General features: G+C 60.4%; 49 protein-coding genes and 3 pseudogenes (2 of these 52 only partly in view). 28 read left to right on the top strand and 24 right to left on the bottom strand.

Features of this window, described 5'->3' with window-relative positions; all coding sequences use genetic code 11:
• The 6 genes from JJQ51_RS20415 to JJQ51_RS20440 form a co-directional block, all read right to left on the bottom strand.
• Positions 1–49: the beginning of a type II toxin-antitoxin system Phd/YefM family antitoxin gene (locus JJQ51_RS20415; protein ID WP_145323579.1), read on the bottom strand. It extends 218 nt beyond the left edge of the window; 49 of the gene's 267 nt are visible here — the first part of the coding sequence; it begins with the start codon at positions 47–49; the stop codon falls past the left edge of the window.
• A 118-nt stretch (positions 50–167) separates the two neighbouring features.
• A complete protein-coding gene (locus tag JJQ51_RS20420; protein ID WP_269245207.1) occupies positions 168–1,364 on the bottom strand; it encodes a glycoside hydrolase family 172 protein in 1,197 nt (398 codons plus the stop codon).
• Positions 1,365–1,391: 27 nt separating this feature from the next.
• On the bottom strand, positions 1,392–2,240 hold the full coding sequence (locus JJQ51_RS20425) for a carbohydrate ABC transporter permease (RefSeq protein WP_113354641.1): 849 nt from the start codon (positions 2,238–2,240) through the stop codon (positions 1,392–1,394).
• The gene (locus JJQ51_RS20430; RefSeq protein WP_145323585.1) at positions 2,230–3,174 is read right to left on the bottom strand and encodes a carbohydrate ABC transporter permease; all 945 of its coding nucleotides are present in this window, start codon (positions 3,172–3,174) and stop codon (positions 2,230–2,232) included. Before JJQ51_RS20430 ends, JJQ51_RS20425 begins: the two co-directional genes overlap by 11 nt.
• A 63-nt stretch (positions 3,175–3,237) precedes the next feature.
• A complete protein-coding gene (locus tag JJQ51_RS20435; RefSeq protein WP_269245208.1) occupies positions 3,238–4,590 on the bottom strand; it encodes an ABC transporter substrate-binding protein in 1,353 nt (450 codons plus the stop codon).
• A gap of 59 nt (positions 4,591–4,649) precedes the next feature.
• A complete protein-coding gene (locus JJQ51_RS20440; RefSeq protein WP_113354638.1) occupies positions 4,650–5,654 on the bottom strand; it encodes a LacI family DNA-binding transcriptional regulator in 1,005 nt (334 codons plus the stop codon).
• A gap of 202 nt (positions 5,655–5,856) precedes the next feature.
• Between JJQ51_RS20440 and JJQ51_RS20445 the strand changes: the two genes are divergently transcribed.
• From JJQ51_RS20445 to JJQ51_RS20455, 3 genes are read left to right on the top strand one after another with little or no spacing between them, the layout of a single operon-like run.
• Complete coding sequence (locus JJQ51_RS20445) at positions 5,857–6,447, top strand: hypothetical protein (RefSeq protein ID WP_269245209.1); 591 nt, start codon at positions 5,857–5,859, stop codon at positions 6,445–6,447.
• Positions 6,444–7,007 carry a hypothetical protein gene (locus JJQ51_RS20450; protein WP_113354636.1) on the top strand — a complete coding sequence of 188 codons (564 nt, stop codon included), beginning with the start codon at positions 6,444–6,446 and terminating at the stop codon, positions 7,005–7,007. Before JJQ51_RS20445 ends, JJQ51_RS20450 begins: the two co-directional genes overlap by 4 nt.
• Positions 6,997–7,569, top strand: coding sequence for a hypothetical protein (locus JJQ51_RS20455; protein WP_269245210.1), 573 nt, complete (start codon positions 6,997–6,999; stop codon positions 7,567–7,569). The genes JJQ51_RS20450 and JJQ51_RS20455 overlap by 11 nt, the downstream gene beginning before the upstream one ends.
• 34 nt (positions 7,570–7,603) lie before the next feature.
• Here JJQ51_RS20455 and JJQ51_RS20460 read toward each other — a convergent pair whose 3' ends face one another.
• Both JJQ51_RS20460 and JJQ51_RS20465 read right to left on the bottom strand, forming a co-directional pair.
• A complete protein-coding gene (locus tag JJQ51_RS20460; protein WP_269245211.1) occupies positions 7,604–8,935 on the bottom strand; it encodes a hypothetical protein in 1,332 nt (443 codons plus the stop codon).
• 57 nt (positions 8,936–8,992) lie between these two features.
• Positions 8,993–10,135, bottom strand: a complete 1,143-nt coding sequence (locus JJQ51_RS20465; protein ID WP_269245212.1) for a LacI family DNA-binding transcriptional regulator — start codon at positions 10,133–10,135, stop codon at positions 8,993–8,995.
• A 370-nt stretch (positions 10,136–10,505) separates the two neighbouring features.
• Between JJQ51_RS20465 and JJQ51_RS20470 the strand changes: the two genes are divergently transcribed.
• The 3 genes from JJQ51_RS20470 (at position 10,506) to JJQ51_RS20480 (ending at position 14,242) form a co-directional block, all read left to right on the top strand.
• Positions 10,506–11,462, top strand: coding sequence for a sugar-binding protein (locus JJQ51_RS20470; protein ID WP_113333353.1), 957 nt, complete (start codon positions 10,506–10,508; stop codon positions 11,460–11,462).
• A gap of 102 nt (positions 11,463–11,564) precedes the next feature.
• Entirely contained in the window at positions 11,565–13,106 is a 1,542-nt protein-coding gene (locus tag JJQ51_RS20475; protein WP_145635049.1) for a sugar ABC transporter ATP-binding protein, read from the top strand.
• A 128-nt stretch (positions 13,107–13,234) separates the two neighbouring features.
• The gene (locus JJQ51_RS20480) at positions 13,235–14,242 is read left to right on the top strand and encodes an ABC transporter permease (protein WP_145635052.1); all 1,008 of its coding nucleotides are present in this window, start codon (positions 13,235–13,237) and stop codon (positions 14,240–14,242) included.
• 72 nt (positions 14,243–14,314) lie between these two features.
• On the opposite strand, the gene JJQ51_RS20485 is transcribed toward JJQ51_RS20480, so the two are convergent.
• Positions 14,315–14,770: a hypothetical protein gene (locus JJQ51_RS20485; protein ID WP_113396257.1), complete on the bottom strand. Its 456-nt coding sequence runs from the start codon at positions 14,768–14,770 to the stop codon at positions 14,315–14,317.
• 113 nt (positions 14,771–14,883) lie between these two features.
• Positions 14,884–15,786, bottom strand: coding sequence for a LysR family transcriptional regulator (locus tag JJQ51_RS20490; protein ID WP_113354631.1), 903 nt, complete (start codon positions 15,784–15,786; stop codon positions 14,884–14,886).
• Between the two features lie 136 nt (positions 15,787–15,922).
• On the opposite strand from JJQ51_RS20490, the gene JJQ51_RS20495 reads away from it, so the two are divergent.
• From JJQ51_RS20495 to JJQ51_RS20510, 4 genes are all read left to right on the top strand, one after another.
• A complete protein-coding gene (locus JJQ51_RS20495; RefSeq protein ID WP_269245213.1) occupies positions 15,923–17,149 on the top strand; it encodes an HlyD family secretion protein in 1,227 nt (408 codons plus the stop codon).
• A 77-nt stretch (positions 17,150–17,226) separates the two neighbouring features.
• The gene (locus tag JJQ51_RS20500; RefSeq protein ID WP_113354629.1) at positions 17,227–18,834 is read left to right on the top strand and encodes an MDR family MFS transporter; all 1,608 of its coding nucleotides are present in this window, start codon (positions 17,227–17,229) and stop codon (positions 18,832–18,834) included.
• A gap of 48 nt (positions 18,835–18,882) precedes the next feature.
• A complete protein-coding gene (locus JJQ51_RS20505) occupies positions 18,883–20,070 on the top strand; it encodes an adenylate/guanylate cyclase domain-containing protein (RefSeq protein WP_442966507.1) in 1,188 nt (395 codons plus the stop codon).
• A 392-nt stretch (positions 20,071–20,462) separates the two neighbouring features.
• A complete protein-coding gene (locus JJQ51_RS20510) occupies positions 20,463–21,554 on the top strand; it encodes a porin (RefSeq protein ID WP_152096460.1) in 1,092 nt (363 codons plus the stop codon).
• A 154-nt stretch (positions 21,555–21,708) separates the two neighbouring features.
• Here the strand turns inward: JJQ51_RS20510 and JJQ51_RS20515 are convergent, their stop codons facing one another.
• Together JJQ51_RS20515 and JJQ51_RS20520 are read right to left on the bottom strand one after the other, a co-directional pair.
• Positions 21,709–23,043 (bottom strand): acetyl-CoA hydrolase/transferase family protein, encoded by a 1,335-nt coding sequence (locus tag JJQ51_RS20515; RefSeq protein ID WP_145323611.1) that lies wholly within the window; start codon positions 23,041–23,043, stop codon positions 21,709–21,711.
• Positions 23,044–23,307: 264 nt separating this feature from the next.
• Positions 23,308–24,783: a multicopper oxidase family protein gene (locus JJQ51_RS20520; RefSeq protein WP_269245214.1), complete on the bottom strand. Its 1,476-nt coding sequence runs from the start codon at positions 24,781–24,783 to the stop codon at positions 23,308–23,310.
• Between the two features lie 399 nt (positions 24,784–25,182).
• On the opposite strand from JJQ51_RS20520, the gene cueR reads away from it, so the two are divergent.
• A complete protein-coding gene (gene cueR / locus JJQ51_RS20525; RefSeq protein WP_113355845.1) occupies positions 25,183–25,632 on the top strand; it encodes a Cu(I)-responsive transcriptional regulator in 450 nt (149 codons plus the stop codon).
• A gap of 75 nt (positions 25,633–25,707) precedes the next feature.
• On the opposite strand, the gene JJQ51_RS20530 is transcribed toward cueR, so the two are convergent.
• Positions 25,708–26,616, bottom strand: coding sequence for a LysR family transcriptional regulator (locus JJQ51_RS20530; RefSeq protein ID WP_113396263.1), 909 nt, complete (start codon positions 26,614–26,616; stop codon positions 25,708–25,710).
• A 168-nt stretch (positions 26,617–26,784) separates the two neighbouring features.
• Between JJQ51_RS20530 and JJQ51_RS20535 the strand changes: the two genes are divergently transcribed.
• Both JJQ51_RS20535 and JJQ51_RS20540 read left to right on the top strand, forming a co-directional pair.
• Positions 26,785–27,609 carry an aldo/keto reductase gene (locus JJQ51_RS20535; RefSeq protein WP_269245215.1) on the top strand — a complete coding sequence of 275 codons (825 nt, stop codon included), beginning with the start codon at positions 26,785–26,787 and terminating at the stop codon, positions 27,607–27,609.
• 11 nt (positions 27,610–27,620) lie between these two features.
• Entirely contained in the window at positions 27,621–28,832 is a 1,212-nt protein-coding gene (locus JJQ51_RS20540; protein WP_269245216.1) for an MFS transporter, read from the top strand.
• Between the two features lie 115 nt (positions 28,833–28,947).
• Here JJQ51_RS20540 and JJQ51_RS20545 read toward each other — a convergent pair whose 3' ends face one another.
• Positions 28,948–29,862 carry a hypothetical protein gene (locus JJQ51_RS20545; RefSeq protein WP_145635071.1) on the bottom strand — a complete coding sequence of 305 codons (915 nt, stop codon included), beginning with the start codon at positions 29,860–29,862 and terminating at the stop codon, positions 28,948–28,950.
• A gap of 262 nt (positions 29,863–30,124) precedes the next feature.
• Between JJQ51_RS20545 and JJQ51_RS20550 the strand changes: the two genes are divergently transcribed.
• Entirely contained in the window at positions 30,125–31,276 is a 1,152-nt protein-coding gene (locus tag JJQ51_RS20550; protein ID WP_269245217.1) for an MFS transporter, read from the top strand.
• Positions 31,277–31,433: 157 nt separating this feature from the next.
• On the opposite strand, the gene JJQ51_RS20555 is transcribed toward JJQ51_RS20550, so the two are convergent.
• Both JJQ51_RS20555 and JJQ51_RS20560 read right to left on the bottom strand, forming a co-directional pair.
• Entirely contained in the window at positions 31,434–32,717 is a 1,284-nt protein-coding gene (locus tag JJQ51_RS20555) for an epoxide hydrolase family protein (RefSeq protein ID WP_269245218.1), read from the bottom strand.
• 438 nt (positions 32,718–33,155) lie between these two features.
• Positions 33,156–33,665 carry a cytochrome P460 family protein gene (locus tag JJQ51_RS20560; protein WP_152094517.1) on the bottom strand — a complete coding sequence of 170 codons (510 nt, stop codon included), beginning with the start codon at positions 33,663–33,665 and terminating at the stop codon, positions 33,156–33,158.
• Between the two features lie 234 nt (positions 33,666–33,899).
• Here JJQ51_RS20560 and JJQ51_RS20565 point away from each other — a divergent pair, with 234 nt between their 5' ends.
• The gene (locus tag JJQ51_RS20565) at positions 33,900–34,649 is read left to right on the top strand and encodes a 2OG-Fe(II) oxygenase (protein ID WP_442967332.1); all 750 of its coding nucleotides are present in this window, start codon (positions 33,900–33,902) and stop codon (positions 34,647–34,649) included.
• Positions 34,650–34,657: 8 nt separating this feature from the next.
• On the opposite strand, the gene JJQ51_RS20570 is transcribed toward JJQ51_RS20565, so the two are convergent.
• Complete coding sequence (locus tag JJQ51_RS20570) at positions 34,658–35,419, bottom strand: helix-turn-helix domain-containing protein (protein ID WP_145323633.1); 762 nt, start codon at positions 35,417–35,419, stop codon at positions 34,658–34,660.
• A gap of 170 nt (positions 35,420–35,589) precedes the next feature.
• On the opposite strand from JJQ51_RS20570, the gene JJQ51_RS20575 reads away from it, so the two are divergent.
• Positions 35,590–37,848 carry a marine proteobacterial sortase target protein gene (locus JJQ51_RS20575; protein ID WP_269245220.1) on the top strand — a complete coding sequence of 753 codons (2,259 nt, stop codon included), beginning with the start codon at positions 35,590–35,592 and terminating at the stop codon, positions 37,846–37,848.
• Positions 37,845–38,465 carry a class GN sortase gene (locus JJQ51_RS20580; protein ID WP_269245221.1) on the top strand — a complete coding sequence of 207 codons (621 nt, stop codon included), beginning with the start codon at positions 37,845–37,847 and terminating at the stop codon, positions 38,463–38,465. Before JJQ51_RS20575 ends, JJQ51_RS20580 begins: the two co-directional genes overlap by 4 nt.
• Positions 38,466–38,486: 21 nt before the next feature.
• On the opposite strand, the gene JJQ51_RS20585 is transcribed toward JJQ51_RS20580, so the two are convergent.
• Complete coding sequence (locus JJQ51_RS20585) at positions 38,487–39,464, bottom strand: nitrilase family protein (protein ID WP_113421302.1); 978 nt, start codon at positions 39,462–39,464, stop codon at positions 38,487–38,489.
• 90 nt (positions 39,465–39,554) lie between these two features.
• Here JJQ51_RS20585 and JJQ51_RS20590 point away from each other — a divergent pair, with 90 nt between their 5' ends.
• From JJQ51_RS20590 to JJQ51_RS20605, 4 genes and pseudogenes are all read left to right on the top strand, one after another.
• Positions 39,555–40,451, top strand: a complete 897-nt coding sequence (locus JJQ51_RS20590; protein ID WP_269245222.1) for a LysR family transcriptional regulator — start codon at positions 39,555–39,557, stop codon at positions 40,449–40,451.
• Between the two features lie 106 nt (positions 40,452–40,557).
• Positions 40,558–40,725: a hypothetical protein gene (locus JJQ51_RS20595; RefSeq protein WP_156090777.1), complete on the top strand. Its 168-nt coding sequence runs from the start codon at positions 40,558–40,560 to the stop codon at positions 40,723–40,725.
• Between the two features lie 273 nt (positions 40,726–40,998).
• Positions 40,999–41,206 (top strand): annotated as a pseudogene (locus tag JJQ51_RS20600) (integrase); the annotation flags it as partial.
• A 127-nt stretch (positions 41,207–41,333) separates the two neighbouring features.
• Complete coding sequence (locus JJQ51_RS20605; RefSeq protein ID WP_269245223.1) at positions 41,334–42,452, top strand: serine hydrolase domain-containing protein; 1,119 nt, start codon at positions 41,334–41,336, stop codon at positions 42,450–42,452.
• Positions 42,453–42,531: 79 nt separating this feature from the next.
• Here JJQ51_RS20605 and JJQ51_RS20610 read toward each other — a convergent pair.
• Positions 42,532–42,732 (bottom strand): annotated as a pseudogene (locus JJQ51_RS20610) (IS6 family transposase); the annotation flags it as partial.
• A gap of 355 nt (positions 42,733–43,087) precedes the next feature.
• Between JJQ51_RS20610 and repA the strand changes: the two are divergent.
• The 3 genes from repA (at position 43,088) to repC (ending at position 46,753) form a co-directional block, all read left to right on the top strand.
• Positions 43,088–44,311 carry a plasmid partitioning protein RepA gene (repA, locus tag JJQ51_RS20615; protein WP_069614999.1) on the top strand — a complete coding sequence of 408 codons (1,224 nt, stop codon included), beginning with the start codon at positions 43,088–43,090 and terminating at the stop codon, positions 44,309–44,311.
• Entirely contained in the window at positions 44,308–45,342 is a 1,035-nt protein-coding gene (repB, locus tag JJQ51_RS20620) for a plasmid partitioning protein RepB (protein WP_113390869.1), read from the top strand. Before repA ends, repB begins: the two co-directional genes overlap by 4 nt.
• A gap of 187 nt (positions 45,343–45,529) precedes the next feature.
• The gene (gene repC / locus JJQ51_RS20625) at positions 45,530–46,753 is read left to right on the top strand and encodes a plasmid replication protein RepC (RefSeq protein WP_269245224.1); all 1,224 of its coding nucleotides are present in this window, start codon (positions 45,530–45,532) and stop codon (positions 46,751–46,753) included.
• A gap of 186 nt (positions 46,754–46,939) precedes the next feature.
• Here repC and JJQ51_RS20630 read toward each other — a convergent pair whose 3' ends face one another.
• The 4 genes and pseudogenes from JJQ51_RS20630 to JJQ51_RS20645 all read right to left on the bottom strand — a co-directional run bounded on the left by JJQ51_RS20630 (position 46,940) and on the right by JJQ51_RS20645 (position 52,220).
• Positions 46,940–47,110 (bottom strand): hypothetical protein, encoded by a 171-nt coding sequence (locus tag JJQ51_RS20630; protein WP_173004651.1) that lies wholly within the window; start codon positions 47,108–47,110, stop codon positions 46,940–46,942.
• A 620-nt stretch (positions 47,111–47,730) separates the two neighbouring features.
• Positions 47,731–48,231, bottom strand: coding sequence for an HIT family protein (locus JJQ51_RS20635; protein ID WP_145323646.1), 501 nt, complete (start codon positions 48,229–48,231; stop codon positions 47,731–47,733).
• A 1,147-nt stretch (positions 48,232–49,378) separates the two neighbouring features.
• Positions 49,379–50,962, bottom strand: a complete 1,584-nt coding sequence (locus JJQ51_RS20640; RefSeq protein WP_269245225.1) for a DHA2 family efflux MFS transporter permease subunit — start codon at positions 50,960–50,962, stop codon at positions 49,379–49,381.
• Positions 50,959–52,220, bottom strand: a pseudogene (locus tag JJQ51_RS20645) (HlyD family secretion protein). The gene JJQ51_RS20640 and the pseudogene JJQ51_RS20645 overlap by 4 nt, the downstream one beginning before the upstream one ends.
• A 248-nt stretch (positions 52,221–52,468) precedes the next feature.
• Here JJQ51_RS20645 and JJQ51_RS20650 point away from each other — a divergent pair.
• The 4 genes from JJQ51_RS20650 to JJQ51_RS20665 all read left to right on the top strand — a co-directional run bounded on the left by JJQ51_RS20650 (position 52,469) and on the right by JJQ51_RS20665 (position 56,043).
• Entirely contained in the window at positions 52,469–53,056 is a 588-nt protein-coding gene (locus tag JJQ51_RS20650) for a TetR/AcrR family transcriptional regulator (protein WP_162750880.1), read from the top strand.
• Between the two features lie 965 nt (positions 53,057–54,021).
• On the top strand, positions 54,022–54,333 hold the full coding sequence (locus tag JJQ51_RS20655) for a DUF736 domain-containing protein (RefSeq protein ID WP_269245226.1): 312 nt from the start codon (positions 54,022–54,024) through the stop codon (positions 54,331–54,333).
• A 446-nt stretch (positions 54,334–54,779) separates the two neighbouring features.
• Positions 54,780–55,634: a DUF932 domain-containing protein gene (locus tag JJQ51_RS20660; RefSeq protein WP_269245227.1), complete on the top strand. Its 855-nt coding sequence runs from the start codon at positions 54,780–54,782 to the stop codon at positions 55,632–55,634.
• A 121-nt stretch (positions 55,635–55,755) separates the two neighbouring features.
• A complete protein-coding gene (locus JJQ51_RS20665; RefSeq protein WP_269245228.1) occupies positions 55,756–56,043 on the top strand; it encodes a hypothetical protein in 288 nt (95 codons plus the stop codon).
• Positions 56,044–56,440: 397 nt separating this feature from the next.
• On the opposite strand, the gene traG is transcribed toward JJQ51_RS20665, so the two are convergent.
• A protein-coding gene (gene traG / locus JJQ51_RS20670; protein WP_269245229.1) for a Ti-type conjugative transfer system protein TraG crosses the window boundary here: on the bottom strand, positions 56,441–57,671 show its 3' portion. The gene runs 707 nt beyond the window's last position; 1,231 of the gene's 1,938 nt are visible here — the last part of the coding sequence; its start codon lies off the right edge, out of view; it ends in the stop codon at positions 56,441–56,443.

A 57,671-nucleotide genomic window follows, 5' to 3' on the forward strand; every position in this document is an offset into this window, starting at 1 on the left:
TGACACGGGAAAATGACGCCTTGGCATCCTTTAAGCTGATCGTTTTCATGGCGAATCCCTAAAAGAGGTCACTTATGGCCTCTTCTTGGAGCGCATTCGTGCGAAATCAAGGCACGCAATAGCGATTGTAGTGAAGTCCGTTGGCTGCCTTGGACATACTGCCGCTCTCAGCCCCTCGCCTTCTTCACGGCGATCTCCATTTCCTTGAATGGCCGGCGGAAGGTCGGCACGCGCTCCGCGACCTCGGGGAATGCGCCGAACGGCCTGTGCGGCTCGGCCTGATACCAGAAGGCGACCGAGGAAATATCGTCGGAGCGTCGGTTGGCATGGCCGTGCTCGATGGTCACGCGGATGTGCTTCTGAAAGATCGCCGGATCTTCGATATGCCAACGGTAGAGCGTCACCGGCTCGGTCCAGTTTGGACCGCCGGCGGCGATGATGCCATGATAAGGCGCGCTGTATTCCTGGGTCGGGCACCATGCCGTATTGAAATAGTCCTCGGTGCCGGTGCCGTGCAGGGTCGGCGGCCAGGCGTCGTTGGCACCGGATGCGGATTCATCTCGCGGTTCGATCAGCCCCGCCTTCGGCCCGATGCGCGGATCGGGCTTGCGCACCGTGTCCCGCACCGAGAGCCCCTGTTCGCCGTCGATGAAGATCATGTCATCGCCTTCGCCGTACCAATCCCACACCTCGGAGCGGCGGCGCGAATAAACGCTGTAGAGAACGCCGACATAGTGACCGCGGCCTTCGGCCTCGAGGATCGTGTAGTTTTCCTTGCCGTCGACATTCTCGCCGCCGAAGAGATATTCCTCGTTGGTGAGGCCCGTGTCGCTCATGCCTTGCGGCTGAGACTGGCGATATTGCGCGTGGAAGCGTCCCATGTCCTCCTCTAGCGTCTGATGAAGCTCGAGATCGACATAATAGTAGAATAGCAGGTCGTGTTCGGCCTCGTTCGTCACCGTGAGCTTCATGTGCGAGCCGAAGGGCATGGGGAAGTAGCAGTTGAACGCCTTGCCGTCTTCGGGACTCGCCTGCATCGGCAGGCTGGCGTAATTCGCCGTGCGGCCATGACCCATGCCGAAGAAATCACCGATCGGTGCCTCGATGCTCGGCGCCGTCTCGCCATCCCAGTAGGCGCGAAGCACGATCTTGCGCAGGAAATTCTCGCTCTCGCAGGCAAGCGTCGCCCAGATATGGGTGATGATGCCGGCGCCCGAGTGCTCGGCGATCACCTCCGTCTTTCCCGGCTCGATATGGAAGCGGTCGTCGTTGCCGCCGGTGCGGTCGTAGCTCGAAAAGCGGCGCGTCCTTGCTTCGCGCAGTTTAGCCAGCCCACGCAAGGGTGAAAGGCCGAGATTGCTCATAGATGTCTCCTGTCTTGAGGAAAACGGCTATTTCAGGCCGCTGGTCTTCAGCGAGTCCATGATCTGCCGCTGGAAAATCACGAAGAGGACGAGGGTGGGGATGGCGACGATGGTGGAGGCCGCCATCATGTAGTTCCAGGAAGCCGAATACTGGCTCTTGAAGTTGGCGATGCCGACCTGCACCATCCAGAGGTTCGGATTGGAGGTGATCGTCAACGGCCAGAGGAAGGAATTCCAGTTGGCGAGGAAGAACAGGATAGCGAGCGCCGACATGATCGGCCGGCTCAATGGCAAAATGACGCTCCAATAAATCCGCCAGTAACCCGCGCCGTCGATCACCGCCGCCTCCTCGATCTCGCGCGGCAATGAAAGATAGTACTGCCGCAGCAGGAAGATGCCGAAGGCGTTGAAGATCGCGGGAATGATGAGCCCCGCATAGGAATTGATCATGCCCATCGCCTTGACGATGATGAAGAGCGGTACGATCACCACCGGCAGCGAGACGAGAAAGGTCGAGAAGATCGCCAGGAATATGATCTCACGGCCTGGAAAGCGCAGGCGCGCGAGCGCATAGCCAGCCATGGTGTGGAAGAACAGCGCGACCATCGTCACCGTCGCCGACACAAGGAAGCTGTTGAGCATGTAGCGAATGAAGGGTACGCCCGTCAGCACATAGATGAAATTGTCGAGCGTCGGCGCTTCCGGTATCAGCGATGAGGAGAAGGATTCGGCTGCCGGCTTGAAGGCGATCGAGACCATCCAGAGCAGCGGGAACAGCGTCATCAGCGCCAGGATGGCAGCGATCAGCATCCATAGGCAGCGCACCAGCGTTACCTGCGATCGCGCGAGATAGGCGTTGGAGGCATCATTCGGCATGATCGAAACGTCCTCCGCGCGTGACGGCGAAGAAAATGGCTGTCACGGCCATGAGCGCGATGACCAAGATCGAGGACATCGCGGCCGCATAGCCGAAGGCGCCGAAAGAAAAGGCTTGCTGATAGATGTAGACGATCAGCACCGCCGTCGAATTGGCCGGGCCGCCCTTGGTCATGACGTAGATGATGTCGAAGGCCTGGGCACCGGCAACGGCGGCAACCATCGACACCATGAGAACGAAGAAACTCGTCGGCTTCAAGAGCGGCAGCGTGATATATCGGAAACGCTTGACCGGGCCGGCGCCATCGATCATCGCCGCCTCGTAATACTCCTTCGGTATGTCCTGCAGGCCACCCAGGAAGATCAGCATATAGAAGCCCATCAGGAACCAGACGCTGACAAGCACGACGGTGATCAATGCGAAATTCGGATCGCCGAGAAATGAAATAGCGGGAAGACCGAGGTTCGCCATGGTCTGACCAACGACGCCGATCTTGTCGATCACCATGAATTGCCAGACAAGGGCGACGACCACGAGGCTCACCATGTTTGGCGCGAAGAACATCGACCGCATGACGGCATTGAAACGATTGGTCTGCTGCACGAGAAGCGCCAGCCCCAGACCGCTCATGTAAAGCGAGGGTACGAGCATGACGGCATAAAGCGCCGTCACCCTCGCTCCCTTCCAAAACAGGGGGTCATGCCACATGCGGATATAGTTCTTGGCGCCGACGAAATTGTAGCCGCCGAAGCCGTTGACTTCATAGACGCTCAGGGCAAGCGACAGAAGCATCGGCACGCCGAGAAACAGAAAGAGGCCGAGCGCGTCGGGCAATACGAAGAGGTAGCCCGCGATCCACTCGCGATGCCGGGCGGAAAGGCCTTTGCGCCTGCCATTCGCATTGCTTGTCGTCGCATCTGCAATTGTCGTCATGATCTCGTCCCGGAAGGAGAGACGGCCGCTTGAGCGGATTGCCGCGGCGGCCGACGTTTCTTTTTAAAGGATCGGCGCGCCGCTATAGGAACCAAGGAACGCGTCGAGCTGCTGCGAGGCCGAGGTTGCCGTCGCTTGAGGATCGGCGCCGCCAAGCTGCGTCTGCTGGATCGCATCGGAGATGATCTTGTAGACCTCTGGCGGCACGCGCGGTTCGGCACGCGCCCCCGGATAGACATCGGAGGCGAATTTGCCGATCATGCCGGTCTTGAAGGCATCGCCGCCGGCGGCAAGAGCACTTTCGCGCGGTGGCATGTCCGACTTGCCCTTGGTGCACCAATCGGCGACGCGCTGAACGGAGTCCTTTTCCTTGGAGGCCAGCGCCCAGGCACAGAACTGTGCCGCCGCATCCGGATTCTTGCTCTTGGCGTTGGCGACGAAGGCCCAGCCGCCGCCGACGGTCACATATTTGCCGTTTGGCGGTGTTGGCAGGCGGAAGACGCCATATTTGAAATCCTTGGCGTTGCTCTGCAATTGCGAGATCCCCCAGATGCCGACATTCTGGATGGCGCAATAGCCCGAGGCTAGGTTGGCGACGGTGTCATTGGCGCCGCTGCCCATCACCTGGCGCGGAGCCGCCCCCGAGTTGACGGCATCCTGCCAGAACTTCAGAGCCTGCACGGTGGCGGGAGAATCGAAGGCGCTCTTGCCGTCCTTGCCCTGGAATTCGCCGCCTCCCTGCCAGAGGAAGGGATACCAGGTGAAGTTCTGATAGTAGCCCGGCTGGGTCTCGAAGAGCACGCCGAAACGCTTCGGCGTCGTCAGCTTCTTGGCAAGCTCAAGCAGGTCGTCCCAGGTCTTCGGAACGTCGTTTTCGTTGAGCTTCGCCTCTTCGAAAGCCTTGACCGAATAGTACATCGCCATCGGCTCGACTTCCATCGGAATACCGTAGATCTTGCCATCGACCATGCGGTTGGCGATCACGCTTTCGGGAAAATCCTCCTTGGCATCGATGTGGGGCGTCAGGTCCTGCAGGACGCCACCATTGTAATAACGCAGGAAATCGCCCGGCGAGATCAGGAAGATGTCCGGCCCCTCGCCAGAGGCGAATGCGGTCGCGAGCTTCGGTCCATTGATGTATTCCGCGTTCGGCACATATTCGAGTTCAACCTTTTGCGGATGGCTGTCGTTCCAGGCCGCAACCGCTTTCTCGAACCAGTCGATCTGGCTCTGGACCGGACCGCCCGGCGCGTAGAACTGCCAGAACTTCAACGGCGCGCCTTGCGCACGGACGGCCATGCGCGAAATGTAGGGAAAACCGCTCAACCCGGCAGCCGCGCCGGCGGCGAGGATCGCGCCGCTCTTGAGCACGCCGCGACGGGTGGCGGGGGCGATGAACTTATCCTTACCAGTCATGACTTCCTCCCATTTTGCCTTGCCGTCACCACTCTCCTCCCGGGTGACGGAGCCTCAATTCATGCGGTATCGTAGGCGTGTAGATTGCAGGGGATCACGTCCGAACGCGCGGGCCCGGCATAAGCTCCCGAAAGCCGCTCCAGCAGCATCTCGGTCGCGCGGTGGGCAAGCAGCGACGGCGTGTTGCCGACCCTTGTAATCCTCGGCCTGACATATTCGAGCTGCGGCTGGTCGCCGAAGACGGCGACGCCGATATCCTTCGGCACGCTGATGCCGCGATCGAAGAAGGCGGCGAGCGCTCCCGCCGCCATCAGGTAGTTTCCGAAGAAGATCACCGACGGCAGGTTGTCGCCATGGCTTGCCAGAAGCCAATCGACCGCCTCTTGCCCTGACGGACCAAGATAACTTCCTTCCCGCCGCAGTTCGGCGATCGGCTCGACGCCGTTGTCACGCAGGCCCTGCTCAAATCCGGCGGCGCGCGCCATGGCCTCGGCGAAGAAGGACGGGCCGGTCAGATGCGCGATCCGGCGATGGCCCTTCTTCGCCAGATAGGTTCCCATCTGATGGCCGCCGCCGAAATCGTCGATCTTGACACTGTCGACCGCCTTGTTTGGCAGGTCGCCGATGAACACGGTCGGCAGATCGATTTCAAGCAGCGCGTCATGCATGCCGTGCAGCGCGAAATCGCCGACGATAAGACCGTCAATGCGCCGGCTACGGATCTGGCGGAGATAGTGCTCGCCGTGCTCCTGTGAATGGCCTCCGGGAACATCGGTATTGAAGATCAGGAGATCGACCCCGATCGCCTCGAGATCGGATTGCGCCGCCTGTACCATCTCCGGATAGAAGGGGTTGCGGATATCCGGGATCAGCATGGCAACGAGATTGGTGCGGCCGGTCCGGAGGCTTTGAGCGAGCGGGTTCGGCACATAACCAAGCTCCGCGATTGCCTCTTGAACGCGCTTGCGCAAATCCGCCGAGACACGGTCGGCATGATTGAGCACATGCGACACGGTGGTCGGCGACACTCCGGCACGCTTGGCAACTTTGGCGATTGTGGTCATGCGCGCAGGCTACGGCATTGTAAATCGATTTGCAAATGCTTTTGCAAATCGATTTACCAAGTGCCTATCCGGTGATATCAGCACATATTCCAGCGCTCCGGCACCACCCACCCTTGCCGTATCGACCGGCTGAACCAAATAGAGATTGCCGCCCGCTCTTCGGATGCAGGCCGCGAAAGTCACCACCCGATCGCATCAGGCAATGAATCAGTCCGCCATCAGCAAAGCGAACAAGGCGCTCCATACACGGATCATCGCCGGTATCGGCGGCCTTCTGGCGGGCGCACTCTCGCTTGGGTATTCGATCTACCAAACCCGCGAAGAAGCGGAAGTGGCACAGGTGGCGTCTGGCAAACCCGTCGATGCCGGCCAATGGATGGTGACGCTTCATTCCGGCCGCGTCGCTGCCGAAACGCCGGATGGCCGACACCTTCCCGATGGCAAGAAAGCGCTGACACTCGATCTGACCCTTGAGAACATGACGGCGGAAAGCTCGAATTCCTATCGGGATACGCTGAAGCTCGAAAATCTCGAAAATCCGCCGGTCCCGCAATTCTATCTCGTCCGGGACAATGATTTGCTTTGGGACCTTCAGCCGATGATGCCGGAAAAGGTCAAGGTCGTCTGGCAATTGCCCGCGACGCAGGCGCTTCCCAAAGTGCTGAATGTCGCGATCGTGGGAACCACTTACAAGCCGAAGGACAATCTCTATGCCGCGCCGGGCTGGTTCAATCCGAACGACGTGGCGCGCGTCGGCTTGCCGCTTTCGGCGGGGCAAGGAGCAAATCCTTGACACGTCTCTTGCTTTCCGTGTTGCTCGTCGGCGTGACCGCCCTGCTCCTGGCTTTCCTGCAATCGACGACACCGAGCTACGCCGTCCTAACCGGTCCCATCGAAACGTCGGGACCGCAGAAGGACACCGTGTCGAGCAAGACGTTCAGCGTCAAGGTCGCCAAGCTTCTGCGCGCGAAAACGATCGCATTCACCTCTTACGGCAAGCCGGTCGAGCGACAGACCGAAGGCGTCTGGCTGATCGTCAGTGTCGAGCTGCAGTCGAAATATGACACGATGACCATCCAGGCCGCGGCGATTGAAGGAGCTTCCGGCCGCTCCTACCGGCAGACCCATCGTGCCGATGGTGCCCCTCGCCTTCTGCCATCCAAGGACTTGCAGCCGGGCCTGCCGACCTCAGGCATCTTCATCTTCGAACTGCCGGAAGACGAAACGAGCAATATGACACTGGTGCTTTCCAGGCAGCCATCACCTCAGCTGGATTCGGAAATTCGCGTCAAGCTCGACGGTGGAAGCGTCGAGACGCGCGACCGCGCGGAGATCGGTAATAATGGCGTCTAGACGAGAACGACGGCTTTGGTTGGCATCTCTGCTTAGCCTGCCCTTCTTGTTCGCCGGCTATTATGCCATCAACGCATGGCGCAACGCCGAGGATTACATCAAGCGAAGCGAGCTGCGCGTAAGCGGCAATATCGGCGGGCAGACCTATGCCAAGGCCTCCTGGACACTCGACCAGGCAAGGGTGATCGGCGACGGACGTGACGGGAAAATGACCTTCCCCGGCCAGATGCGCCTGGTGATCGTAAGGCTGGCCGCGAGAGCCGAAGACGATATCGGACAGTCCTGGGCTCAATGCAGCCTGACCCTGACGGACCCGAAGGGCCGTCGCTGGCAGCCGCTCAATTTCATTCTCTCCAAGGATCTCAGCCGCGACCTCGATCCACAGGCCACTCCCATCGATGGCTGCGATACCGTATCGCGCCAGCCGCCCGTCAAAAGCGCAAATACGCTCATGGAGGGAAAATTCGTCGTGCCGGCCGATGCAATCCCCTCCTTGTCGGCACAGCTGAGCTTCGCTTCGACGAGACCGGACGCCATATCCTTTCCGCTGCGGCTGAATTGAAGCAGAGCCACGAGAGGCTGAACCGCTGCGTGCTTCAGCTTCCGCCGCGGCGCCATTCCCGCCCCTGCGCGAAACCGATTTCCAGAGCCGCGGCAAGCAGGCAGATCTTTATCGGCATGATGAGGACGCCGTCACCCGGCGCGCTGGGACTGCCGAAGACGAGCGAAATGGCCTGCGCGATCATCTGCCACAAAGGCAGATCGTGCGGACCGATCAGCCTGGAGAGGCCGTACCAGGCCCAGGCCGAGCTCCAATCCAGCAGCCGGTAAAGCAGAATGACTGATAGCATCAGCCCGAGACCGGAGCCGAGGGTCAGCCCGACACCCTCGGCCAAGGCACGATAGCGTTTTGCCGTGCCCGAGATGAAATGCGAAATGAAATCACGGATCGCCTTTGGCAGCGACCGCCAGCGCGAAACCGCGCGCGCCAACCGGCCCTCCGTCAGCGGGCGCTCGCCATTGATGTCGTAGCCATAGACCAAGGCTGCGAGCGTCAGCCAGACGACGGGATAAAGAGCATAAAGGAACAGGGCGCGCATTTGCCTGGAAAAGGAAAGCGACGCGTCCTCCGCCGTCGGCGGAAAGATGGTGGCCGCCGCGGCATCGCCGACCGGATTGAGAAAGCCGAAAAAATGCCCGATCGTTTCGGGGAGCTTAGCGACCCAGGAACGGATGTCGCCTTCCCAGGTCGAAATAACAAAGAGACCGATGAAGGCCCAGTTCGCCTCACAAACAACGATGATGACAGCCCAGACAGGCGCTTTCGAACGCGAATGCATGAATTTGGCAAAGCGCCTGACCGCCCAGGCGATGGCAACCGAGACGAGGAGCCAGGCACTGCTGCCGAATTTCAGAGGATTATAATCCTCCCCGAACGGCATCAGGTCGAGCGATAGCCTGGAATATTCCCTCACCGTGTCGCCGAGAAATCCCCAGGCGGCATAGTAGGCGAAGAATGGCACGAGGGTCAGCGCGAGTATCGAGGTAAAGCTGGGCGTCGCGGCGCCGTCGCCGGTATCGGTTTCCGGCGAGGCAGCCGCAGCGCGCGAGGCGGCGTCAAGCGAGGCCAACCCGGGTCGCACGGTCTCGAACAGCGCGACGATAATGACAAGCTTCAGGAGAACGACAAGGGCCAGGGTAGACAGCCCGGCCAGCGCATTCAGCCGGCCGATCATGACCGCCAGTTCGTTGAGAAGCGAATTTCCGATCAGGCCGAGCAGCCACAGCGCCATCAGCTGCGGCCAGAAGCGCCACAGCAGTCGCAGGATGAGCGACGGCAGCCGGAACAAAAGCCGGAGCGGCGGGCGGGTATCCGGAGAGAGAACCGTCATGACGCGCAGGGTAGCAATCGAACCGTCAGTCGCCAAGACGCCTCTACAGGTTGCCAGGCGAACGGATCGCCCCGCGCCTGCCGGCGAACCCGATCAAACCTTTCGCACCTTGCGCCCGGTTCTGATGCCAGCCGGTGCGGCAACCGACGCACGTTTGACAAGCGAGCATTCGAGCTTGGTGATCTGGTAGCGGCGCTCTCGCGGCAAGACGGCCGTTTCCAGATGCTCGATCGCCCATTGGCCCATTGCCATGTGAGGAAGGACGGAGGTCGTCAAGGGCGGCACGAGATGACGGCAGATGTCCTCGTCGTCATAACCCATGACCGACATGTCCTCCGGAATGTGGAGGCCAGCCTCCTTCAGCGCTTCGTAGCAGCCAATGGCGGTGCGGTCGTTCTGGCAGAAAATCGCCGTCGGGCGCTCGCGGAGCGCAAGTAGTTTCATGGTGCCGGCATAGCCGGCGCTCGCCGACCAGTCACCCTCTATGACAAGCTCCGGATCGAATGGAATGTCGGCCGTCGCCAGGGCGCGACGATAACCGGTCAATCGATCCTGGGCGGCCTGCATCCACGGTTCGCCCGTGATCGTCGCGATGCGATGATGCCCATGTGAGATCAGATGCCGGGTCGCGGTCTGCCCGCCGGCGATTTCGCTCGGAACGACGGACGGAAAGGCATAATCGGACGTATAGCAATTCAGAAGAATGATCGGGATATTGAGATCATAAAGATAATCCGGCACCTCCACCTCGCGGGTGAAGATCGTCATGTAGATGAGCGCCGAGATGCCGCTGTTGGTGAGCGCCTTGATCGCTCTCGGCTCCATGACAGGATCACTCATGGTCTGTGCGACGAGCAGAACGTTTCCGGCATTCCAGCAGGCCTGGCGCGCTCCTTCAATCGCGACAACCGCCTCCGGACTGGTTGCAAGTTGGTCGACGGCAAAGCCGATGACGCCATCGAGCCTCGACGGAGACAGCAGCGCCGGCGGCGCGGCAAGCACCGGCGCGACATAGCCAAGCTGGCGGGCTGCCTCGATGACCCTCTCACGGGTCTGCTGCGATAGCCGCATGCCCGGCGTATTGTTGAGGACGAAGGATACTGCGCTTTGCGAACATCCAGCCGCCTTGGCGATATCGGTCATCGTGACCCTCGTACCGGAACGACGGCCGCTTCGCTTCGTTGCCCTGTTGTCGGTGGCCGTGCGATCGCCGTTCGCGGCCGATATCTTCTTCACTGCGTCTCATCTCCCCTGAAGCGAAAACGGCCTACGATCCCCACGGCCGCCTTCATGCGCTAATTTTTATTATCATCAATTGCACGATCTCGGCAACCGGTGCGGATAGGCATGCAATAGCCATCCACATCTTCAAGCGCGAGATCGCTGGCAATTGAACCAAATAGCTAGATTTTCGAGAGTCCGCCGCTTCGCGCGCAGGCAACTGTATTACTAATACTATTTACTAATTGAAATTAGTCGTATACCGTCGGTGTCGTGGTGGGACGTGCCTTATCTCGCTTGGCGAGAAAACCCTGGGAGGGGGCTCAGGACCGGCCTGCCGCGAGTTGCAACCAGATCCCGCAGGCGGATCTATGGGAGGACGATCATGAAATACGTAACACGGGGCGCTGCCGCCTTCGCGGCAGGGTTGCTGCTGAGCTATGCGACGGCGACCTATGCCGCGGACAAGCCCACTCTCGCATTTGTGGTCAACGGCGCGTCCGACTTCTGGAAGGCGGCCGAAGCCGGCGTCAAGAAGGCTCAGGCCGAATTGCCGGACTTCAACATGGAATTGAAGTATCCTGAACAATCATCGGTCGCGATCCAGCAGCGATTGATGGAAGACCTCGTGGCGGCCGGCGTCAAGGGCATCATGGTTTCGGCCGTCGATCCCAAGACATCAACGGAGGGGCTGAACAAGATCGGCTCGGAAACGGCGCTGTTCACCACCGATAGCGATGCACCGGATACGAACCGCGTCGCCTATATTGGCTCATCGAACGTCGATGCCGGCAAGCAGGCCGCCGAGATCGCCAAGAAAGCCATGCCGAACGGGGGCAAATGCATCGGCTTCGTGGGACTTCTCGGCGCCGACAATGCCAAGGAGCGCATTCAGGGCATGAAGGATGGCCTGGCGGGCACGAAGATCGAATTGACCGACGTGCGCGGCGACGACATCGACCAGACGAGAGCGAAGAAGAATGTCGAAGACGCGCTCGTCGCGAGCCCTGACGTCACCTGCATGGTCGGCTTCTACTCCTACAACACGCCCCGCATCTATGAAGCACTGCGCGAAGCCGGCAAGCTCGGCCAGATCACCGTCGTCGGCTTCGATGATGATCCGATCACGCTCGGCGGCGTCAAGGAAGGAACGATCGCCGCGACAGTGGTGCAGCAGCCCTATCTCTGGGCCTATCAGGGCATGAAGCTGATGGCCGCCTACCTGAAGGGCGACAAATCGGGCATTCCCGCCAACAAGCTGATCATCATCCCGACGAAAATCATCGGCAAGGACGACGTCGATGCCTATGCGGCCAATCTGAAGGCCATGGCTGGCAATTAAGGCCAACCAGCAGCGCCGGTTGCGAGGACCGGCGCTGCTCGAATGCAGTTGCTCGCGTCGTCGCGGCTCTCCAGGCCACATCGCACAGGCATGATATTCGTTATGAACCAGCGCTCGGATAACTTGGCATCGGCTGAAACCACAATGCCCTTTCTCAGCCTTTCGGGAATCGGCAAGACCTATCCGGGCGTGGTCGCGCTCGATAATTTCTCGATGGACGTCAGCGCCGGCGAGGTGATCGGTCTTGTCGGCGAGAACGGCGCCGGCAAATCGACGCTCATGAAGATCCTTGGCGGCGTCGTCAGGCCGGATCATGGCAGTATTCGGCTCGATGGAGCCGAGCACGGGGCCTTCACGGTCGAAAGCAGCATCGCCTCCGGGATTGCCTTCGTCCATCAAGAGCTAAACCTTTTTGAAAATCTCGATGTCGCGGCCAATATTTTCCTTGGCCGCGAACCATTGCGCGGCGGCGCCCTGAAACTGATCGACCGCGCCCGCCTGCGCGAGATGGTCGCCCCTCTTCTGAAGCGCGTCGGCGCCAATTTCTCGCCGGATACGCCGGTGGCGTCACTATCGCTTGCCCAGCAGCAGATGGTCGAGATCGCCAAGGCGTTGTCCATCAATGCCCGTCTCGTCATTCTCGACGAGCCGACCTCGAGCCTGCCGCTTGCCGAGACGGAAAAGCTGCTGGCCGTCATATCCTCGCTGAAAGCCGAAGGCATCAGCGTCATCTTCATTTCGCACCGCCTGCATGAGGTCGAACGTGTCGCCGATCGCGTCATCGTTCTGCGCGACGGGACGCTTGTCGGCACATTGGCGAAAGACGCCATCGACCATGATCGCATGGTGAAGCTGATGATCGGGCGGGCATTGGCCGCGCGCTCCGTGGAAGCGGCCCGTCCGCCGGGCGATATCGCCCTGAAGATCGCGGCGGTCCGCACAGCCGCCTATCCGGCGCAGCCCGTCAACCTGGATATCCGTTACGGTGAAATCCTGGGCCTTGCCGGTCTCGTCGGCTCAGGCCGGACGGAACTTGCCCGCGTCCTGTTCGGGGTCGACCATAGCTATGGCGGCACCATCGCCCTCAGTGGACGGGACCTGAAATTGCGATCCGCCAGGGACGCTGTCGCCAACGGCATTTTTCTCGTGCCTGAAGATCGCAAGCTGAATGGCATCCTGCTCGATATGCCGATCTCGCAGAACATATCGTTGCCCAACCTTCCGGCCTTTGCGCGCCGCTCCATGGTTTCGCCGGAGCGGGAAAATGCCATGGCCGAAACGCAGCGCAGGCAGCTCGCCATCAAGACGCCATCGATCGCGACCCGCACCGGCACGCTTTCGGGCGGCAACCAGCAGAAGGTCGTGCTTGCCAAATGGCTGGCGATGCACCCGAAGGTGCTGATCTTCGACGAGCCCACGCGCGGCATCGATATTGGCGCGAAGAGCGAAATCTACAGCCTGATGCGCAAGCTTGCCGATGCCGGTGTGGCGATCCTGATGATCTCAAGCGACATGGAAGAGGTGATCGGCGTCTCCGACCGCATCGCCGTCATGCATGAGGGTCGGATCTCCGGCATCCTCGAAAAGGATCAGTTCAGTCAGGAAAACGTGCTTTTGCTGGCCGTCGGCAAAACGCTACACTAGAGTGGTTCAGCTATCCAAGGAAACCTGAACCGCTCTATCTCATTGTTTTTGCGCAATTTCCCGCGAAAGATGCTTCGCACTTCGCTTGGAATTGCTCTAACGGCCGCGGCCAATGGGAATTGATATCGATGAGTAAGAAAGATCTGGGCCTGCTTTTGTTGATTATCGTTGTCGGCATTGTCGTGACGATCATCAATCCGCGCTTCCTGTTGCCGATCAACCTCGCCAATACGTCGAACCTCATTGGCTTGTTTGGAATCCTGTCGATCGGCCAGGCTTTCGTCATCATCACCGGCGGCATCGAATTGTCCGTCGGCTCGCTGGTTGCCTTGCTCGGCGTCCTGTTCATCGATTTCATCGCCGTCCAGAACATGCCCTGGGCGATCGCCCTGCCGCTGATCCTGATCCTTGGCGGCATTCTGGGAGCGATCCATGGCTGGCTGATTACCCGGCTCAACCTCCAGCCTTTCGTCGTCACTCTTTGCGGCCTCCTGATCTATCGTGGCGCGGCGCGCTTCTACACAGCGGACGGCACGGCCGGCTTCGCCTTCGGCCAGAACTTTCCCACCCTCGAATTCCTGACCGCCGGCCGCTTCTATGGCGTGCCGAACACCTTCATCGCGCTCGTGATCATCGCCGCCGTCATGTGGATCGTTCTGCATCGCTCCGTCTACGGCCGCTATCTCTACGCCATCGGCAAGAATGAGGAGGCGGCGAAATATTCCGGCATCCGCACCAGGAAGATGATAACGGTCGCCTACATCATATGCGGCGTGCTGACGGCGCTTTCAGCGATCTATTTCGCCATGTACACCCGCTCCATTTCGCCGGCGAGCCATGGGCAATTCTATGAGCTCTACGCGATCGCCGCGGCGGTGCTTGGCGGCTTTTCGCTGCGTGGCGGTGAAGGATCGCTGATCGGCGTGGTGCTGGGCACGATCCTGCTGCAGGAATTGCAGAACCTCGTCAACCTTTTGGGTATCCCCTCCTCGCTCAACTTCGCCGTCATGGGCGGCGTCATCCTGATCGGCGTCTTGATCGATCAACAATGGAGCGCCATCCGGGCGCAACGGCGCCTCGCGTCGGCCGCACGCCAGGCGGAAACGCGCCAGCCCGCCGAACAACCGCAGTCATGATGCCGCCACCGGCCGGATGGACCCGAGGACGTCCTGTACGATCGGTAAGGCCATGCCACATGCCCGTGAATTTCAGGAAGGCCCCGACCTGTTGCAGACGAGGCATCCGTAAGCATGCATGATGATCCCATGCGTTTCGCAGCGCCTGAGGTCGCTCTCGGAAAAGGTCGAATGGATCGCCGCGCCGCTTGCCCTGATATTGTGTGGTCCGAATGCCGACACCAGCATTCGCAAACGCATCAGGCGCGGCATCAGCCAGTCTTCCTTCGGCTCGTAGCCCAGCTTTTCCCAACCGACTTTCGATTCCGCGGCGGTGATCGCCCGAATTACAAAATTCCGATCCGCGGCAAATGTCGCGACGTGCCAGGGCATTTCGGCGATGTCGAATCCCACCGCCCCAAGTCCCAAGACCGCCTGATCTCGCGATGCGATCCAGGATGCAAACGCTTGCTCCGACCTCGTTCGCGCCAACACCGAAGCAGCAATGGCGAGAACTTCCACGAAGACGTCGGTCAATCCGTTCTGCATCTGAATCGCAGGCAGCTCCGGACGAGCCTCGCATGTTATTCGGTTCGCCATGGCTTTGAGATGGCTCCATTCACTGCTGCGTCACCGACGGAAAGGACTCGGCCTTGTTGTGCTCAGGTCATCCACTTGCGGTGCTCGACGAAACGCTCCGCCAAAAGGTCGATGAACAATCGCACTTTCGTCGGCAGATGGCTACGGTTCGGATAGATCGCGCTGATCGTGAATTCCACGGCGCGATAGTCGGGCATGACACGCACGAGACGGCCAGCGGCGACCTCTTCGAAGACGATGAAACTCGGAGCGAGAAAGATGCCCTGCCCGCTCGCCAGGAGAAAGCGCAGTGTCTCCGCGCTGTTGGAGACGACATTGCCAGAAATCTTGACGCCCACCTGCTTGCCATCAGCATCCTCGAAACGCCATTCGTCGCCATAGGGGTAATAGGTATATTGCAGGCAATTATGCTCCGCGAGGTCGGCCGGAACCTTCGGCATCGGATGTGTGTCACGATATTCGGGCGAGCAAACGAGCATGTGCCGCCAGGGCGCGAGCTTGCGCGCGACGAGTGTCGAGTCGGATGCGGGGAGGGTTCGGATCATCAGGTCGTAACCCTCCTCGACCATGTCGATCGACCGTTCGCCGACGTTGAAATCGAGCGAGATCGCGGGATATTGCGTCATGAATTCGTTGACGACGGGAAGCAGGAAGCGGACTATTGCGCCGCTGGTATAGAGCTTAAGCGTGCCTCGCGGCATGGTACTAAGCGCGCCGGCGGCCCGATCGGCCTCCTCGAGATCGGCCAGTATCTGTGAGGAACGCTCATAATAATATTTGCCGGTTTCCGTCAAACTGATCCGGCGCGTCGTCCGGTTCAGAAGCCGCGCACCCAAGCGGTCTTCCAACGATTGCACGTGATTGCCCACCATGGTGACGGACATGTTGAGCCGGCGGGCGGCGGCGGAAAAGCCGCCACATTCCACCACCCGGCCAAAGACTGTGAGGCTGGTCAACCGATCCATATTGTCCTCGGATTATCCACTGTGACTTGATGATCCTTCCCGATTTGAGAAGATTATCAGAAGGACGGTTCGGATGCATCTTCATCGCATCAAAATGACCCCGGGCAAAGGGGTGGCGCATTGAAGGAAACGGACGATGGTGGAACTCCCCCGCAACGAAGCGTTCAAGAACGCGAGCCAAGCCGACGCTGCTCCGGCCAACGAGGTCGCAAGGTCTCCCACGAGCGAAGCCCCGCGGGGTGTGACCGTCGAAGCGCCTGTCGCTTCGGCCACGCCCAAGACAGGCGGAAAGCTCATCAGGCGCGGCGTGCTGATCGCCGCGCTGCTGGCTGGCGTCGCGATCGCGGCGGATTTCGGCTATCGCTACTGGACGGTCGGGCGCTTCATCGAATCCACGGACGACGCCTACGTGAAGGCCGATTACACCACGATCGCGCCGAAGGTCGCCGGCTATATCAAGGATGTGCTTGTCAACGACAATGATAAGGTCAAGGTCGGCCAGGTGCTCGCCCGCATAGACGACCGCGATTTCCAGGCCGCACTTTCCCAGGCGAAGGCGGATCTGAAGGCCGCGGATGCGGCGATTTCCAACATCGATGCGCAGATCCAGCTGCAGCAATCGCTGATCGGGCAGGCCAAGGCGACGGTCGACGCGTCGCAAGCCTCCCTGGATTATGCGATATCGGATGCAGCGCGTTCGGCTCGGCTGATCACCAACGGCGTCGGCACACAGTCGCGCGCCGAAGAGACGGCATCGGCCAGAAAGCAGGCAGCCGCCGCCGTCGAGCGCGATCAGGCCGCGCTCGTCGCTGCTCAGAACAAGGTGCCGGTGCTTCAGACCCAGCGAGATCAGGCAGCCGCCCAGCGCGATCGGGCCGCTGCGGCCGTTCAGCAGGCCGAGCTCAATCTTTCCTATACCAACATCGTCGCCGCCGTCGACGGCACGGTCGGCGCCCGCTCGATTCGCGTCGGGCAGTATGTGACATCGGGAACGCAGCTGATGGCGGTGGTGCCGCTGCACTCGGTCTATGTCGTAGCGAACTTCAAGGAGACGCAGCTCACCTATGTACGTCCCGGACAGTCGGTCGAAATCAAGGTCGACAGCTTCCCGGACATCACCATCAAGGGCCACGTCGACAGCCTCTCGCCGGCAAGCGGGCTCGAATTCTCGCTGCTGCCACCGGACAATGCGACAGGCAATTTCACCAAGATCGTCCAGCGCATACCGGTGAAGATCGTCATCGATGACGATAATCTCGTCGGTTTGCTGCGCTCAGGCATGTCGGTGGAGCCGGAAATCGACACCAAGGCCATCCAAACATCGACGACGGACGCACAAGGATTATCCAGCCACGCTGGATGATCCTTCCCAATCTTCATCGATTATCACCTTTGTATCGTCATGAGATTATTCCGGCATGAGCCGGAAGGAGAGGCGCCGTGGCTACCCTTCAGATCGCCGCAAACAACAATTCAGCCGTATCCGCTCCGGTTGCCCGGCCCGCCATGAGCCCGCTGCGCATGTGGACCGCCGTCGTTGGTTCGACACTTGGCGCCTTCATGGCGGTTCTCAATATTCAGATCGTCAATGCCTCGCTTGCCGACATCCAGGGCGCGATCGGCGCTGGAACGGACGATGGCGGCTGGATCTCGACCTCCTATCTGATCGCCGAAATCGTGGTCATTCCCCTTAGCGCCTGGCTCGCCCGCGTCTTTTCCGTGCGCATCTATCTGCTGACCAACGCCCTCCTTTTCCTGCTTTTCTCGGTCGGCTGCGCCTTTGCCGCCAATCTGCAGCAGATGATCGTGCTGCGCGCCATACAGGGCTTCTCCGGCGGAGTGCTGATCCCGATGGCCTTCACGATCATCATCACCTTGCTCCCCAAGCCCAAGCAGCCGATCGGCCTCGCGCTCTTCGCCCTTTCGGCGACCTTCGCGCCGGCGATCGGGCCGACCATCGGCGGCTACCTCACGGAAAACTGGGGCTGGGAATATATCTTCTACGTCAATCTCGTGCCCGGCATTCTCATGATCGGCATGCTCTGGGCCTCGCTCGATCGCGCGCCGATGAACCTTTCGCTGCTCGCCAAGGGCGACTGGCCCGGCATCATCACCATGGCGGTTGGCCTTGCCGCGCTGCAGACCGTGCTTGAGGAAGGCAACAAGGACGACTGGTTCGGTTCCCCTTTCATAGTCCGCCTCTCTGTCATCGCCGCGGTCTCCTTGACGCTCTTTCTCATCATCGAGCTTCGCGCCGCCCATCCGCTCCTCAACCTGCGCCTGCTGGCGCGCCGCAATTTCGGCTTCGGCATCGTCGCCAATTTCCTGATGGGTGTCGCCCTCTATGGCTCGGTCTTCATCCTGCCGATCTACCTGACGCGTATTCAGGGTTACAATTCCGAGCAGATCGGCATGGTGCTTGCCTGGACCGGCATTCCGCAGCTCATCCTGATCCCGCTGGTGCCACGGCTGATGAAACGTGTCGATGCCCGCCTGCTGATCATCGTTGGCTTCGCGCTCTTTGCCGCCTCGAATTTCATGAATGTTCACATGACCGGCAACTATGCCAGCGATCAGCTCTTCTGGCCGAATATCGTGCGCGCCGTCGGCCAGGCGCTCGCCTTCACGCCGCTGACAGCGATCGCCACCGCCGGCATCGAGCAGGAAAATGCCGGTTCCGCCTCGGCGCTCTTCAACATGATGCGCAATCTCGGTGGCGCGGTCGGCATCGCCGCGCTGCAGACCTTTCTCACCAAGCGCGAGCAGTTTCATTCCAACATTCTCACGAATTCGGTCTCGGCATTCGAAGAGGCGACCCGTGCCCGCGTTGTCAATCTGACGAATTACTTCATGAACCATGGTGTCAGCGACCAGGCGCTTGCCACGCACAAGGCGATCGTCGCCATCGCCGCCAGTCTTCGCAAGCAGGCCAACATCATGGCTTTCAGCGACACGTTCTTCCTGCTCGGCGTTGCGCTGGTCATCGCCCTCGTCGCGAGCCTGCTTCTGAAGAAACCCGGCCACCTTTCCGGCGGTGCGGCACACTGAGCGCCGCATCTCAAAGAGGAGGAGATAGCCATGACCCTGCTGCACGACATGCCCAAGACCTCGATCATCAATTCCAGGACGGGCCATATTGGCGTCAATACTGCGGCTACCCTCAGCCTGATCGAATGGCTGACAGGCGATGAATGCCACGCCCTCGACGAGGCCGGCCTCGTCGCCGGGCTCGGTCGCCGCCTGCGGGCCCTCGGCCTTCCCATCGATCGGTTGACGCTGCACCTGACGACGCTGCATCCCGAATTCATCGGCCGCACCTTCGCCTGGGCGCCCGGCGAGCCGGTCGAGATCCATGATCGCGAACATGGCTCGCGTCTCGCGCTTGCCAACACGCCGCTCATGAAGGCACAGGAGATGCGCGAACCGCTCGTCGTCGGTCCGGGCGAGAGTCCGCATGGGCGCTGGCAACACATCGACATATTTTCCGGCCGGGGGCTCGTGCAATTGATCGTGGCGCCGCTTTGCAACGCCGACGGACCGATCAGTTGCGCCGTCTTCGCCACGCGGCGGCCAGGTGGCTTCACATCGGGCGAGCATGTTCTGATCGAACGCATCCTGCCGGCATTGCGCAACACGTGCGAACTTCGCGTCCTCAGACAATGCGAACTCAGCCTTCTCGACACCTATATCGGCCCGATGACGGCGAGCCGCATCCTCGCAGGACACATTCGTCGCGGAGAAATCGAATCCATGGAGGCCGCACTTCTGCTGTGCGACCTACGCGGCTTCACCGAGCTTTCCAATCGGCTGGCAGGCGGCACCGTGCTCGGGCTCTTGAACGCCTATTTCGACAAGGTGATACCGGCGATCACCCGCGAAGGTGGAGAGGTGCTGAAATTCATGGGCGATGCGGTTCTGGCATTCTTTCCAGGCGTCGATGCGACCGGAGCCTGCGATGCGGCGCTGACCGCGGCGAAGACAATTCTCGATGAAATAAGCGTCTTCGAATATGAAGGCATCCGTGTCAAGGTCGGTATCGCGCTGCACTATGGCGAGGTGAGCTACGGCAATGTCGGCTCCGGCAACCGCCTGGACTTCACCTTGATCGGCCCTGACGTCAATATCGTCAGCCGTATCCAGAACGTCTGCAGCGAGAGCGGCCAAGCGCTCCTGATATCAGGCCCATTCCAGCAAAACGCTGACATCACCGATGCGATCTCGATCGGGCGGCAGCCGCTGAAGGGCTTCGCCAATGCGATGGAGCTGTTTGCGATCGCATGCTGACGCCGCCGATGAGAGGAGAGAGGTTGGGCCATCCGAGCATTCGATCGATCCCTTGATTGCTTGGATGGGGGTTCCTATCCGAATTTTCCCGCCAAGCATGTGTTGCATTAAATCAACAACCATTTTTTCCGTTTTCGAATGGCTCCGGGTCGGATTTACAAACAATCTGAATGTATATAGCTCTGTCGCCAGGACCTAATTAGCTTGCGATCTGGTGGGGTTGTTGTTTCAGCCGCCAGCTAACGAGGTCCCATCGGGGTGGGGATAGTACCGGCGGTCTATTGCAGATGCAGCGCCTGGTTTGGCTTCCTGTTTGCGGGGAGCACTTCCATGGCAGCCTATTATGCTCGCTCCTTGGATTACGTAGAAATAATTACGACAAGGAGTTTACAATGAACATCAAGAGCCTTCTTCTCGGCTCCGCTGCCGCTCTGGCGGCGGTATCCGGTGCTCATGCTGCTGACGCGATCGTCGCCGCCGAGCCGGAGCCGCTGGAATACGTTCGCATCTGCGACGCATATGGTGCTGGCTACTTCTTCATTCCCGGTACCGAAACCTGCCTCAAGGTCGGCGGCATGGTCCGTACCGAAGGCAAGTGGTACGATGCCTACAATGCCAACAGCCACAACGGCACTCTCTGGCATACCCGCGCTCAGCTGAGCCTCGACACCGCGACCGACACCGAATACGGCCCGCTGAAGACCAACACGGTCATCCGTTGGGATTGGCAGGAAGGCAACTCGACCTCCACCAAGCTGCTGTTCGCCAACATCAGCCTCGGCGGTTTCCTGGTCGGTAAGGCCGATTCGCAGTATAACTACTACATCGGCTATGCCGGCGACGTCATCAACGACGACGTGATCTATGACGGCCCGTACGAACTCAACCAGTTGACCTACACCTACGATGCCGGCAACGGCTTCACGGCTGTCGTCTCGGTTGAAGACTCGAACTCCAGCGGCTCGGGCGCTGGTTATGGCGCGAGCTGGGCAAGCGACGACAAGGCCAACCACTACGCTCCCGACGTCGTTGCCGGTGCCGGCTTCAAGTCCGGCGCATGGGGCTTCAAGGTTGTCGGCGGTTACGACTCCATTAAGTCGGAAGGCGCCATCAAGGCTCGCGTCGATGCTGACTTCGGCGTCTTCTCCGCCTTCTTGATGGGCGGCTGGAACACGGACGGCGACAACCTGAACAAGTACGCGGGCACCAACCTGGCTCGCTCTTCTTGCCCGGCTAACGATGCATCGAAGTGCGGCTGGGGTGACTGGGCTGTCTGGGGCGGCGTTGGCGTTCCGATCAATGAAAAGCTGAAGTGGAACCTCCAGCTCGCCTACACCGACTCGAAGATCTTTGCGGCGACCACGAACGTCAAGTGGAACCCGGTCAAGAACCTGCTCATCGAGCCGGAAGTCTCCTACACCAACTTCGATTCCGTGAACCAGGATCAGTGGGCTGGTATCCTGCGCTTCCAGCGTAGCTTCTAATATGGAATTACCCGGCTTAGCGCCGGGTATGAGAAGCCTGAGGTTCCAATCCCTCAGGCTTCTTCCATCGATCGGTTGACGTCCGATCAAAGCCGGAAGGATCCGATTTCCCCCCGGTTCTTCTTATCCCCATGCAAGATCAACGCTGATGACGTCAATCCGGCGCGTAGAACCCCGCCTGGTGGGCAGCCCGATCCAGCTCCTCCCGGAAATCGGGATGGGCAAGCGCGATCATCGCCCTCGCCCGCTCCGCCACCGATTTTCCCTTGAGGTTCACCCAGCCATATTCCGTGACAACGATATGGATATCGTTGCGCGACGTCGTTACTGGACCTGTCAGCGTTGGAACAATACGCGAAAGCGTTCCCTTGGCCGCCGTCGCATGACAGGCGATGATCGAGCGGCCGCCGCGTGAGCCATAGGCGCCTCGGACGAAATCCACCTGCCCGCCCGTGCCGCTGAACTGCCGCCCATTAACGAATTCGGAATTGCACGCGCCATTGAGATCGATCTGCAGCGTGGCATTGACCGACACCATGCGGTCATTCTGGGCGATGACGAAGGGATTGTTCACATAATCCACGGGATGTGCTTCGACATCGGGATTATCGTTCAGGAAGTCGTAAAGCGGCTTGTCTCCCAGCGCAAAGGTGAAGATGGTTCGCCCGACATGTATCTGCTTGCGGCTATTATCGACCACGCCGGCCCTGACCAGAGCGGCAAGTCCTGATGTCATCATTTCGGTATGGATGCCCAAGTGGCGGTGCTGGGATAGACCGGCGCAAACAGCGTCCGGCAACGCGCCGATGCCCATCTGCAAACAATCGCCATCGTCCACGAGTCCCGCGACTATGGCGCCGATCGCATCATCGACTTCCGAGCGAGGCGCGGCAGCGAGCGCCGGCAGGCTTGCGTCGTTCTCGACAAGCGCGGTGACGCTTGAGACCGGGATCATGCAATTGCCCCGCACATAGGGCATGCTGGGATTGACCTCGAGGATCAGCCGGGCACCGGGCTTGCGGGCGACCGCCAGGGCATAATCCGTGCTGGCGCCGAGACTGAAATTCCCGTCCGCATCCATGGGCGAGACGGTGGCAATCAACGTATCGACGCCCACATGCTCCACCAGGGAGCGCGGCACCTGGCTGAAATGGCACGGCACGATTTCGGCGGCCGGCAGCATCTCGGCCATTCGCCGCTTATCCAGGGCGCGATCCACCGCTCCATGAAAATAACTCATGGGAATGATGCGGTCACGCAGGTCGAAGTCGAGCACGCTCGAGCCGGCGACGCCTGTACAAAGCAGGTAGTAGAGCCGGACATTGTCCACCGCGCCGGCCCGCGCGCGCTCGGCCAATGCCGCGAGAATGGCCGGCGGCTGGCCGGCAGCGATCGGCATGGCGATCTTCGCGCCCGATGGTATCAAGGCAACGGCCTCATGGGCAGAGCGCACGCGTTCGCGGTATTGCGTCTGATGATTAGCGGCCATCGAGTCCTCCCCTTGAATGCCACCGTCAGCACAATTTGGCATCCACTGCGGGATCGCGATCGACCCTCCTCCAAGGTCGCCGCGAACACTTCGCTGCAGTAGAACGCGCTTACATAAAAGCGCCGAACCCGCTGTTCGCGCAAGACCCGAACAGCACATCCACACCGACAAAAGCGAACTCGGCCTCAACCTGATCTAGGTTCGAGGCCAAGGATGAGGGGAACGACAATCTTCCCTCTTCGCTTCGATTGATGACCGAGCTTGTCAGGCCTTAACGTCGACTGTGCCCATCATGCCGAGATCTTCATGTTCGAGGATGTGACAATGATACATGCGCCGTCCCGGCAAATCCTGTCGTAGCAGGATGCGTACCGTCTCACCGGCGGCAACGTTCACAGTGTCTTTCCAGGCGTGGTAGGACGGCTTGGTGACCGCGCCATCTCTTTCGCGTTCGACAAGCTGGAACTGCGCCCCATGCACATGAAACGGATGGTCCATGTCCGCCTGATTGACGATTTCCCACAATTCGACCTGTCCAACCTTCGAGACTTCGTCAATGCGCTTCATATCGAAACTGGCGCCGTTGATAAGGAACTTCATCTCCATGCCTTCCATGGATTCCGTCAATACAAAGCGACGCGTGACTGCCGGCTCTGCGAGGCGGTCAATGGTGCGCAGCTTCGCGGGAAGCGGCGGCGCGACAGGCGCGGCTTCCTCCGAGACATTTGCCGTCAGCAAGGTCATGCCGGCCTCTTCGGGCTTGCCCGGCCCCATCCACCCACGCTCGTAGTCGAGCGTGACAAGCTTCGCCGCTCCAGGTCTGTCGAAGGAGATGATGAGCTCGACGCGCTCGGCGGGAGCGAGCAACAAATCGTCTATGCCGACGGGAGCGTCGATAAGGCCGCCATCCGTTCCAACGAGCACCATGGCGGCATTCTCGAACGTCAGCCGCAGGAACCGCGCATTTGTCACGTTGAAGAGGCGCAGGCGACGCTTTTCCCCTTTCGCGACGGCCAGGACCGGATTCCTCTGGCCATTGACTAGGATATGATCGCCCACCCGCCCATTCATCAGATCGATCATGTTGCTCGCCGGCATGCTTCCATCTTCGCCGATCCGGAGATCGGTGAACATCAGGATCGTATCGCCATATTCGGCGGGGATCGGGTCATCCTTGGGTTTGACCAGGAAGACGCCCGCGAGTCCGCGATAGACCTGCGTGGCGGTAAGGCCATGCGGATGGGGATGGAACCAATAGGATGCGGCGCTGCCTAGCGGCAGATCGAAAGCATAGAGGCGCTCGCTGCCCGAGGCGACGGGCTCCATAGGACTGCCATCCTGATCAGCCGGCACCGGCATCCCATGCCAATGAACCGTCGTCGGCTCATCGGGAATGCCGTTCCTGAAACTGATCTCGACCCTGTCGCCCTCATGCGCCTCGATCACCGGATTTCCGCCGTTATAGAGGAGCGCGGACGTGTCGAGCCCCTCGGCGAAACGAACCGACCCCGGTTCGGCGGCAAGCCTTGCCTTGAACAGACCCGCTTCGCCAGCCTCGTTCATCAAGCGCGGCAACTCACGCAAGGGCCGCCCTTCCGGCAAGACAGGTTTGCCGCCGCTCATCGGCAGGTCATGAGCGCCGTTTGCCCCGATATGTCGCATGTCATGCATCATCTGGGCCGCTGCCGGCCCGGAAATCGCCAGGCCCGCCAGCCCTGTTAGAAAACGACGTCGGTGCATCGATTGCTTCCTCTTACTCACGGCAATGTCCCCATTAGGCCGCTCACCGCAGCCTCGCGCTCCTTGGTCCTTGAACCGAAGGCGCCTTCAACCGGCTCTGCGTCGATGGTGATCGTGGAGAGCTTTTCATGACCTTGGTTGCCCAGTTCGCGACCGCCTGCCAGCCCGCTTGTTCGACCACGTGTCCGGGTAGCGGTTGAATGGCGGTCGTCTCGACCTTGACCGTGCGCCCATCGAGAATTCTCACGGGTTTTGATCTCATGGTGCTCAAGGTGGAGGTTCCAACCGTGGTAAGGTCAAGTGCCCCCTGGCGAAAAATATGCTATTGACCTTCTCATGGTTGGAAGGGCCACCTGCCATCGGCGACAATCAGGCGGTGCCCGTCATTGGAGAAGCTTCATGAATATCGGACAAGCGGCAAAGGCATCCGGCGTTTCGGCCAAGATGATCCGCTACTACGAAGAAACCGGCCTCATTCCGGCCGCCGGCAGGACGGCATCGGGCTATCGCGACTATTCGGATAACGACGTGCACATGCTGCGCTTCATCCGCCGGGCACGCGATCTCGGCTTCGCCGTCGCTGAAATCAGCGAGCTTCTGGAACTCTGGCGAGACGAAACCCGGCAGAGCGCCGAGGTCAAGCGCCTGGCTCAGGGCCATATCGAAGCGCTGAAAAAAAAGATCGCCGACCTGCAGGACATGGAGCACACACTCACCATGCTTGTTAATTCCTGCCAGGGCGACCATCGTCCGCATTGCCCGATCCTGCAGCGGCTCGAGACCGATCAGGAGGACGAAAATCTGTCGATCGAGCCTCGAACCGGCGCGATACCCCGGCCCTTGCAGTGATCCCTGCCTGCCAACGTCCCGGTGACGGACTGCCGGCACAGGACATGGCCGGGATTAAATCCCCACCAAGGCCGCTCAGGCCTCCCCTTCAAGGAATTGCCTGAGGCGCGGCACGACGAAATCGAGGAAGACGCGCACGCGCTGCGGCATGCGCGCGCCGCCGAGAAAGACCGCATGGATCTGCTCCTCATCCGGCTCGACGACATCGGCGAGTACCTCGATGAGACGGCCGGCCGCGATGTCGGCGCGGACGTGATAGTCCCCCATGCGGGCAAGCCCCACACCCGCCAGCGCCATGCGCCGCACGGTTTCGCCATTGTTGGCGAGCAGCGAACTCGTCATGGCGCGATCGACGATGCGGCCGCTTTCCCTTACCGGCCAGACGGGCGCGAGACGGCGGAAATTGAACCCCAGACAATTGTGCCGCGACAGATCATCGACGGTCAGCGGTATTCCATGGCGATCGAGATAGCTGGGCGCGGCGACGATCTTGCGGCGCGCAATGCCGATGCGGCGCGCGATCATGCCTGACGCCGGCAAGGCCCCGACCCGAAAAGCGACGTCGGTACGGTCGAGATAAAGATCGACGATTTCATCCGACAGCGAGAGATCGACGACGACATTGGGATAACTCTGCCAGAATTCCGGCAAGAGCGGTTCAAGTCCGAGCACGCCCAAGGCAACGGAAATGTTGACCCGTACCGTGCCGCCCGTCGACGTCGCGCCCTGCGCCAGCTCCTGCTCGACCTCGTCGAGATCATGCAGCAGGGCTTGGCTGCGCTCATAGTAGATCCGCCCCTCCAGGGTCAGCGATAGCCGTCGCGTCGAGCGTTCGACAAGCCGAACGCCGAGCCGGGATTCGATGCGTGAGATCAGTTTGCTGACGGTGGACGGCGTCATGCGCAATAGGCGCGCCGCTTCGGAAAAACTGCCTGCTTCCACCACCCGAAGAAATACCTGCATCTCCCCGACGCGATTGTCCATGGAGCACCTATTTTTGATTTGGTTTCACAAATAATGTGAAAAGCTGCCCAATTATCAAGCGCGGATGCTCTCTCTATTTCATAGGCCGAAGAAATCGCGCCTTCAAATCCGGCGCGGCATCCATTCAAGGCGGCCAAGGCCGTCGAGATTTTCAAAAAGGAGTTTTCGATGCTCACCGTTACCGCCCACGGCGCTGCAATTCCCGCGCTCGGCTTCGGCGTCTTCCGCATGTCGGATGCGGAAGTGGAGCGTGTCATCCCGGCCGCGCTCGAAGCCGGCTTCCGTCATTTCGATACGGCGCAGATCTATCAGAACGAGGCAGCGCTCGGCAGGGCCTTGCAAACGGCTGGCGCAAGACGGGACGACCTCTTCCTGACCACCAAGGTCTGGGTCGACAATTACAGCAAGGAGAAGTTCGCCGCTTCGGTTGACGAGAGCCTCGACAAGCTCAAGACCGACCGTGTCGATCTCCTGCTGCTGCACTGGCCGGGCGACAAGGTGCCGGTCGCCGACCAGATCGAAATGCTGAACGCCGTCAAGGCCGCCGGCAAGACCCGCTTCGTCGGCGTCAGCAACCAGAATATCGCGCAGATGCGGGAATCGGCCAGACTTTCCAGCACGCCGATCGTGACCAATCAGGTCGAGATCCATCCCTATCTGCCTCAACAGGCCCTTATCGCGGCGGCGAAAGCGAACGATGTCGCAATCACCGCCTATTACGGCATGGCCGACGGTGCCGTGCCGAAGGAGCCAGTATTGCAGCGGATCGGCGCCAGATACGGCAAGAGCGCCGCGCAGGTCGGGCTCCGCTGGCTGATCCAGCAGGGCCACATCGCGCTGTCCAAGACCGCCAATCCCGAGCGCGTCAAGGAGAACATCGCGATCTTCGACTTCAATCTCGACGAGGCGGATATGATCGCTATCGCCGCTCTCGCCCGCCCGGATGGCCGCATTGTCAGCCCACCCGGCCTCGCGCCCCAATGGGACGCCTAAGGAGTTTCAACATGGACGCCAAGATTTCGACGGCCGAAAAGGCCCAAACACCCTCCCACGCCCGATGGGCTCTTCTCGCGCTTGCGATCGGCGCCTTCGGTATCGGCACGACCGAGTTTTCGCCGATGGGACTTCTCCCGGTCATCGCCAAGGGGGTCGATGTCTCGATCCCGACGGCAGGCCTCCTCATCAGTGCCTATGCGATCGGCGTCATGGTAGGCGCCCCCTTCATGACGCTCGCCTTCAGCCGCTTCGGCAAGCGCACGGCGTTGATGCTGCTGATGAGCATCTTCACGATCGGCAATCTCATGTCGGCGATGGCGCCGGGCTACTTCACGTTGCTGCTTGCCCGGCTCGTCACCAGCCTCAACCACGGCGCCTTCTTTGGCCTGGGTGCCGTCGTGGCGGCAAGCGTGGTGCCGAAGGAAAAACAGGCAAGCGCGGTCGCCGCCATGTTCATGGGGTTGACGATCGCCAATATCGGCGGCGTGCCGGCCGCGACTTGGGTCGGTCAGGCGATCGGCTGGCGCATGGCCTTCGCTGGAACCGCCTTGATCGGTGTCGCCGCCATCGCCGCGCTTTGGATCGCTCTTCCGAAAGGCGAGCGCGGTGCCATGCCTGATATTAGGCGGGAACTGGCCGTGCTCACCCATCCTACGGTTCTCATCGCCATGGCGACCACCGTCATGGGCGCGGGCGCGATGTTCTCGCTATACACCTATGTCGCTCCCACGCTTACCGAACTCACCGGCGCTTCCAATAGCTTCGTGACCCTCGGACTGGTGCTGATCGGCATCGGTTTCACGATCGGCAACTGGCTTGGCGGACGACTGGCCGACTGGTCGCTCGATGGCGCGACCAAGATCTTCCTGGCCTTGCTCGCGACCATCATGTTCGCGCTGCCATTGGCAATGATCACCCACGCAGGAGCCGCCATTGGCCTGCTTCTCTGGGGTGGCGCGGCGTTCGCGATCGTTCCGCCCGTGCAGATGCGCGTCATGGAAGCGGCGGCGGAAGCGCCAGGCCTTGCCTCCTCCATCAATGTCGGAGCCTTCAATCTTGGTAACGCCCTTGGAGCCGCAACGGGTGCCGCCGTCATCAGCCTTGGTTTTGGCTATGCGGCGGTCTCGATCGCCGGCGGTCTGCTGGCCGCCGCCGGCCTGGCACTGGTGTTGATCGGCACACGCAAGCCGTCGTCGCTGCCGGCAAATTGTGGCGCATGATCAATCCACTGGCCGCCGTATCAAGCATCAAAATTTCTCGATGCCCTGCCCGCTAAAATCAAGCCGTCCACGGTCTTTCGCCGCGGACGGCCTAACTCAATTGAAACAGCCTTGCTCAGGGCAGTTTGATTTCGAGCGTGATCATGTAGTTGCTATAGTTCGGAGGAGCCGGCGGCGGGTTGGGGTTGGTGGCCGAGAAGATCGAATAGTCGCTTATGCGCGGAGGCGTGGATGGCGGCTTCACGTCCGGCCTCCAGGAGGCCTTGATCGTTATCTTATCCGTGGCGCGATAGGAAAGATTGAGCTCGCGGTTCCTGCTTGTGCCATCCCGGGAATGCTTGCCCTCCAAGGACCATTTGTCCCATGATGCTTTCAGGCTCTCCGCTGTCTGGGTGCCTCTGCGTTCATAGCTGCCACTCAGGGACGAATTGTTACCCTTGGTCGACAGCTCGTAGAGTTGATCCTGAACCTTGCCGTTGAAATCGGTCGTGATCGTGGCGCTGCCTTCGGTCTTACCATCCGACGACCGTGCCTTGACGTCGAAGATGATCGTCTTGTTGCCGACATAGACGCCAACGTTCGGATTGAGCCCATTCGTCTTGAAGCCGATGTCGCTCTTCGCCTTTGAATCGAGAACGATGGGACGCTCGGGCGACTGGAAATATTTTCCAAGCAAATCCTGCTGGGGTCTGGTCGGCGCGACAGGCTTGCCCATGGGGTCGAAGGCACCCATGACCGTGCAGCGCTGCCCGCTCACCCAGCTGTTGACGGCAAAGATCAGATGTCCGTCATCGCCAATCGCCGCTACGCCCTGATGCAGACTGTTCCTCAGGTTATAGCGGCCGCAGCAGGATAGGGGGTTGTCGGTTGCCGCTTCGAAGGACCGGCCGGAAAAAACGACGCCGGACGGCAGTCCCGATGCCGCACTGCTGCCTAGAATCGGGCAACTGGAGAGCGGTATCAGCCTGTAGCTGTTCAAATCCGTTTGCGACGTCTGGCCCGCCGGCCTGGTGAGCGGTGCTAATCCCATATCTGATCTGCCGTTTCCTGATCTGTTGACGAAGGATGAAAAATGAGAGCGATGCGATTTATGCGTGTCCCGCCGGCTGAGTTAGGTCGGCGAATTTTTTTGTCCAGTCGCGGGTTTTGTTTCTGATCGGTCGCGCGCACTTGCCGAATTAGCCCACGCTTCTAATTTGTCTGATGAATTAAGAGCCTTCGTATTGCCAGCGCAGGTTGCTTTCAGATAGACCCTTTCCATCCCTCGTGTTCAGATTCCCTGGAGCGCCGTAATGCGTCTTGAACCGCAGCAGCGAATTTATGTCTGCTTCTTCCTCTTCGCGGTCTCGATGGGCGCGATGCTTTCGCGCCTTCCCGATCTGCAGGATGCCTTGCGCATCGACAAATCCGAGCTCGGCCTGACACTGATCGGTGCGGCGATCGGCGCGCTCATATCACTCACCTTCGTCTCCCCGATCGTCGCACGCCTCGGCGCGCGCAAGACGGCATTCATCACCGTGCTCGGAACCTCCGCATCCCTCGCGCTCGTGCCGTGGATGGGCTGGGCTCCGCTGGTCTTCGCTGTCCTCTTCTGCGAGGGATTGCTGGCAGGTGCGCTGGAGATCAACCTCAACGTCGAGATCGATCGCATCGAGGCCCAGCTCGGCCGCGGCGTCATGAGTCGGGCGCACGGGTTCTGGAGCCTCGGTTTCTTTGTGACGGCACTCGTGTCGTCGGTGATCCGGCAGGAGGGCGTGCCGATGCACGTGCATCTCGGCCTGACATTTATCTTCGTCCTCATCGTCGGCTCGATTACCATTGCCGGCATGCGCAACGCGCCGGCGCGTCCGACCGAGGATCATGTCGCGACCCATCACATCGCGTTGCCGACGCTCGGCCTTTTGCCGCTCTGCGTCATCGGCATCGCGGCATTCCTGGTCGAGGGTGCCGGCATCGACTGGTCGGCGATCTACATGCGCGACGTCTTTCACGTCGAGCCCTTCGTCGGCGGCCTCGGCCTGACGCTGTTCACCTTCTTCATGGCACTGACGCGATTGTTCGCCGACGGGTTCGTCGATCGCTACGGCTCCCGCTACGTCGCGCTTTCCCTGATGCTCCTGGCGATAACCGGGCTTTGCGCCGTCTGGCTCGCACCTCACCCCAACGTCGCGCTTCTGGGATTTGCCTTCATGGGGGCCGGCTGCAGCGCGGTCTATCCGCTTGTGGTCTCGGCCGCCGCCCAGCGCACTGACCGCCCGGCCCATGTCAACGTCGCGGCCCTCGGGCAGATGTCCTTCGTCGTCTTCTTCCTGGCGCCGCCCTTGCTTGGATTCATTGCCGAACACGCCGGCATTCGCACCGCCTATCTGGTGTGCATCCCGGTCATCCTGGCCGGCCTGATGGGTGTGGGTTCGCTTTCCGGACGCCGAAGCGCCTTTGCGTAAGGACTCAGCGATCCAGCGAGAATCGGCTGGATCAAATCAGCCAGCATCCGTTATCGGCTGGCGAGGGGGAAGGCTATACGCTTCCCCCTCTTCCGCTGCCAAGCGTGGGGCATCGCTTGCCCGCGGGTGCCTCCACCAAGTCAGATGTATCGTCCGCTTAGCGTAGTGAGCGGAATGCCGCCCTGACTTCGTTGGTGAAGATCGCCGGCTGCTCCCAGGCCGCGAAGTGCCCGCCATTGTCAGCTTCGTTGAAGTAGATCAAGTTGCCATAGCAGCGCTCGGTCCAGGTCTTTGGTGCCTGGTAGATTTCGCCCGGAAAGACACTGACCGCGACCGGCAGGGTCGGAATCTGGATGGCATTGAAGTTGTTGGAATGGTCTTCCCAATAGATCTGGGCCGCGGAGGTTCCGGTTTCCGTGAACCAGTAGAGGGAGATGTCATCCAGCATCTCGTCGCGGGTCAGGACCTTTTCCGGCTGCTTGTTGCTATAAGTCCAGGTGGCGAACTTGTCGTAGATCCAGGCAGCCAAACCCACCGGCGAGTCGACGAGCGAATAACCAATGGTCTGCGGGCGGGTGACCATCATGTTGGCATAGCCCGAGCTATCGCGGTAGAACTCCGCCAACTTGTCGAAGCAGGCACGCTCCTTATCCGTCAGATCGGCCGGAGCGGGATCGCCAGCAGCCAGAATATGGGCGATCTCCTTGGGGACGATCCCAGGCATATTGAGGTGGATACCGAGCAATCCCGGTACATTTTGAAGCGCCATGCGCTGGGAGATGACCGAGCCGCAATCGCCGCCCTGCGAGACGAAGCGCTCGTAGCCAAGACGATGCATCAGCGTGCCCCATGCCCGACCAATATGGTCCGAACCCCAGCCGCGCGTCGTCGGCTTACCGGAGAAGCCGAAACCGGGGATCGATGGCACGACGAGATGAAAGGCGTCTTCGGCGCTGCCACCATGCGCTGTCGGATTCGTCAAGGGATCGATCACCTTGAGCATTTCCAGGATCGAGCCAGGCCAGCCATGGGTCATGATCAGCGGCATTGCGTTTTCGTGCCGGGAGCGCACGTGAATGAAATGGATATCCAGCCCATCGATTTCGGTCACGAACATCGGCAGAGAATTGAGTTTCTGTTCCACCTTTCGCCAATCATAACCGTCGGCCCAATATCCGACGAGATCGCGCAGGCGTTCGAGCTGCACGCCCTGGGAGTCGTCAGCGACATTTTCCTTGAGCGGCCAGCGGGCCGTTGCAAGCCTCTGCTTCAACTCGGCAATTGCGCTGTCCGGTATATGGACCTTGAACGGCTTTACACCATCAGGCAAGGCGTCCGATGCGGCAAAGGAGATGGCAGGCTTCAGAAGCGAGGCCGCTCCGGCGACGGCGGCCGCAGTTACAAAGGCACGTCTATTCATTGAGAAGGATAAAGGCGACATCAGGATCTCCATATGTTTGGGAGGTTTGTTGAATGCCGCGATGTTTTGCTTTCGGCGTGTATCCCGGTTGTGTCCTCAACCCAGGCAAATTGTATCCTTCCGTGTCCGGATCGACCGAGGCTACAATGGAATACAGAACTACGCGCTTTGACTTTACCATCGACAAAATGCAGGCCGGAATTCCGGAACCTGCCCAGTTAGCCGGCGAAGAAGAATTTTGGAGACCTCTCCCGAGGCGGCACCATGGAGATTGCGCGGGTTTTTGAAAGTTGTCTTCCGTGAAGATGGAAGCGGTTCGATGGCTGCTTGCTCGGAGCAACGCTCGCCCATCGGCCAAATAGAGGCGGCTATCCCGGCGGGAGGAGAACCATGGATCGCCGGCCGGCCGTCTATGATGAGATCAGGCCGGCAAATTCCACTTAATCGCGTTAGCGCACCTTACGGCGCATAGCGCGTGAAGACGTAATCGTGATCCCTAACGTTACCGACATGGCAGCTGAGACAAGTTTCATGTTGGGCGATATCGACCGGCTTGCCATCGACGAAGCGCCCGAAGCCCCAACCGTGGCTGTCGGGATATTTCTTGGAATCCTTCACCATGACCTGAACCGTCGTCGGCGCTCCCGGCACCGTTGCCGGCGCGAACTCCGTCGATTGCTTGCGCTTGTAGGCCAGCTTGACGAGGATCGAGCCATCCGGGAAAGGCAGCGTGCCCTTCTTGTAGGCCTCAATGGCGATATCATTGCCGAGCACGGCGCGAAGTTCGTCGAGCGGCGGAGCTTCCTGCGCGGGCGCGATGAATTTCCAGTCCCGATAGCCTTCCGGTATGGTCACACCATAGATCGGCGAGGCATTTTCCGGCAGCGTCGCGGAACCCGCCGATTGCGAAGCGGCGACGCCGACGGCAAGGCCTGAGACGGCAAATGCACCGAGGAACGCAAATTTCATTCTGGCCTCCTGCCTGATGGATGATCTCGCGGGAAGATCGCCTGGAATTGTATCCGCGAGATTTCAGGAAACGGCGCGATTGTATCGCAATGTAGCCGGCGAGGCCCATTCGTGTGAGCCGCTCATCGGAAATCGGGTGGCGGCAGCTCCGGTTCGGGCGCTAGGCTCCAGGTTATCGCGGCATTCGCAGGCCTCGAACGCCCTCGAAAGCCCGCCCAGACCGAGGATATGAACATGAACGTATCGATCTCTACTTTTGCTCCGGGTTCCTTGGAAAGCCCCATCGTGGCCCGGGTCGACGCCTATGATTGGCCGTCGCTGGCGGGAGAACTTGACGGCTTCGGCTGCGCCGTCCTTCCGAAGCTTCTCGCACCCGATGAATGCAACGCAATCTCCCGCCTTTATCCCGAGGAGCGTCATTTCCGCAGCCACGTCATCATGGCGCGCCACGGTTTCGGAAGAGGCGAATATCGCTATTTCAACTATCCGCTGCCAGGGCTTCTCGGTGGATTGCGCACCGCGCTCTATCCTCGTCTCGCCGATATCGCAAACCGGTGGAATGAACGCATGGGGGTTGAGGAACGCTATCCCGATGAGCATGCCGCCTTCCTGAGGCAATGCCACGAGGCCGGTCAGCGGCGTCCGACGCCGCTGCTGCTGCAATACGTGCCGGGAGACTTCAACTGCCTGCATCAGGACCTCTACGGCGAACTCGCTTTCCCAATCCAGGTGGCCATTCTGCTGTCCGAGCCGGGGCGGGATTTCACCGGAGGTGAGTTTGTCCTGACCGAACAGCGGCCGCGCATGCAAAGCCGCGTGGACGTCGTGCCGCTTCGACAAGGTGATGCCGTCGCCTTCGCAGTCCATAATCGGCCCGTGCGGGGAACCAAGGGGAACTACCGTGTCAATCTCAGGCACGGGGTAAGCCGGGTCCGCTCAGGCAAGCGCCACACTGTCGGCATCATCTTTCATGACGCCCGCTAAGGGCGTCGCTAACCGACGAAGCCGGCGTAATTTTCTCCGGTAATTCTATGCATGATGGCCGAATATGCCTGGTGATTCTGATCGCCCGCCAGGACCCGGCCCAGCGACGGTTGCGCGAATGCCGCCATCGGCAGGAGGGCGAGCGGCGTCGAGACGGGTGTGAGATGCGAGCCCTGCCCGGCGCGCAGTGTCGTCAGCAAGCCGAACATCTCGCCGGTGATACTGGGTCTCGACAATATCGCCATGCGATACTGCCCCGACGAATTCGTCACCAAATAGATATGCCCCGACAGGTGCGGCACCGACACCGAGCCCTGCTGTGAAAACGAGGCGTCGCTGCGCTCGCGTTCGCGGAAACTCAGGCAGGTCCGGTCTTCATCCCAGGCGATCTCGGTGCAATAGGCAAAAATCGCCTTCGCATCGCCGAAGGACGGACGAAGCGTCAGGTAGGTGCCTTCCAGCCAGGAAACCGAGGCGCGGGAATAGGCACCAAGTTCCTCGGGGGCATGGCCGGGCCTTTCCTTTACGATGGGGGCTTGCGTTCCAGCGGGTTCCCGCAGGACGACGCCCATCGCCTGCTCCAGCCGAATGAGAGTCGCCAGCGTGAAGGGCCGGTGGCCCGAAAGAGCCTTCTCCAAGGTCGAAAGACTAATGCGCGCATCATTGGCGAGACGCTGCCTGGAAATGCGCCGTCGGGCGATCTCCTCGCGAACCCGCGCCGCCACGGCGCTGTTCTGGCTGTCGGACAAATAGGGGTCGCCCTGGACCATTCACTCGTTTCCTAATTGCGTAATTTTCTTCACAATTCCACACATGGCCGTAACCGGCAAGACCGTTTGCGGCAAGATGCGGACGAAAGAGGGCAAAGCTTACGCTGGCGAGAAAATTGCCTTTGTTCACAATGGCTTCAGTCATTCCACCAGCGATTAAGGAGCCTGTCATGTCAGCCTCACCACACGTCTCGCGCTACCAGAAGCGGCAGAATTTCCTCATCGGATTCGGCCTGCTGCTCTGGTTCAGCAATGCCATCCTGCTGCCGGTGCTCGCCGTCGTTTTCGCGCTCCTGCATCCCCTGGAATCGCGCGCGCAACCCGCAGCCTTCGTCACGCCAAACGAAATGGGCGCGGGCAGCCTTCTTCTTCAGACCAAGGAAGAGGGAAGATATATCGAGGCACCCCGGCTCGCGACCGATGTCGATCTCGACGTCAACGGACCGACGGCACGCGCGGTGCTCACGCAAGCCTTCGAGAACACGACCGACAAATGGGTCGAAGCCCTCTACGTATTTCCACTTCCGGAAGACAGCGCCGTCTATTCCCTGAAGATGATCGTCGGCAACCGGGTCGTTGTCGCCGATATCAAGGAGAAGCAGGCCGCGCGTGCCATATACGAGAAAGCGCGCACAGAAGGAAAGAAGGCGTCCCTGGTTGAACAGCAGCGCCCGAATGTCTTCACCAATGCGGTCGCGAATATTGGCCCGCATGAAAAGATCGTCGTGCAGATCGAATATCAGCAGTCGGTCCGCCTGGCGGACGGTCGCTTCTCCCTGCGGGTGCCGCTCGTCGTCGCACCGCGCTACAGCCCGCAAGACGCATCGCCCATCACGCAGCAGGCAGATCTAAAGGCCGGCTGGGGTCAGTCCAAACAGCGCCCATCGCGTGAGGTCAGCGACAAATCCATCTCGACACCCCTGATGGCTCCTGGCGGCGATCGCACCAACCCCGTCACCCTCAAGGTCAATCTCAACGCCGGTTTCCCGCTCGATGACGTCCAAAGCCTCTATCACGCGGTCAAGATCGACAAGGTCAGCGACACCGAGCGCCGGATCGTCCTTGATGGCGATGCGGCCGCCGATCGCGACTTCGTGCTCGAATGGAGCGCCGTCGCGAGCAATATGCCAAGCGTCGGCCTCTTCCGCGAACGTGTCGGCCAGGATGACTATGTGCTTGCCTATGTAATGCCGCCGGCGGTGGCGACGCCGCGAAAGGCCGGCCGCGAAGTGGTCTTCGTCATCGACAATTCCGGCTCGATGGGCGGCACCTCGATCGAACAGGCACGAGCAAGCCTCGATTATGCCCTGTCCCGGCTCGAGCCGAATGATCGCTTCAACGTCATTCGCTTTGACAATACGATGACCAAATTCTTCTCCGATTCGGTGATGGCGACGGCCGAGAATATCGCCTCGGCCCGTCGCTTCGTCACCGGCCTGGAAGCCGCCGGCGGAACGGAAATGCTGCCGCCGCTTCAAGCAGCGCTCGACGACAGCCACCAGGCCAGCGGATTGCGCCAGGTCGTGTTCCTGACGGACGGCGAGGTCAGCAACGAGCAGCAGCTTCTCGATGCGATCGCAAAATCGCGGGGACGCTCTCGTATTTTCATGGTCGGCATCGGCTCGGCGCCGAACACGTACCTGATGAACCGCGCCGCCGAACTAGGCCAGGGCAGCTTCACCCACATCGGTTCGGTCGCCGAGGTGAACGAGCACATGCGCGCCCTCTTCGACAAGCTGGAGAACCCGGCTGTCACCGACGTCGCGGCCGCCTTTTCGCAAAAGAACGTCAACCTGTCGCCCAATCTCCTGCCCGACATCTACCATGGCGAACCGCTGGTTCTGGCGGCCCGGATGGGAAAGGCAGCCGGAACCCTGACCGTCAGCGGCGAGATCGGCGACCGCGCGTGGACGATCTCCCTGCCGCTCGACCAGGCAAGCAATGCCAAGGGCATCTCGAAGATCTGGGCTCGCCGCCAGATCGATGACGCCGAGGTCAATCTCACGCTCGGCAAGATCACGCAGGCCGATGCCGACAAGCGTATCCTGCGATTGGCACTCGACCATCATCTGGTCACGCGCCTCACAAGTCTCGTCGCTGTCGATACGAAGCGTCTGCGCCCGGCAAACGCGCCGCTGACACAGGCCGACATTCCATTGCAGCTTCCCGCGGGCTGGGATTACGACAAGCTCCTCGGCATCGGTGCGGCGCGGGATGCGAAAGCCGACAACAAACATCAGCAGACAGCTGATAAGTCGCAGGGTGTGGATGGCGATGCGGAGCTTGAACCCATCTCCGCGCCGGCTCCGGCCAGCGTTCCGCTGCCGCAGACCGCGACGCCCGGAATGCTTCTCATTCTCCAGGGATTGCTTGCCCTTCTGTGTGGAGCTTCGCTGCTGGTCCTCGCATCGCGAAGGAGCCGGGCATGATCGCCGCCACTCGCATCCAGACCATCGGGAGCGCGCCAGCGCGCTCCCTCCTGACTTTCGCGGCCGGCATTCTCATCGCCGCCGGTCTCTTCCTCGCCGCACAGGGAGGATGGATCTACGCCAAGGCGGCCTTGGCGCAGCTTCTCTTGGAGCGCGCATTCGCCGAGAGCGTGATATCAGGCGCAGCGGTCAAGCCCTGGAGCTGGGTCGACACCTGGCCGGTGGCGCGTATCGAAGTTCCACGCCTTGGCGTTTTAGCCATCGCGCTCAAGGGTGCGAGCGGACAGGCGCTTGCCTTCGGCCCCGGTCATCTCGACAATACCCCGCAAGCGGGCCAAGAGGGTACGGCCGTCTATGCGGCGCACCGCGATACCCATTTCACTTTCCTGAAAGATATCGGTGTGAACGACCGTATCCGCATCACACGCAGCGATGGTCGGACCTTCACTTTCCGCGTGACCCGCATGGCCGTTGCCCGCTGGGATGAAGCAGAGATCGACCCCAACGCGCGCGGCGTCCATCTCGTGCTGGCGACCTGCTTTCCCTTCGACGCCGTGACCTCGGGACCGCTGCGCTATCTGGTCTATGCCGATCTCGAAGGAACGACGGGTAAATAAACGACGGCCAGGATATGGAAATCAACCCTGGCCGCCGGTGCGGGTAGACGCTTCCGAGTAACGCGCATCCATTGGGGCGAGACCGTTGGCGTTGGGTTGCGTCAGGATACCATAGAGCTCCGGACGCCGGCCTCTTATCCAGCGCTGGCCAGTGCACTTGTCGAGCAAGGCCAAATCGATTTCAGCGCTCACCCTCGCATCGGCGGCCGCCCAGGTTTCGGCCAGGATCCGACCATAGGGATCGAGGATCATGGCGTTGCCGGTGCGCACTTCGTCTTCATCCTGTCCGACGCCATTGCTGAAGACGAGGAACATTCCATTGTCGTGGGCGCGCGACGGCAGCCAGCGCATGAACCATTCCCGACCGTTTGGTCCTCGAAATTCGGCCTCGATCGCCTCCGGATCTTCGTGGCGATTGATCCATTTTTCGACCGGTATCCGCTTCAGCCCGTGCGGACTAACAGAATGCCCGCCGCCAGCCTGATGCGGCGCGATCAAGAGTTCGGCGCCAAGCAGCGCGGTCGCCCGCGCGTTCTCGATCAGATTATTGTCCCAGCAGATCAGGATGCCGGCCCGAATTCCCCAAGGTGTATCGAAGACCGTGAACGCATCGCCGCTGGAAATGAGGCGATGCTCCCAGGCATGCAGCTTGCGATGGCAATGGATGGGGCCAGCCGGCATGCAGACCGCGTAGCTGTTATAGAGCTTTCCGTCTTCACCCAATTCCAGGAAGCCCGCGCCGATCGCGATGCCCTTCTTACGCGCGAGCGCGGCTACCCGGCTGATCGAAGGACCGGAGAGCGGCTCCGCCAGCGCCCGCAGCGCAGAGCTATCGAGTTTCGGAACATGCCAATATCCGCAGATGCACATCTCGGGAAAGACGACAAGCTGATTGCCGGCCTGCACGGCTTCTTCCGTGAAATGCTCCACGCGAGAGAGATTAAAGGCCTTGTCATTGGCCCGATGTTGAAACTGCACAGATGAAATCTTGAGCGCCATGTCGATTGCTCCTTTCGCTATGAAGCAATTTGACCATGCGGCTTCTCTTTCGTAAAATGACTTTATTGATTGAAATTATTCTTGGACAGAATGGAAATAAAGCTCCTCCGATCCTTCGTTCAATTGATCGACACCGGCCACTACGGCAAGGCTTCGGCGAAACTGTTCGTCACCCAATCGACCTTGACCAAGCAGATTCAAGCCTTGGAAGCCGCGATCGGCGGAGCATTGTTCGAGCGTGGCCGCCATGGCGCCAAACTGACGCCTCTCGGAGAACTTCTGCGGCGTGAAGCACGCCCGCTTCTTCAATTGAACGACGATGTCGACCGGAAGATGCATCGCGCCATGGCCGGCCTCACCGGATACCTCGATATCGGATTTGGAATATCGACCCTTGTCGTGGCGCCGCGGCTGATCGCCGGCTTTCGTGCGACGACGCCCGATTGCAGCATCACGCTCAACGATCTGCCATCGCGGGAACAGCATCAGCGCCTGCTCGACGGCAGGCTTGATATCGGCTTCTGCCGGGCGCCGGAGGAGGATAGCGGCCTGGCCTTCATGCCCATTATCGAAGAGCACTTGGCCCTGGTGCTTCCAAGCGGGGTGACAATACCAGCCCGGGATCGGCTGGCGGAGTTGAACGAGCTTGGCTTCGTGGCGCTTTCGCCATCGCGCGGACCGGGACTGGATGATCAGATCAGGCGCTGGTGTTCGCTTGCCCGTTTCGAGCCTCGCATCGCCCAATATGCCGACGACATACTAACTGTGCACGCCATCGTTTCCGCCGGCCTGGGCGCAGCATTCCTGCCCTGGCGTGGCGTGCAGGCATTGGCGGGGTCCAGCCACAAACAGTCTCTCTCCGGACCGGAATCAAGATGGCCGGTTGGGATCTGTTGGCATCGCGAACATGCGAGCCCGCTGTTGGCCCGTTTCATCGATCATGTATCGAAGAATCTGGAATTCCACGGCTCGCAGGCCGATCGGTAATCGAGTTAAAGGCCTAACGCATCGGCATTGTGCGATGAAAGCGACCGCTCTCATCGCCAAGAGTGGGATTATGCATTCCAACCCCATTGTCCGAAAGGCGCTAGACATGAACCTGCTCGGCGTCGTCCGCGGACGGTTCAAGCGCCTTGGTGGTCAAAACGAACCGTGCAGCCAAAGCATCGTCGGAGTGCCGAGAATCGCCAAGGCGATCCCCACGGAAACCGCCATCTTGATCGCCTTGATGCGCCGGGTCCTGACGCCGCTCCAATCATAACTCAAAATCACTAACCCCCACAAATCATTGATGATTCGCAAAGTAGAGCCGACTCGGCCTTCGACAAGGGATGGTGATGATTCGTCCACAACGGATATTCGCGCAATGTTTCTACGGAGGCGGTGTCGAAAGGTGGCGCCGTCTTAACCGTGCTTGACGCGATGGTAGTTCGCCCTGAATTTCGCGCCTTGATCGGCGAAGCGATTACCGCCAGGTATTGATGGCCTTGGAGCGAAACTGGCGATGATCCGCGGATCACATGTGCTTTTGTGAAGAACGCGTCACAGCCAAGCGGGCCTCGATCCAGAGGCGTTCCCGGCACACGGCCCGCGCTCGGCTTATCCGACCGAGGCGGCCGAACGAGGCATACCCCAACGGGAGGCGATGCAGCGGTCCCTGCATAAGTCAGTCAGTCGCGCAGGCCGCCAGCTATTACAACAATGCCGTGCGGAAGAACGGCCCGGCGGCCCGATTGATCGTCCAGGTCACGGTATCCGGCTTCGCTTGTAGCTCGACACGACGCTATCGGCGCCGCGCCGCCTTGCGAACCAAGCTGGAATATGCGGTTCTACGACCGCTTATTCGGGAGCACGGGGAGGATGGTTGCGATGAAGACAGGGATCGACGCGGTTATCGAAAAGGCGATCACGTCCGGCAAGATCGTCGGCACTGTCGTGATCGTCGTCAAAAACGGAGAGACCGTCTATAGCCACGCTGCTGGTTATGCCGATCGAGAAACCCAAAAAGCCACGGATACGCGGACGATATTCCGTCTCGCTTCCGTGACCAAGCCGCTCGTGGCGGCGGCGGCCCTGGCTCTTGTCGACAAGGGCAGGCTGACGCTTGGCGACCTCGCCCGAGATTATCTCCCCTATTTCCGGCCCCGGCAGCCAGATGGAGAGATCGCCGATATAACCATCCAGCACCTGCTCACTCACACGGCAGGTCTCGGTTATGGAGCAGATCCCAAGACAACACCGCCCGAGCGGATGTTCAACGCTGGCCTCGCCGACACGGATCTCGACTTCGAGGAGAACTTCAGTCGACTGTCGACCTTTCCGCTGCTGGCCGCACCGGGCAAACTTTGGTCTTACTCGATCGCCATTGACGTTCTTGGGGCGGTCATAGCGCGGATCGAGGCTTGCAGCCTGGAAGAGGCGGTGCGTCTTCATGTAACGGGACCGCTGGGCATGAGCGACACCGGTTTTTCGGTGAGCGATCCGGAGCGACTTGCCACGCCCTACGCCGATGCCGCTCCGACGGCCGTCAGAATGAGCGATCGCCATTTGGTTCCGGATGATAGCGGCAACCTGCTTACCTTTGCGCCGACGAGGCTGTTCAATCCGAAGGCTTTCCAATCCGGCGGAGCGGGCATGGTGGGCACGGCGCCGGATCTAATCACCTTCCTCGAAGCCATTCGCGGCGGCGGCGCGCCCATCTTGAAGGCGGAGACCGCAAGGGCGGCGCTTCTCAACCAGATTGGCGACATCCCGCGCCCGGGCAAACCAGGAGAAGGATTCTCTTTTTTGGGTGCGGTGATCCGGGATCCCATCTTGGCGGAGGTTCCAATGGCGAAGGGATCGGTAAGCTGGGGCGGCGTTTATGGACACAGTTGGTTCATCGATCCCTTGGAAGGCATTTCGGCGGCGATCATGTCCAACACGGCGGTTGAAGGCTGCATGGGAGCCTTTCCACGAGATATCGTTCGGGCGATTTATGGCGTTTAATGCTTCCGGCGCGAAAGCATCTATCGGTTCCAAGAGCTAGCGGCTCGACGGAAGCTTGATCGTTACGGTCTTGCCCTGGCAGCTGCTGAGCGAATTCTAGACCGAGCTTCGCCGCCATTCTGTGACGGTCTGGAACGAAACGTCGATACCGCGCTCGGCCGGCAGGTCTTCAACATGGCGAAAAACTAAACAGAAAACGGTGACAAAGCCACCCCGCATGGGCGATGATCTCGGCGGGAAAAGGGTGGCGTTCGAAGTGAGCAGGCTGGGCTTCGGTCATGGGCAGCAAATACCGGCTCCTTCAAGACAAAGTCGTTAAGCCGGCGCCAACGAGGGCGACTCACCCACGCGGGTAGAGTGATTCTCGTCGCTAATCTTAGCCGGATATGCGTCGGACGATCGACGGTGGCCGCACATTGCTATCAAAAGGTGTGAGTCATCGCTGCGATCGTCTTCGGCGACTTACCGGGGAAAATTGAAGAAAAGCAGTGCATTAAATAGCAAAGGCCCAGGTCCTGGCTGTCACATGTTAACCGGTCATTAACCGTTAATCTCTGGACGGCCTGACAGAATCGTGTTCTACCTTCTGGCGGGCAAAGGTCGGCAAACCGGCGACAGGCCGCCAAGAGGGACAAATGGCGATAGCGAACCGCACGGAGACTATAGCTCCTTCAAAGGAAAACGCAGGCAGCAAGATCGCGCGCCATGCGACTGTGCTGTCTGGTCAGCTCCAGCAGCTCAGAACGCGGATGTATCCGCCGAAATCCGAGAAGATGCTGCGCCAGTTCCTGACCAATGAAGTATCCAAGCTGACCTCGATCCCGGATTCGACCCTGAAGCTGATGTCGAGCGAGGGCCGAGGCCCCACCCCGAGCAGGTTGGAGAACAATCACCGCGTCTACACGCTTGCCCAGATCAACGAATTGCGGGAGCTGTTCGCCAAGCAGAAGCCGGCGGAAGCCCTTCGCTTCCTGCCTCGGCGCCGGCCAGGCGAACATCTGCAGGTGATGGCGATCGCCAACTTCAAGGGTGGCAGCGCCAAGACGACCACTTGCGTTCACCTCGCGCATTATCTCGCGCTGCATGGCTATCGCGTGCTGGCGCTCGACCTCGATCCGCAGGCCTCGCTTTCGGCCATGTTCGGCGCCCAGCCGGAAATCGATGTCGGCGCCAACGAAACCATCTATGCGGCGCTCAGATACGAGGCGACTGAGAGGCGCTCGATCCGCGAAATCATCCGCAAAACCTATTTTGACGGCATCGATCTCATTCCGGGCAACCTGGAAGTCATGGAGTACGAGCACGAGACGCCGCGGGTTCTCGCCCAAAGGTCCGGCTCCGGCGCCATCTTCTTCGAGCGCCTGAAGCTCGCGCTTGCCGAGGTCGAGGAGGATTACGACATCGTCATCCTCGACACGCCGCCGTCGCTCGGATTTCTGACCCTTAGCGCCATCTACGCCGCCACGAGCATGATCATCACAGTGCATCCGGCCATGCTGGACGTGGCATCGATGAGCCAGTTCCTGCTCATGATGGGCGATCTGATCAGCGTGCTCGACGAAAGCGGCGCGCAGCTCGACCAGGATTTCATCCGCTATCTGATCACGCGCCACGACCCGAATGATGCGCCGCAATCGCAAGTCGTCGCGATGCTGCGTCATCTCTTCGGTACCGATGTTCTCTTGCCGACGGCGATCGAGAGCACCGCGGTCGAGGCCGCGGGGCTCGCCAAGCGTTCCCTCTACGAACTCGAGATGGGGCAGATCGGCCGAGACACGCACAAGCGCGCCCGCGAGGCCGTCGACGCCGTCAACGAAGCCATCGTTCATCTCATCAATGCAAGTTGGGGGCGTGAATGAGCAAGAGCCCGAGACGATCCATCGTCGCCAGTTTCGGCCTGCTTTCGGCCGAATTGGAAAGCGGCGAGAGCACGCCAGAACCGTCGCCTTCCAGCCCTGTCCCCGCGCAGCCTGTACGCGTCGGTGCCGGGGTGATCGGCGCTGCGCATCGCGCGATCGGCGATATCCGCGCGGAGCGCGATCGACTGCGCGCCATTGTCGAATCCGGCGAAGGCTGGATCCAGGATCTCGATCCACATGTGATCGATGCCTCGCCCTATCCGGATCGCCTGCCCGACGACGATCCGGGTGATTTCGAGAGATTCAAGCGCTCCATCGAGGAGGAAGGCCAAAAGGTTCCGATCCAGGTTCGACGGCACCCCACCTCGAGCGATCGGTATCAGGTTGTCTATGGCCATCGCAGATGGCGTGCCGCCCTCGAGCTCGGCCGCGCGGTGCGTGCCATAGAGGTCGAGATATCCGATCTCGACCTGGTGCTGGCCCAGGGTATTGAAAACGCGAGTCGTCAAGATCTGACATGGATTGAACGCGCCTTGTTCGCCTCGCGCATGGACGATGCGGGCATCAAGGCACGCCATATCTACGCGGCTCTTTCCATCGAGGACGCGGAGCTCGCGCGAATGCGGAGCGTCTATCGCACGATCCCGGCGGATATCATCGAAGCGATTGGCAGGGCTCCGAAGGTTGGTCGACCGCGTTGGCTGGAGTTGGCCAAGACAATATCCGCGGCCCCCAATGCCCTTGAGGTGGTGCGCGCCGCTCTCTCCGACGTCAATGACGCCGATGAAACCTCGGACCAGCGATTTCAGGTGGCATTGAAGGCGATCAAGCCTTCGCCCGAGGCGCGCAACACCCAGATCGCGATTTCCGATGGATCGGGAGCCAGGCTGGGTGTGTTCATGACCTCGCCCCGGGAGGTTCGAATCTCCGCCGAGGGCAAATTGGGTACGGAATTCGTAAGATTTGTCGAGGAGGAGCTGCCCGACCTTGTCGAGCGTTTCACTCGTTCGAGAGACAAACGTAAACCCTGACAGCTGTCAGGGTTTTCTGATTGGAAAGGAAACCTAGCAAAAGAAAAAAGGCCCCCAAACGTTGCCGTCGTGGAAGCCTTCTCTTCAATGTAGCAACTGAAGAATCGCATTTCCTCGAATCCCAGTCAAGAGTCTTTGGCACCGTTTTTGGTGATCGTATTTCTTTTGCCTCTTGAAGGTGAGGAAAATGCAGAATGGAAGTGTAACGACGCCTTTTGGGCGGCGGCCAATGACGCTTGCCCTGCTTCGGCGACAGATCGCCGTGAACAGGATCGAACCCGGCAAGTCGGTCGATAAATGGAAAGTCTTTCGAGACGTATCCGAAGCGCGGCAAAAACTCGGATTGCAGGATCGCAGCCTTGCCGTGCTTGACGCCCTGTTGAGCTTCCATCCGGAAAGCGAGCTGCGCCAGGACGCCCAGCTTGTTGTCTTTCCATCCAACGCGCAGCTGACCTTGCGCGCTCACGGCATCGCGGGCGCCACGCTTCGCCGGCACCTCGCGCTTCTCGTCGAGGCTGGCCTGATCGTCAGAAAGGATAGCGCCAACGGTAAGCGCTATGCGAGAAAAGGCAGGACGGGCGAGATCGAAAACGCATTCGGCTTCGATGTCTCACCGCTGCTGGCGCGCGCGGAGGAACTCGCAATCATGGCTCAGCAGGTCGTGGCGGAACGGATGGCGCTACGCCGCGCCAAGGAAAGCCTGACGATCTGCCGGCGCGACGTCCGCAAATTGATCGCGGCGGCCTGCGGGGAAGGCATCGGTGGCGACTGGTCGCTGATCGAGGATAGCTACAACGCCATTGTCGCCCGCATTCCTCGTTCACCGACGATCCGCGAGATCGTCTGCATTCTCGAAGACATGGAGCTTCTTCGCCGCGAGATCATCAACCTTTTGGAAATGCAGCAAAAAATTGAAAATTATAGCACCAATGATGCCCAGGATGAGCAGCACATACAGAGTTCGAATCCCGAATCCCTTAATGAACTTGAACCAAGCTTTCGAACAAAGCTGGAAACGAGGTCCATCGAAAGAGACAGGTCGCGGAAAGAACCGATGCGGATCTTTCCGTTAAGCCTCGTGCTGAAGGCATGCCCAGAAATAAGCTCTTATGGACCGACGGGCGGTATCAACAACTGGCGGGACCTGATGTCCGCGGCTGTCGTCGTGCGATCGATGCTGGGCGTCGGTGCTTCGGCCTATCAGGATGCTTGCGAGATAATGGGGCCGGAAAACGCCGCCGCGACGATGGCGTGCATCCTCGAGCGATCTGGGCATATCAATTCGGCTGGCGCGTATCTGCGAGATCTTACTTCCAAGGCGACGCGGGGTGAATTTTCACTTGGTCCCGCGCTCATGGCATTGCTTCGAGCAAATATCGGCGACGGCGCTACCATATCGAGGGTTTCATGATGGATGGTTGCTCGGCTTCCAGCATATCCGCGATTGTAATAGGCCCTTGAACCAGGGCTCGAGCGTTACCGAGTGGGCGGCATGATATGTCATTTTCAGCAAATGGTACGGCCAAAGCCAATCTTTCAGCCATGGCCGTTCCATTGACCGTCGGTGATTGCCGGCAGCTCGGATCCGGGCCGTGGATTACCGGCAGACGCGTTCCTTGCGAATGACCCAGTGGCCATGAACCTTATGCTTCACGGTTTTCACGAAGCAATCATGGTGATGACGATGGAATGGGGCTGCCTGAGAGGGAGCGCTGACGGCGACAACGGATGCCAGGGCGATCACGGAAGAGAGAAGCAGGCTTTTCATGTTAAACCTCGTAAGCATTGGGGGTTGATGCTGCGTGTTCACGCATGACCTTGATGACCGATCGAGACTTAACCGAAAATGAATAGCACCCTTACAATTTTGTAATGCGATCTGGAGATCCGCGCCGATCGAGGAGCCGTCCGCGGTGAACGCGAAAGGAGCGTGGTTTGAGGTACATTGGCCAAACTCGGTCCCGGCCGATCGCATTTATCGCCCGATCTCTCGCCGCTGGCCTACCACTCGTCGGCCGCAACTGGAGCCTTGGTAGCGAGCGAGTACGAACTCCCAGGAGATTTATCGGTTCGGGCTATCTGGTAATTGGCGAATCTGGGCGGAATTCATCCAAAAAGCTGACCGAAATGCCCTTCGGCGGGCTGTTTTACCCCGTCCCGGGAGCGGGATTGCCGCTTGCGGAACAACGCGTTTCCAGGCGTCAGAAGCTTCAGTCGACACTGTATGGCTGATGGAAGCTAATACCGCGATAGCTTCTCGATGGAAAAATTCTCTTTGAAAATCAGATATTTAGGCGGTGCCGAATTTGGGCAGGAGAAGCGAAGCATTTCGTCCGCTTCGTGCAATATAGCACGCTAACCAGGCCGATTAGTCAAGGAAATTGTCGGTTAGCCAGACTCGATGGCCCGCAGGGGATACCCCATCGTCTCGCGCAGGAGAGCGATGGTCTTAGAAACGCTCGGTCCCTCGATCGGAGGCGCCCGCCGGCGTTCGCAGAACTCCCGCCAGACGAATAGGGTCAGTTCCGCCCCGTCCGTCCCGGTCTCCCCCTCGGCGAATTGTCCGAGGATCCGATATCGGCCATCTCGCCAGAACAGTTTCTCCACCCAATCGTAGATGGGGATGACATGGAAATGAAAGGGAAGTCCAGGAATGTGGCCATATCGGCCGATATAGACGCGTGGAGCGCCCAGCTCTCGTTTCAGGGTCGCTTGAGACAGCGCCAGCAGCGGGCCGATCTCGCGCAGCGCGCCATCGGGTAAATCGAAGAGGTCATTGGCCAATCCTTTGGACTCGACGATGAGATAGCCGGGGAGCGCCGAATTCGCGCGGTGGCTCACAAGCCATCCGTCGCTCTCGCCGATCACAAATCGTGAAGCAGTCGTCATGTCTTCTCCTTCGTGTCAGCTGTTATTCGTCAGCTATTTATGCTTCTGGCCAGGCGTGAATAACATTGGCCAGAACCGGCAAGCTGAAGTGTTCCTGGCTTTTCGATGGCCGAAGCTGAGTGGCGAATATATTGGGCCCCAATTGATTGCGAAGGTTGCGTAGCTGCTGCCGGGCTGGCGGTCGAGGTGAAAGAGACCGCTCCGGCAAGACGATCGCGGGCTCTCCCGTGCGCCCCAATAGATGTCCATCCCTGTCTGCAAGCAGCATCCTGCGGCGGCCGAGCACGGCGGCGACGGCCGGAAAGGTCGTTGGAAGCACCACCGGGCGCGCAATGATACTGCTTTCCGCCGTAAACGAGCTGCCGGAAGAAAGCTCCATGGAACAGCAAGATTTCCGGATTGGACGGGCGAATGAAAAAGTCGCGCGGAAAGTCCGATCGCGAGCGAATGAACGCGAGGCGAACAGGCCTCGATGGACCAGAATGGACCAGATGGGGCTGCCGCCCATCGTATCCATGCGAGGAACTCGGCTGCTAGAGCAGGCGCGCCGTTCATCCCGAGCACGTCGGTCGGCGCGGCTTGCGAACATTGCCGCGGCTGTTCCAGGGTGTCCGAGCTCGCGGCCACGGGTGATGGAATTCGCGGTAATCAACGCGGAATTGCGACCTGGCGGCAGGATGCGCCAGGATCGCCACGAGGAAAGCCGCGTATGCTCGATGGACGTGTTGGAACTTCGCTGAGCGCGAGTAGCGGTAATGGCGATATTCGCGGGTAATGATCGCGGCCGGTTGGAGGCGACCTTCAACTTTGAAGTTGGGAGTTCTCTCTCGCTGGAGCGAGCGTGGTCTGGCTTTGGTGGACGCGCGAAAACCCTGACAGCTGTCAGGGTTTTTCAAACAGCGGCTATCAGAAGGGCGGGCTTTGGTAGGTGCGCGTAGCCCGGCGACCGACACAAAGGCGATATACTTCGCGTCACCCCTCTGGCGAGCTTGGGCCAAAACCCTGACAGCTGTCAGGGTTTTGTTCCGGAAGACCGTCGATGCATCGCAATGGCCGGATGAACGGTTGCGCTCACAGTATGCGCGGCCGATTCGTCCCGGTCGGAACTTCCGTCGCCTCGAAAGCTCCGGCCGGGAGTGACGGCGCGTCAATGTCCCATGGATGCCTTCCTGCCGAGCGTCACGTTGCGCAGCGTCAAGGCAAGAGGGATGGCCGCGAGCGAGATCAACGTCAGGACCCAGAAAGCATCGACATAGGAAAGAAACGAAGCCTGGCTCTGAATTTGCTGATTGATCCAGGCGAGTGCCTGTTGATGGGAGGTGGAAAGAGAGCTTCCTTGCGCCATGAAATAGCTGCTCAACTGACCGTAGGTACCCTGGTAGGCGCTGTTCGACGGGATGATGTGTTCCACCAGGCGGCTTTGGTGGAACTGTTCGCGATGGGTGATAATGTTGGAAATCAACGACACGCCAATCGATCCGCCGGTATTGCGGGCGGCGTTCAGCAGCGCGGAGGCCTGGTCGGTCTTGCTAGCGGGAATTCCGTCGTAGGAAGCCGAGGTGATCGGCAGGAAGATGAATGGCAGGCCAATCCCCTGCAGCATGCGGGCCGCGGCGAGATACCAGAAACCCACGGAGCCATAGACGCTGGTTACCTGATACATCGACAGGGCGACGAAGCCGGCGCCGATCGCGATCAGATATTTCGGCTGTATTTTCGAGGAGAGGAAACCGACCACGAACATCATGACCATGGTGACTACGCCGCCGGGCGACAGCATCAGCCCCGCCCATGTGGCCGTGTAGCCGAGATTCTGCTGAACCAGCTGGGGCAGATATTGCGTCGTGGCGAGCAGCAGCGCGCCGGTTGCCATCATCACCAGAAAGCAGGTGCCGAACTGACGACCGACCAGCATCCTGATGTCGACGGCCGGATTTCGGTGCCGCAGTTCCCAGGGGATCATCAGCAGGAAGGCAAGCGCGCAGATAACTGCCGCCACGACGATGAAGCTGGAGCCGAACCAATCGTCCTCCAGTCCTCTGTCGAGCATCAGCTCCAGCATTCCAAGGAAGGTGGCGACTAGCCCGAAGCCAATCCAATCGAAGCCAGGCTCCCGCCCGCGTTTCTGGGCACGTTCTTGCTTGGCGCCCGCCGGCTCCTTGATCAGCATGGCAACGGCGGCGAGCGTCAAGACGCCGACGGGGCCGTTGATCAGGAAGCACCAGTGCCATGAGAAGTTATCCGAAAGCCACCCGCCCAATGTCGGCCCGACCACGGGGGCGACGACGACGGCTACGCCGAACAGGGCGAAGCCCTGCCCCCGCTTTTCAGGTGGAAAGCTGTCGGCCAGAATGGATTGCGCGACCGGCACCATGCCGCCGCCACCGATACCCTGCAGGATGCGGGCAAGCAGCAGGAATTGCAGATTGGGCGCGAAGCCGCACATAACGGAGCTGATGGTGAAGAGTGCGAGGCAGCCGAGAAAGAAAGTCCGGCGGCCGAGAATTCGCACGAGATAACTCGTGGCCGTCACGATCACGGCGTTGGAAACGAGGTAGGTGGTGACGACCCAGGACGCTTCGTCCTGGCTGACACCAAGGCCGCCGGAAATATAGTTCAGGGCGACATTGGCGATGGTTGTGTCAAGCACTTCCATGAAGCTGGCAAGCGCGACGACGATCGCGATGATCCAAGGGTTCGGCGCCGATCCGGCGGCAGCGTTCGTGCTCACAACACATTCCTCAGGCTTTCCCACAAAGAGGGGCTGGCATTGGTGCGCACCGTCGGGACGACGGACATCCCGGGGCCTAACGCGAGATCGCTCGGCACGTCATCAAGCTCGATCTTCACGGGAACGCGCTGGACGATCTTCACATAGTTACCAGTGGCGTTTTCCGCGGGAAGCAATGAGAATGCCGTTCCCGATCCCGGCTGCACGCTCGCGACATGGCCATGGATCGTACGTCCCCCATAGGCGTCGATCGTCAGCGTTACCGGCTGGCCTGGACGCATATGATCGAGCTGGGTCTCCTTGAAGTTGGCCGTGACCCAGAGCTTGTCCGGCACGAACATCGCCAGATTCGTGCCCGCTTGCACATATTCGCCGTCGCCGGCCGACAACTGCACCACTCGACCAGGCTGAGCCGCCGCCATCGTCGTGTAGGATAAATTGAGCTTGGCCTGGTCGAGCTGGGCTTGATCCTGCTTGAGAGTGGCCTCAACGTTGGCGATCTGAAGTCATAGGCATCCAGCTGACGCCGCGCGGCGGTCAGCGAAGCCTGATCGGTGTTGAGCGCGGCCTGCTGCTGGTGCAGTTGCGAGGTATATTGCTGCGCTTCCTGAAGAGTGCCGGAGCCGCTCTTCACCAATCCCTGATAGCGGTCGTTCTGCTGCTGGGCGAAGACGAGATTGGCCTCGGCCTGTGCGACCTGCGCCTCGGCTTCTTCCACATTCGCTTGCTGAACCCGCTTCTGCGCCTGTGTATTCTTGATATTGGCGTTCGCCGCTGCGACCTGCGCCTGGGCCTGCTCAAGAGCCGTCTGGTAGTCGCGATCATCGATGCGGGCGATTACCTCGCCGCTCGCTACGTGCTGGTTGTCGGTGACCGGGACGGAAGAAATATAGCCGGCTACCCGAGAGGTGATGGCATATTGACGCGCGGCGATGAAGGCATCGTCGGTGCTCTCATAATGAGAGGCGTCGTCCCAGTAGAGAAAGGCCGCCATCGCCGCTGCGGCAAGTGCGCTTCCGCCGATCAGGAGCATCCGCCGGCGCCGGGAGGGGCTGCCAATCGCATCCTCACGACCGGGATCATCCGGCTCCGGCGTCTCGTTTTCGTCGAGGGATAGGGTTTTATCGCCGGGTCGTGGCGCTTCCGCTCTTTCCTGTTCGGCCGGCAGGCCGCCTTGCTCATGATTTACCTTGGTACCGGCGCTCTTCGGCTCCAGTACGATTAATTTTCCGAGGGTCTCATCCTGAGGCGTGCTCATCTTCTACCTCTTCCGTCACTAGGCTTAAATTGAAACGAAACGTTTAATTTAAATATTGACGTAGAACCGATCGGAGTGTTAGTCAAGAGCCGCGGAGGGTGCTAAACCGCGTCCGAGCCAATCAAAAAACAGTGAGGTCCGTCATGCCGCGAGAGATGGCAAAACCCCAGATTATACCGGGGAAGACAAATGCGACGCGACGTGGGCGCCCCCCGAGGGAGAGGGCGGGGGAAGTCGAGGACAGAATTTTGCAGGCCGCGCTCCAGGTCTTCATCGCTCGAGGTTATGAGGGCGCCAGCATCGACGAGATTGCCGAGGTGGCGAGGGCCGGCAAGCCGAGCATCTATGCGCGCTTCATCAACAAGGAGACCTTGTTCAGGGAAGTCGTCATCCGTTGGGCGCAAAAATCCGGCGAGATGGTCGCCTCCGCCACATCGGGCAGCATTCTTGAACGCTTCCAATCCGCGGGGGTCCTGATCCTCCAGCGGGCCATAAGGTCGGAGACCATCGGGCTCATACGCAGCGTGATCGGTGAAGCGACCCGCCATCCGGATCTGGCGACGACGATCCACTACGCCATGCGAGCACACGGAACGGCTACCGCGATGAAACTCGTGGCGGAGTTGGCGGAGGCCGAGGAACTCAAGCCATTGCCCGCCTTCGCGCCGGCCAGCCTTGAAGCCACGACCCGATACTTCATCGATCTGGTGTTGCTGCCGATGATGATCTCTTCGCTATTTCATGCCGATCTGACGCCTGTGAAGTCACAAATGGAAGATCATGCACGCGAGGCGGCCACTTTTTTCCTACGCGGCTGCGGCTACAGCGGCGTTTGACGGTCATGGCCTTCGCGAGATCGCGGCAACAGGCCTAGATGTTCCGGCGCTGCCTGTAAATCGTTCCTCGCGGGGCCCGCCGCGCGGGTGAGCAGGGCGCGACAGCGGCGTCAAGGCAGCTCCCAGCGAAACGGAGCCCGCCGGTGAGCGTCAGTCAGGTCCGAGCGTGCCGGCCGAAGCGTCTCCGGTGCTGTCCAACCCGCTCCCGCAAGCGCTCGCGATAGCGCGACGACATGTCGATGGGCTGGCCGCGCGCTCGACAGCGGGGGTGCCTCCACGGACCGCGGCCATGGCGGACGCTTGGAAGGCGGCTTGATGCTCTTCATGCCGGATGGGGCGTCAATGCCGGCCGCCGCTCTTGGTGGTGCCGGTTTCCTCGCCGGCTCGCGGGGTCACGTGGCCTTTCCGTGGTGCTGAGATCCAATTTCCCCCGAGATCGACCGATTCGGAGTGTTGGGTCTCCGCTTCCGGGAGTGTTTGGACTCGGTGACAAACGGTCTTGTGCGCTAAAGCGGTTTTCCTCCAAGCGACCAATCGCGCGGCAACTCCATGACTGCGAGTTTGCCCCGCGAGCGCGACCCTCGCCGGACGTCACGCGAGGGAATCCGCATGCCTTCATATCAGTCTGGCGGTCCAGTTGAGCCGGACATGGCCATCTGTCCGAAATTTCCCCGTGCTGATCGCCAATGTCATATTCCTTGCCAATTCGCCGCGGCTCCACACGCGGGCTCGATGGGGCAGGTCTGACCGGAGAACGGCTGCGCCTCGCTCATCTTCCCGCAACGGTGCCACGAGACTTTCATCCCCTTCCGGCTTCGCCGTCATTCCTCGCGAGACAAGAAAGTCTCTCCGCGCCGCCCTCCACCGTGTTCCGGCCCCACGGGGTGCGGTCTGATCGTCCCCGGCCTTTGTGACTGCCATCGAGCCGCAATGGAGCGGCTCGAAACAGCAAAAGGAATAGGAAAATGGCTACCATCGGCACCTTCACTTCGACTGAAAGCGGCTTCATCGGCTCAATCCGCACCCTCGCCCTCAACGTAAAGGCACGCATTACCCGCGTGGAAAGCCCCTCCGACAAGGGTCCGCACTTCCGCGTCTACGCCGGTCCGGTTGAGCTCGGCGCCGCCTGGCAGAAGCGCTCCAGCGAGAGCGACCGTGACTATCTCTCGGTCAAGCTGGACGATCCGAGCTTCCCCTCCCCGATCTACGCGATGCTCACGGAGGTCGAAGGCGAGGATGGCTACCAGCTCATCTGGTCCCGCCCGAACCGCGATTGAGATCCGAGGCCCCGCCAATCAGGCGGGGCCTTTTCTCAATTTGCTGGCCGAGGCGCATTCCGCGAAGGAGCGCGTTCGATGTCGATGGCACCCACCCGGTTCTTCCGCCGATAACGGTCGTTTATCGAGCGCAGCGCTGACGCATCCGTTCATGAGGCCCGTGCCGGGCCGCTTCAATTTGCTCGCCCCTGACATCGCCGCCCAGGCCGGTCAAGCGGCCCGTGAAGCCGGTTCATCTTCCGCGCCAGTCCGCAAGCGGACCCGTGAAGATACCCCGGCTTCCGCGCCACGCCGCTTGACAGTCCCGTTCGCCGCCGTGGGGCGGGCTTTCGCCCTCCCCTCTCTGTCCCGGGGAATGTCAGAGGCCATTCCCCAGGTAAGACCGGGGAGGCTTCGCCCGAGGGGCTTGCCCTTCGGATGGCAACCGTAACCAATGGAGACTGACAATGAGCATCTATACCGAGACCGCGCGTTTCGACACTGGCCGCGCGCTGACTGAAGCCGAAATGCGCCGCATTGCCCCTTCCATTTTCGCGGTGACCGCCCATGAAAGCCGGTCGGAACGCTTCCGGCCTATTCCCACCATCGAGATTCTGCGGGGTCTCGTCCGGGAAGGCTTCATGCCGGTCGGGGCGAAGCAGTCGCACAGTCGCATTGAGGGGAAAGCCGACTTCACCAAGCATCTGATCCGCTTGCGCCGCATCGACGACGGCAAGGTTTACAATGTCGGCGATACCGTTTGCGAAATCCTCCTCAAGAATGCCAATGACGGCACCAGCGCGTATGAATTGATGGCGGGACTGTTTCGGGTTCGTTGCCTCAATTCCCTGGTGACGCGGACCGGCACCATCGATGCCATCAAGGTTCGCCATTCCGGCGATGTCCAGCACAAGGTTATCGAGGGGACCTATCGCGTGCTTGGCGAGGCCGAACGCACGCTTGTCGCTCCACAGGATTGGTCAACCCTGCGATTGAACCGTGATGAGAGGGATATTCTCGCGGCCGCCGCCCATGTCCTGCGCTTTGGAGACAAGGATGGCGAGACCACGACGCCGATCAAGGCCGAACAGTTGCTTATCCCCCGCCGTCATGACGACCGCGCCGACGATCTTTGGACAGTCTGGAACGTCGTGCAGGAAAACGCCATCAAGGGCGGGTTGCGTGGTGTTGGCCGCGACGATCTTGGCAGGCGCCGTCGCGTGAAATCCCGCGCCGTGAACGGTATCGATCAGGACATCAAGCTCAACAAGGCGCTTTGGCTGCTCGGGGAAAGGATGGCGGCCTTGAAAAGCGCGCGGTGATCGCGGGAGCGCCGCCGCCCTGGCGGCGCTTCACACTCATGTCCATTCTATCGGAGAAAATACCAATGAACACTGTTCATCCATCTCCAATTCGCGGGAGATCAACGGGCATGTTCGTCCCATGGCATTTGCCAACGCAATTCACGGGCGCGTTCCCTCGTCGTGGGGTGGCGCGTCCCTCGTCACCTTGAACGATATTCGCGACTGCATCGAAGCGGGTGACCGATGGTTTGAGGAGGAGATCTCGGAAGGGTTTCGCGTTTCGACCGATAGCGGCTTTTCCTGCATCGTGCGCGATCGCCTCGCGTTTTGTTCGGCCCCTCGCCCGATCCTCGAGCTCGTTACACTCTCCAAGGAGGCAGACGAGGCCCTGGCGGTCGCGACATCGAAGAAAAACGACCAGGGCTAAATCGCCTCTTTCCGCCGATTAGTATCGAAGGCGAGCAGCGGCCAAGATCGCGCCAGCGCCCTTGGCGACATTGATGAGGCTAGATTGGTTTGTCGGCGGCTTGCCTGTCCCGCGCTGCTCTCCAAGCCGAGCGCGACAGGTCGAGGGGTGCCCCTCGCGCCCCACCCCTCGATGCTCCCCGCCCGCCCCTGAAAAAGCGGAGCGCGAGGAGCGGGGCAGTCGGTCCCGCTTTCCCTTCGGGCCACGATGTTGAAGCTCCCACGGCTGCCCTTTGTCCGCTCCTCGCGCGTCGAGAATTCCCGAAATCCCGGCCGGCAGCCGGCGCCCTGCTGATTTCTCCGATGCTCTTCATTTTTTTGGGGATCGGCCTTGCTTCTTGGACCGCGCATCGGTTCGATCAGTCAGGTCTTTCGAACGTCTTCCCGTCGCGATGAAACCTGTTCGCGGCGACGCGGGCCTTCATGTCATACCGCCGGAACCAAATCGCACGGCCGCACCGAAGTGGCGCGTTCCCGGCCGTGAACACAATCTGCTCGTCCGCTCGCATGCGAAGAACCTCATGCGCCTGGATCAGCGGCCGGGCGGCCAGCTGCTTCGAACGCGTTCGCGATGAACCCTTCGCTTGGGAACCGCGGCTGACCTGATCGATCTCGACCGTGGTCATGCCGCAGCGTTTCGAGATATAGTCGGCGGTCTCGGGATCATTGATCGCCGCGAAGGAGATCCAGCTCGCGCTTTCGAACCACTTGCTCGCGGCGTCGCGGCCGCCATAGGTTTCGCGCATCTGCCCGATCGACTGGTAGATCATCGTCAGCGTGATGCCATACTTGCGGCCGGCATCGCGAGCGGTCTCCAGGATTCGCATGTAGCCGAGGCGGGCAACCTCATCGAGGAGAAAGAGCGCCCTGCCCTCCAGCGCGCCGTCGCGATTGTAGATCGCGTTGAGGAACGATCCGATGATCACCCTCGCAAGGCCGGCATGCGTCTCGAGCGTCTTCAGATCAATGTTGATGAACACATCGGTCTTGCCATCCGCGAGCGCGTCGGTCGAGAAAGTCGAACCCGACACGAGCGCGGCATAGTTGGCGTAGGACAGCCAGTGCGTTTCCTTGACCGCGTTGGCATAGACGCCAGAAAAGGTTTCCGCGGTCATGTTGACGAAGGCGGCGACATTCTCCCTGACGAAATCCGAGTTGGAATTCTCGTAAATGGATTGCAGTCGCTCGCGCAGTTTCGGCTCCGGTTCCGCCAAATTCGAACGAACCTGGCGCAAGGTCTGGTTCGCCGTGTCGGTGTGCCCGGATAGGCAGACGTCCGCGATCAGCGCGGTCAACAGCTGAAGCGCCGATGCGCGGAAGAAGTCGTCGCGGACGCCGCGCGGGCCGCCGCTGTCGCTCATGATCCACGATGCGACCGAGGCGATATCCTCTTCCTTGGTTCCGCCATGCCGACCGATCCAATCGAGCGCGTTGAACCCGGTTTCGGGTTCCTTTGGATCGAGAAGGCGGATGAAGCGCGCGGCGGCTTCGCGATGCCCGCGCACCATTGGCGCGACCTCGTTCGAGGGGTCCAGCACGACAAGGCCGCCGGCCCATTTAAGGGCCGTCGGGATTGTCACGGACGTTGTC

Source organism: Rhizobium sp. AG207R, assembly GCF_027109195.1.
GTDB lineage: Bacteria > Pseudomonadota > Alphaproteobacteria > Rhizobiales > Rhizobiaceae > Rhizobium > Rhizobium dioscoreae.

Excerpts from the sequence above, each read along its gene's own strand:
- JJQ51_RS20420 (WP_269245207.1), bottom strand. The coding sequence starts at position 1,364 with ATGAGCAATCTCGGCCTTTCACCCTTGCGTGGGCTGGCTAAACTGCGC.
- JJQ51_RS20425 (WP_113354641.1), bottom strand. The coding sequence starts at position 2,240 with ATGCCGAATGATGCCTCCAACGCCTATCTCGCGCGATCGCAGGTAACG.
- JJQ51_RS20430 (WP_145323585.1), bottom strand. The coding sequence starts at position 3,174 with ATGACGACAATTGCAGATGCGACGACAAGCAATGCGAATGGCAGGCGC.
- JJQ51_RS20435 (WP_269245208.1), bottom strand. The coding sequence starts at position 4,590 with ATGACTGGTAAGGATAAGTTCATCGCCCCCGCCACCCGTCGCGGCGTG.
- JJQ51_RS20440 (WP_113354638.1), bottom strand. The coding sequence starts at position 5,654 with ATGACCACAATCGCCAAAGTTGCCAAGCGTGCCGGAGTGTCGCCGACC.
- JJQ51_RS20445 (WP_269245209.1), top strand. The coding sequence starts at position 5,857 with ATGAATCAGTCCGCCATCAGCAAAGCGAACAAGGCGCTCCATACACGG.
- JJQ51_RS20455 (WP_269245210.1), top strand. The coding sequence starts at position 6,997 with ATGGCGTCTAGACGAGAACGACGGCTTTGGTTGGCATCTCTGCTTAGC.
- JJQ51_RS20470 (WP_113333353.1), top strand. The coding sequence starts at position 10,506 with ATGAAATACGTAACACGGGGCGCTGCCGCCTTCGCGGCAGGGTTGCTG.
- JJQ51_RS20475 (WP_145635049.1), top strand. The coding sequence starts at position 11,565 with ATGAACCAGCGCTCGGATAACTTGGCATCGGCTGAAACCACAATGCCC.
- JJQ51_RS20480 (WP_145635052.1), top strand. The coding sequence starts at position 13,235 with ATGAGTAAGAAAGATCTGGGCCTGCTTTTGTTGATTATCGTTGTCGGC.
- JJQ51_RS20485 (WP_113396257.1), bottom strand. The coding sequence starts at position 14,770 with ATGCAGAACGGATTGACCGACGTCTTCGTGGAAGTTCTCGCCATTGCT.
- JJQ51_RS20490 (WP_113354631.1), bottom strand. The coding sequence starts at position 15,786 with ATGGATCGGTTGACCAGCCTCACAGTCTTTGGCCGGGTGGTGGAATGT.
- JJQ51_RS20495 (WP_269245213.1), top strand. The coding sequence starts at position 15,923 with ATGGTGGAACTCCCCCGCAACGAAGCGTTCAAGAACGCGAGCCAAGCC.
- JJQ51_RS20505 (WP_442966507.1), top strand. The coding sequence starts at position 18,883 with ATGCCCAAGACCTCGATCATCAATTCCAGGACGGGCCATATTGGCGTC.
- JJQ51_RS20510 (WP_152096460.1), top strand. The coding sequence starts at position 20,463 with ATGAACATCAAGAGCCTTCTTCTCGGCTCCGCTGCCGCTCTGGCGGCG.
- JJQ51_RS20515 (WP_145323611.1), bottom strand. The coding sequence starts at position 23,043 with ATGGCCGCTAATCATCAGACGCAATACCGCGAACGCGTGCGCTCTGCC.
- JJQ51_RS20520 (WP_269245214.1), bottom strand. The coding sequence starts at position 24,783 with ATGCACCGACGTCGTTTTCTAACAGGGCTGGCGGGCCTGGCGATTTCC.
- cueR (WP_113355845.1), top strand. The coding sequence starts at position 25,183 with ATGAATATCGGACAAGCGGCAAAGGCATCCGGCGTTTCGGCCAAGATG.
- JJQ51_RS20530 (WP_113396263.1), bottom strand. The coding sequence starts at position 26,616 with ATGGACAATCGCGTCGGGGAGATGCAGGTATTTCTTCGGGTGGTGGAA.
- JJQ51_RS20535 (WP_269245215.1), top strand. The coding sequence starts at position 26,785 with ATGCTCACCGTTACCGCCCACGGCGCTGCAATTCCCGCGCTCGGCTTC.
- JJQ51_RS20540 (WP_269245216.1), top strand. The coding sequence starts at position 27,621 with ATGGACGCCAAGATTTCGACGGCCGAAAAGGCCCAAACACCCTCCCAC.
- JJQ51_RS20545 (WP_145635071.1), bottom strand. The coding sequence starts at position 29,862 with ATGGGATTAGCACCGCTCACCAGGCCGGCGGGCCAGACGTCGCAAACG.
- JJQ51_RS20550 (WP_269245217.1), top strand. The coding sequence starts at position 30,125 with ATGCGTCTTGAACCGCAGCAGCGAATTTATGTCTGCTTCTTCCTCTTC.
- JJQ51_RS20555 (WP_269245218.1), bottom strand. The coding sequence starts at position 32,717 with ATGTCGCCTTTATCCTTCTCAATGAATAGACGTGCCTTTGTAACTGCG.
- JJQ51_RS20560 (WP_152094517.1), bottom strand. The coding sequence starts at position 33,665 with ATGAAATTTGCGTTCCTCGGTGCATTTGCCGTCTCAGGCCTTGCCGTC.
- JJQ51_RS20565 (WP_442967332.1), top strand. The coding sequence starts at position 33,900 with ATGAACGTATCGATCTCTACTTTTGCTCCGGGTTCCTTGGAAAGCCCC.
- JJQ51_RS20570 (WP_145323633.1), bottom strand. The coding sequence starts at position 35,419 with ATGGTCCAGGGCGACCCCTATTTGTCCGACAGCCAGAACAGCGCCGTG.
- JJQ51_RS20575 (WP_269245220.1), top strand. The coding sequence starts at position 35,590 with ATGTCAGCCTCACCACACGTCTCGCGCTACCAGAAGCGGCAGAATTTC.
- JJQ51_RS20580 (WP_269245221.1), top strand. The coding sequence starts at position 37,845 with ATGATCGCCGCCACTCGCATCCAGACCATCGGGAGCGCGCCAGCGCGC.
- JJQ51_RS20585 (WP_113421302.1), bottom strand. The coding sequence starts at position 39,464 with ATGGCGCTCAAGATTTCATCTGTGCAGTTTCAACATCGGGCCAATGAC.
- JJQ51_RS20590 (WP_269245222.1), top strand. The coding sequence starts at position 39,555 with ATGGAAATAAAGCTCCTCCGATCCTTCGTTCAATTGATCGACACCGGC.
- JJQ51_RS20595 (WP_156090777.1), top strand. The coding sequence starts at position 40,558 with ATGAACCTGCTCGGCGTCGTCCGCGGACGGTTCAAGCGCCTTGGTGGT.
- JJQ51_RS20605 (WP_269245223.1), top strand. The coding sequence starts at position 41,334 with ATGAAGACAGGGATCGACGCGGTTATCGAAAAGGCGATCACGTCCGGC.
- repA (WP_069614999.1), top strand. The coding sequence starts at position 43,088 with ATGGCGATAGCGAACCGCACGGAGACTATAGCTCCTTCAAAGGAAAAC.
- repB (WP_113390869.1), top strand. The coding sequence starts at position 44,308 with ATGAGCAAGAGCCCGAGACGATCCATCGTCGCCAGTTTCGGCCTGCTT.
- repC (WP_269245224.1), top strand. The coding sequence starts at position 45,530 with ATGCAGAATGGAAGTGTAACGACGCCTTTTGGGCGGCGGCCAATGACG.
- JJQ51_RS20630 (WP_173004651.1), bottom strand. The coding sequence starts at position 47,110 with ATGAAAAGCCTGCTTCTCTCTTCCGTGATCGCCCTGGCATCCGTTGTC.
- JJQ51_RS20635 (WP_145323646.1), bottom strand. The coding sequence starts at position 48,231 with ATGACGACTGCTTCACGATTTGTGATCGGCGAGAGCGACGGATGGCTT.
- JJQ51_RS20655 (WP_269245226.1), top strand. The coding sequence starts at position 54,022 with ATGGCTACCATCGGCACCTTCACTTCGACTGAAAGCGGCTTCATCGGC.
- JJQ51_RS20660 (WP_269245227.1), top strand. The coding sequence starts at position 54,780 with ATGAGCATCTATACCGAGACCGCGCGTTTCGACACTGGCCGCGCGCTG.
- JJQ51_RS20665 (WP_269245228.1), top strand. The coding sequence starts at position 55,756 with ATGGCATTTGCCAACGCAATTCACGGGCGCGTTCCCTCGTCGTGGGGT.